This window comes from Candidatus Saganbacteria bacterium (assembly GCA_026387835.1).
In the GTDB taxonomy this organism is placed as follows: domain Bacteria; phylum Margulisbacteria; class WOR-1; order JAKLHX01; family JAKLHX01; genus JAPLKZ01.
This window is the reverse complement of the sequence record JAPLKZ010000007.1, coordinates 5,284-62,954: the sequence shown is the minus strand read 5'-3', so window position 1 is coordinate 62,954 and position 57,671 is coordinate 5,284. Positions and strand designations below refer to the sequence as shown.

Annotated in this window: 53 protein-coding genes and 1 tRNA gene (1 of these 54 running past the window's edge); 7 read left to right on the top strand and 47 right to left on the bottom strand. The window is 46.5% G+C overall.

The window, feature by feature from the left end:
• The 13 genes in view from NTZ10_02915 to pseB are tightly spaced (at most 20 nt apart) and all read right to left on the bottom strand, a layout consistent with a single transcriptional unit that may run on beyond the window.
• A protein-coding gene (locus NTZ10_02915; GenBank protein ID MCX5749179.1) for an oligosaccharide flippase family protein crosses the window boundary here: on the bottom strand, positions 1-595 show its 5' end (the start). It extends 938 nt beyond the left edge of the window; 595 of the gene's 1,533 nt are visible here — the first part of the coding sequence; its start codon is at positions 593-595; the stop codon falls past the left edge of the window.
• Complete coding sequence (locus NTZ10_02910) at positions 592-1,713, bottom strand: GNAT family N-acetyltransferase (GenBank protein ID MCX5749178.1); 1,122 nt, start codon at positions 1,711-1,713, stop codon at positions 592-594. The genes NTZ10_02915 and NTZ10_02910 overlap by 4 nt, the downstream gene beginning before the upstream one ends.
• 1 nt (position 1,714) lies before the next feature.
• A complete protein-coding gene (pseI, locus tag NTZ10_02905; GenBank protein MCX5749177.1) occupies positions 1,715-2,764 on the bottom strand; it encodes a pseudaminic acid synthase in 1,050 nt (349 codons plus the stop codon).
• Complete coding sequence (locus tag NTZ10_02900; protein ID MCX5749176.1) at positions 2,754-3,524, bottom strand: WbqC family protein; 771 nt, start codon at positions 3,522-3,524, stop codon at positions 2,754-2,756. The genes pseI and NTZ10_02900 overlap by 11 nt, the downstream gene beginning before the upstream one ends.
• Entirely contained in the window at positions 3,521-4,030 is a 510-nt protein-coding gene (locus tag NTZ10_02895) for a GNAT family N-acetyltransferase (GenBank protein ID MCX5749175.1), read from the bottom strand. Before NTZ10_02895 ends, NTZ10_02900 begins: the two co-directional genes overlap by 4 nt.
• 3 nt (positions 4,031-4,033) lie before the next feature.
• Positions 4,034-5,101 (bottom strand): SPASM domain-containing protein, encoded by a 1,068-nt coding sequence (locus tag NTZ10_02890; GenBank protein MCX5749174.1) that lies wholly within the window; start codon positions 5,099-5,101, stop codon positions 4,034-4,036.
• Between the two features lie 20 nt (positions 5,102-5,121).
• Positions 5,122-6,009 carry a class I SAM-dependent methyltransferase gene (locus NTZ10_02885; protein ID MCX5749173.1) on the bottom strand — a complete coding sequence of 296 codons (888 nt, stop codon included), beginning with the start codon at positions 6,007-6,009 and terminating at the stop codon, positions 5,122-5,124.
• Between the two features lie 13 nt (positions 6,010-6,022).
• Positions 6,023-7,123, bottom strand: a complete 1,101-nt coding sequence (gene pseG / locus NTZ10_02880; protein MCX5749172.1) for a UDP-2,4-diacetamido-2,4,6-trideoxy-beta-L-altropyranose hydrolase — start codon at positions 7,121-7,123, stop codon at positions 6,023-6,025.
• On the bottom strand, positions 7,123-8,433 hold the full coding sequence (locus tag NTZ10_02875; protein MCX5749171.1) for an aminotransferase class III-fold pyridoxal phosphate-dependent enzyme: 1,311 nt from the start codon (positions 8,431-8,433) through the stop codon (positions 7,123-7,125). Before NTZ10_02875 ends, pseG begins: the two co-directional genes overlap by 1 nt.
• The gene (locus NTZ10_02870) at positions 8,433-9,206 is read right to left on the bottom strand and encodes a glycosyltransferase family protein (protein ID MCX5749170.1); all 774 of its coding nucleotides are present in this window, start codon (positions 9,204-9,206) and stop codon (positions 8,433-8,435) included. The genes NTZ10_02875 and NTZ10_02870 overlap by 1 nt, the downstream gene beginning before the upstream one ends.
• Positions 9,206-10,087 carry an aldo/keto reductase gene (locus tag NTZ10_02865; protein MCX5749169.1) on the bottom strand — a complete coding sequence of 294 codons (882 nt, stop codon included), beginning with the start codon at positions 10,085-10,087 and terminating at the stop codon, positions 9,206-9,208. Before NTZ10_02865 ends, NTZ10_02870 begins: the two co-directional genes overlap by 1 nt.
• On the bottom strand, positions 10,084-11,217 hold the full coding sequence (gene pseC / locus NTZ10_02860) for a UDP-4-amino-4,6-dideoxy-N-acetyl-beta-L-altrosamine transaminase (GenBank protein ID MCX5749168.1): 1,134 nt from the start codon (positions 11,215-11,217) through the stop codon (positions 10,084-10,086). Before pseC ends, NTZ10_02865 begins: the two co-directional genes overlap by 4 nt.
• The gene (gene pseB / locus NTZ10_02855; GenBank protein MCX5749167.1) at positions 11,214-12,197 is read right to left on the bottom strand and encodes a UDP-N-acetylglucosamine 4,6-dehydratase (inverting); all 984 of its coding nucleotides are present in this window, start codon (positions 12,195-12,197) and stop codon (positions 11,214-11,216) included. Before pseB ends, pseC begins: the two co-directional genes overlap by 4 nt.
• A gap of 151 nt (positions 12,198-12,348) precedes the next feature.
• Between pseB and NTZ10_02850 the strand changes: the two genes are divergently transcribed.
• Both NTZ10_02850 and NTZ10_02845 read left to right on the top strand, forming a co-directional pair.
• Positions 12,349-13,074, top strand: a complete 726-nt coding sequence (locus tag NTZ10_02850) for an MTAP family purine nucleoside phosphorylase (GenBank protein ID MCX5749166.1) — start codon at positions 12,349-12,351, stop codon at positions 13,072-13,074.
• A 2-nt stretch (positions 13,075-13,076) separates the two neighbouring features.
• The gene (locus NTZ10_02845; protein ID MCX5749165.1) at positions 13,077-13,604 is read left to right on the top strand and encodes an adenine phosphoribosyltransferase; all 528 of its coding nucleotides are present in this window, start codon (positions 13,077-13,079) and stop codon (positions 13,602-13,604) included.
• A 6-nt stretch (positions 13,605-13,610) separates the two neighbouring features.
• On the opposite strand, the gene NTZ10_02840 is transcribed toward NTZ10_02845, so the two are convergent.
• Entirely contained in the window at positions 13,611-14,588 is a 978-nt protein-coding gene (locus tag NTZ10_02840) for an alcohol dehydrogenase catalytic domain-containing protein (protein ID MCX5749164.1), read from the bottom strand.
• Between the two features lie 15 nt (positions 14,589-14,603).
• Positions 14,604-15,383, bottom strand: a complete 780-nt coding sequence (gene lsrF, locus NTZ10_02835; protein ID MCX5749163.1) for a 3-hydroxy-5-phosphonooxypentane-2,4-dione thiolase — start codon at positions 15,381-15,383, stop codon at positions 14,604-14,606.
• Positions 15,384-15,460: 77 nt separating this feature from the next.
• Between lsrF and mtnA the strand changes: the two genes are divergently transcribed.
• Positions 15,461-16,516: an S-methyl-5-thioribose-1-phosphate isomerase gene (gene mtnA, locus NTZ10_02830; protein ID MCX5749162.1), complete on the top strand. Its 1,056-nt coding sequence runs from the start codon at positions 15,461-15,463 to the stop codon at positions 16,514-16,516.
• Here the strand turns inward: mtnA and NTZ10_02825 are convergent.
• The 16 genes from NTZ10_02825 to recG form a co-directional block, all read right to left on the bottom strand.
• Complete coding sequence (locus NTZ10_02825; GenBank protein ID MCX5749161.1) at positions 16,502-17,611, bottom strand: NAD(P)/FAD-dependent oxidoreductase; 1,110 nt, start codon at positions 17,609-17,611, stop codon at positions 16,502-16,504. The genes mtnA and NTZ10_02825 overlap by 15 nt on opposite strands.
• 121 nt (positions 17,612-17,732) lie before the next feature.
• Entirely contained in the window at positions 17,733-18,098 is a 366-nt protein-coding gene (locus NTZ10_02820) for a four helix bundle protein (GenBank protein MCX5749160.1), read from the bottom strand.
• Between the two features lie 66 nt (positions 18,099-18,164).
• A complete protein-coding gene (locus NTZ10_02815; GenBank protein ID MCX5749159.1) occupies positions 18,165-19,265 on the bottom strand; it encodes a DegT/DnrJ/EryC1/StrS family aminotransferase in 1,101 nt (366 codons plus the stop codon).
• A gap of 22 nt (positions 19,266-19,287) precedes the next feature.
• A complete protein-coding gene (locus NTZ10_02810) occupies positions 19,288-19,809 on the bottom strand; it encodes a winged helix-turn-helix transcriptional regulator (GenBank protein MCX5749158.1) in 522 nt (173 codons plus the stop codon).
• 47 nt (positions 19,810-19,856) lie between these two features.
• The gene (locus NTZ10_02805; protein ID MCX5749157.1) at positions 19,857-20,216 is read right to left on the bottom strand and encodes an EamA family transporter; all 360 of its coding nucleotides are present in this window, start codon (positions 20,214-20,216) and stop codon (positions 19,857-19,859) included.
• Between the two features lie 3 nt (positions 20,217-20,219).
• A complete protein-coding gene (locus tag NTZ10_02800) occupies positions 20,220-21,116 on the bottom strand; it encodes a Wzz/FepE/Etk N-terminal domain-containing protein (protein MCX5749156.1) in 897 nt (298 codons plus the stop codon).
• A gap of 4 nt (positions 21,117-21,120) precedes the next feature.
• Positions 21,121-21,912 (bottom strand): polysaccharide biosynthesis/export family protein, encoded by a 792-nt coding sequence (locus tag NTZ10_02795; protein ID MCX5749155.1) that lies wholly within the window; start codon positions 21,910-21,912, stop codon positions 21,121-21,123.
• A gap of 60 nt (positions 21,913-21,972) precedes the next feature.
• On the bottom strand, positions 21,973-23,670 hold the full coding sequence (locus tag NTZ10_02790; protein ID MCX5749154.1) for a polysaccharide biosynthesis tyrosine autokinase: 1,698 nt from the start codon (positions 23,668-23,670) through the stop codon (positions 21,973-21,975).
• Positions 23,671-23,689: 19 nt separating this feature from the next.
• A complete protein-coding gene (locus NTZ10_02785) occupies positions 23,690-24,667 on the bottom strand; it encodes a polysaccharide export protein (protein ID MCX5749153.1) in 978 nt (325 codons plus the stop codon).
• Positions 24,668-24,682: 15 nt separating this feature from the next.
• Positions 24,683-25,699: a dTDP-glucose 4,6-dehydratase gene (gene rfbB, locus NTZ10_02780; protein MCX5749152.1), complete on the bottom strand. Its 1,017-nt coding sequence runs from the start codon at positions 25,697-25,699 to the stop codon at positions 24,683-24,685.
• A complete protein-coding gene (locus NTZ10_02775) occupies positions 25,700-26,155 on the bottom strand; it encodes a dTDP-4-dehydrorhamnose 3,5-epimerase family protein (protein MCX5749151.1) in 456 nt (151 codons plus the stop codon). It lies immediately after the preceding gene.
• 72 nt (positions 26,156-26,227) lie between these two features.
• Positions 26,228-27,292 (bottom strand): glucose-1-phosphate thymidylyltransferase, encoded by a 1,065-nt coding sequence (locus NTZ10_02770; GenBank protein MCX5749150.1) that lies wholly within the window; start codon positions 27,290-27,292, stop codon positions 26,228-26,230.
• Between the two features lie 19 nt (positions 27,293-27,311).
• Positions 27,312-27,812: a hypothetical protein gene (locus NTZ10_02765; protein MCX5749149.1), complete on the bottom strand. Its 501-nt coding sequence runs from the start codon at positions 27,810-27,812 to the stop codon at positions 27,312-27,314.
• Complete coding sequence (gene coaD, locus NTZ10_02760; protein ID MCX5749148.1) at positions 27,800-28,285, bottom strand: pantetheine-phosphate adenylyltransferase; 486 nt, start codon at positions 28,283-28,285, stop codon at positions 27,800-27,802. The genes NTZ10_02765 and coaD overlap by 13 nt, the downstream gene beginning before the upstream one ends.
• Positions 28,282-28,839, bottom strand: a complete 558-nt coding sequence (rsmD, locus tag NTZ10_02755; protein MCX5749147.1) for a 16S rRNA (guanine(966)-N(2))-methyltransferase RsmD — start codon at positions 28,837-28,839, stop codon at positions 28,282-28,284. Before rsmD ends, coaD begins: the two co-directional genes overlap by 4 nt.
• On the bottom strand, positions 28,836-30,911 hold the full coding sequence (gene recG / locus NTZ10_02750) for an ATP-dependent DNA helicase RecG (protein MCX5749146.1): 2,076 nt from the start codon (positions 30,909-30,911) through the stop codon (positions 28,836-28,838). The genes rsmD and recG overlap by 4 nt, the downstream gene beginning before the upstream one ends.
• Before the next feature lie 100 nt (positions 30,912-31,011).
• Between recG and rpmB the strand changes: the two genes are divergently transcribed.
• Positions 31,012-31,203 carry a 50S ribosomal protein L28 gene (gene rpmB / locus NTZ10_02745; GenBank protein MCX5749145.1) on the top strand — a complete coding sequence of 64 codons (192 nt, stop codon included), beginning with the start codon at positions 31,012-31,014 and terminating at the stop codon, positions 31,201-31,203.
• Here rpmB and NTZ10_02740 read toward each other — a convergent pair.
• The 6 genes from NTZ10_02740 to NTZ10_02715 form a co-directional block, all read right to left on the bottom strand.
• A complete protein-coding gene (locus NTZ10_02740; GenBank protein MCX5749144.1) occupies positions 31,200-31,685 on the bottom strand; it encodes a hypothetical protein in 486 nt (161 codons plus the stop codon). The genes rpmB and NTZ10_02740 overlap by 4 nt on opposite strands.
• 12 nt (positions 31,686-31,697) lie before the next feature.
• Positions 31,698-33,833, bottom strand: a complete 2,136-nt coding sequence (locus NTZ10_02735; GenBank protein ID MCX5749143.1) for a hypothetical protein — start codon at positions 33,831-33,833, stop codon at positions 31,698-31,700.
• A gap of 36 nt (positions 33,834-33,869) precedes the next feature.
• The gene (locus NTZ10_02730) at positions 33,870-35,543 is read right to left on the bottom strand and encodes a ribonuclease J (GenBank protein MCX5749142.1); all 1,674 of its coding nucleotides are present in this window, start codon (positions 35,541-35,543) and stop codon (positions 33,870-33,872) included.
• Positions 35,536-36,438: a 4-hydroxy-tetrahydrodipicolinate synthase gene (gene dapA, locus NTZ10_02725; GenBank protein MCX5749141.1), complete on the bottom strand. Its 903-nt coding sequence runs from the start codon at positions 36,436-36,438 to the stop codon at positions 35,536-35,538. The genes NTZ10_02730 and dapA overlap by 8 nt, the downstream gene beginning before the upstream one ends.
• Positions 36,426-38,396, bottom strand: a complete 1,971-nt coding sequence (uvrB, locus tag NTZ10_02720; protein ID MCX5749140.1) for an excinuclease ABC subunit UvrB — start codon at positions 38,394-38,396, stop codon at positions 36,426-36,428. The genes dapA and uvrB overlap by 13 nt, the downstream gene beginning before the upstream one ends.
• Before the next feature lie 150 nt (positions 38,397-38,546).
• A complete protein-coding gene (locus NTZ10_02715) occupies positions 38,547-41,030 on the bottom strand; it encodes a sugar phosphate nucleotidyltransferase (GenBank protein ID MCX5749139.1) in 2,484 nt (827 codons plus the stop codon).
• Between the two features lie 107 nt (positions 41,031-41,137).
• Between NTZ10_02715 and NTZ10_02710 the strand changes: the two genes are divergently transcribed.
• Positions 41,138-41,671, top strand: coding sequence for an ORF6N domain-containing protein (locus NTZ10_02710; protein MCX5749138.1), 534 nt, complete (start codon positions 41,138-41,140; stop codon positions 41,669-41,671).
• Positions 41,672-41,691: 20 nt separating this feature from the next.
• Here the strand turns inward: NTZ10_02710 and NTZ10_02705 are convergent, their stop codons facing one another.
• From NTZ10_02705 to fusA, 6 genes are read right to left on the bottom strand one after another with little or no spacing between them, the layout of a single operon-like run.
• Positions 41,692-43,275 (bottom strand): DUF1957 domain-containing protein, encoded by a 1,584-nt coding sequence (locus NTZ10_02705; protein ID MCX5749137.1) that lies wholly within the window; start codon positions 43,273-43,275, stop codon positions 41,692-41,694.
• Positions 43,275-44,294, bottom strand: a complete 1,020-nt coding sequence (locus tag NTZ10_02700) for a DUF4912 domain-containing protein (protein MCX5749136.1) — start codon at positions 44,292-44,294, stop codon at positions 43,275-43,277. Before NTZ10_02700 ends, NTZ10_02705 begins: the two co-directional genes overlap by 1 nt.
• A gap of 15 nt (positions 44,295-44,309) precedes the next feature.
• Positions 44,310-45,344, bottom strand: a complete 1,035-nt coding sequence (gene galT, locus NTZ10_02695; GenBank protein ID MCX5749135.1) for a galactose-1-phosphate uridylyltransferase — start codon at positions 45,342-45,344, stop codon at positions 44,310-44,312.
• Positions 45,344-47,500: a DUF1926 domain-containing protein gene (locus NTZ10_02690; protein ID MCX5749134.1), complete on the bottom strand. Its 2,157-nt coding sequence runs from the start codon at positions 47,498-47,500 to the stop codon at positions 45,344-45,346. Before NTZ10_02690 ends, galT begins: the two co-directional genes overlap by 1 nt.
• 10 nt (positions 47,501-47,510) lie before the next feature.
• Positions 47,511-49,685: a glycoside hydrolase family 57 protein gene (locus tag NTZ10_02685; protein MCX5749133.1), complete on the bottom strand. Its 2,175-nt coding sequence runs from the start codon at positions 49,683-49,685 to the stop codon at positions 47,511-47,513.
• Between the two features lie 6 nt (positions 49,686-49,691).
• Complete coding sequence (gene fusA, locus NTZ10_02680) at positions 49,692-51,773, bottom strand: elongation factor G (GenBank protein ID MCX5749132.1); 2,082 nt, start codon at positions 51,771-51,773, stop codon at positions 49,692-49,694.
• A 136-nt stretch (positions 51,774-51,909) separates the two neighbouring features.
• On the opposite strand from fusA, the gene NTZ10_02675 reads away from it, so the two are divergent.
• On the top strand, positions 51,910-52,782 hold the full coding sequence (locus tag NTZ10_02675) for a hypothetical protein (GenBank protein ID MCX5749131.1): 873 nt from the start codon (positions 51,910-51,912) through the stop codon (positions 52,780-52,782).
• Positions 52,783-52,849: 67 nt separating this feature from the next.
• Here the strand turns inward: NTZ10_02675 and NTZ10_02670 are convergent, their stop codons facing one another.
• The 4 genes from NTZ10_02670 to NTZ10_02655 form a co-directional block, all read right to left on the bottom strand.
• Positions 52,850-53,617 (bottom strand): hypothetical protein, encoded by a 768-nt coding sequence (locus NTZ10_02670; protein MCX5749130.1) that lies wholly within the window; start codon positions 53,615-53,617, stop codon positions 52,850-52,852.
• A gap of 17 nt (positions 53,618-53,634) precedes the next feature.
• Positions 53,635-53,717 (bottom strand) — tRNA-Leu (locus NTZ10_02665).
• Between the two features lie 166 nt (positions 53,718-53,883).
• Complete coding sequence (locus tag NTZ10_02660; GenBank protein MCX5749129.1) at positions 53,884-55,434, bottom strand: glycogen/starch synthase; 1,551 nt, start codon at positions 55,432-55,434, stop codon at positions 53,884-53,886.
• 88 nt (positions 55,435-55,522) lie between these two features.
• On the bottom strand, positions 55,523-56,713 hold the full coding sequence (locus tag NTZ10_02655; protein MCX5749128.1) for a PAS domain-containing sensor histidine kinase: 1,191 nt from the start codon (positions 56,711-56,713) through the stop codon (positions 55,523-55,525).
• Between the two features lie 211 nt (positions 56,714-56,924).
• On the opposite strand from NTZ10_02655, the gene NTZ10_02650 reads away from it, so the two are divergent.
• Positions 56,925-57,611 carry a hypothetical protein gene (locus tag NTZ10_02650; protein ID MCX5749127.1) on the top strand — a complete coding sequence of 229 codons (687 nt, stop codon included), beginning with the start codon at positions 56,925-56,927 and terminating at the stop codon, positions 57,609-57,611.
• Positions 57,612-57,671: the final 60 nt, after the last annotated feature.

Below are 57,671 nucleotides of genomic sequence, written 5' to 3'. Positions count from 1 at the left end.
TTTTTATTTCGCTTTGTTTTGAAAGTGCCCATATTTTATAAATTCTATACAAATAGAATATGCCGATCCCCACAAAAAGGCCCGTGATCCCGAAAAACAGTGCGCCCGCCACGGAAAGGACAATATTTACTACAGAAAAGAGAACATTTAGCTTGCTTAATTTCACAAATTCCTGGTGTGCCTGAAAAACTGTCACAAACGCATCATAGATCCGGGTTGTAAAAGCATAGAACGGCGCCGCCAAAAAAAGGTACCAAAGATTGGACTGAAATATGTCGCGCTTAAAAAAGAAGAAGCAGTAAAACAGCACCGTGGCGGCAAAAAGCTCAATAACTATGACGGCAAAAAAAGTCTGCTTCGTTTTTTCCTCCGCATCTTTGTCATTCCTGCCGGCCAAGTAAGGGATCTCCCTCTGGGCTGCCGACCCAACGCCCGAATTCAACATCAGGATATATCTAACAACGATATTGACCAGGTTCCATACACCCATGAGAGAGGGCTCTATAAATCGTTTTATAATAAATGAAGCGATAAAGCCGATAATCTGGATCAAAATATTAGAAAGAAAAACTGCTTTGATATTCTTTAGGATCATCCGGGGGTGGCTCCTTCTTTGATCATTTCTTTTGAGGCTTTTTCCTGCAAAGCTTTTATCTTGAGTTCATATGATAACCTCATATAATCACGATCAAAATATTTTTCTACGCGGTACAACGGAAGCTGTTTTCCGCCAAATCCGCGTTTGAAAAAAGCAATGCTGCCATCCTTTGCTGAAGGCAGATCATAAATATGTGGCCCGTAATGCTGCCCGCCTATCTCGTAGGTTTGAAATCCCTTTTCTTTCAACCATTTGATAACCGACCATTGTATGACATGGGAGATGGGCACATCTGTCTGAAAATCAGGGTCATCACTTGCTGAGGTATAATAAGCAGAATCTTTATACAGGCTTATATATGAAAAACCTGCGTATTGTCCGTTCCGACATACACCACACAACATGCCCAGCCCACGCACGATCCAGTCATACATCATTTCAAAAGTTTCTATTGGGCGGGTCACCCGGCCTGAAGCTTTGTGGTGAAGAAGCCTGTATTGATCAAAAATCGATTTATCCGCATTATCCTTGTCATAAATATGGATAATGAAATTTTTTTCTCCGCGATGTATATCATACTTATGCCCTTTCCTGACGTCGCTCCAGATCTCGGCTAACGAAAGTTTAAGGTCGATCACATGTGTGCTTAGTGAACAGTCAAGATATCCGAATTTTTCAAATGAATTGATATTATATCTTTGTTGAGCCAATGGAGCAGATCTGAATGACACCCTGGACACTTGATGACGAACAGCCATCTGATCGATCGTTTCAAGTATTTCATCCATAATTTTGTCCGTATGCCCTTTGGTTAAGTTGCTCCTGACTGCCGGCATTTCTAAATATCCTCCGCTTCCGGAAATAGAGAACTCTTGTCTTTCCTTGCCGTCAGGCCCTGCGTGACTTTCCAATACTAATGGGCAAATGGCTATGGGACCAGAATCATCGATCATTATAAAACTGAGGTTTTTAGACCTGTGCTTCTCAAAACCATAAGAAATACAATAATTCATCCACTCTGTCGTATGCCAGAACCAGGCATCATTTGATTTTTGGCACAGTTCACCCCAAAGAGGATGATTGTCTTCCGTTAATTGAATTATTTCATGCAACATTCTATTTCATAATGTCCCATCTCATCGGCGTCCCCTTAGTGATGTTTCTGTTAATTTTCCTGCCAATAATGTCATCAATGTATTTCGGCGGAAGCCCTAACCCGGGTCTTATAGACCTGACATTATCTTTTGTAATAGTTTCTCCCTTTTTAATATCTTTTATGGCATATAATGATCGCCTAAATACAAGCGATTTTTTTTCCTTACTGGATAGCTCGTAAGATATCTTCCCCAAGGATCGCCACGCTATACTTGCTTCCTCAACTAACATCCGCATCTCATCGGGCTCCATAGAAAAAACCGAATCAACCCCGCCATCTTTTCTTGATAATGTAAAATGTTTTTCTATAACTGCCGCTCCCAATGCAATACTTGCTAAAGATACCCCGATCCCTAATGTATGATCTGATAAACCGACCTCACATCCAAATCTTTTTTTCATATCATAAATGGTCTCTAGATTTGAATCCTTTGGATCAGCCGGATAAGAACTGGTACATTTAAGCAGGACCAATTTACGGCAGCCTGCCTTTCTGGCCGCGCCGATCGCTTCGGCTATCTCCCGACGTGTCGCCATGCCGGTCGACATTAACAGCGGTTTACCGGTCGATGCCGCCTTCTTGATCAGCGGAATATCCACCAGTTCACAGGAAGCGATCTTATAGCAGGGAACATTCAATTTTTCCAAAAAATCGACAGCGGTCGCGTCGAATGGCGTGCTAAAACCGATGATCCCATGTTCCCTGCATCGGTCAAAGATCACCTTATGCCACTCCCAGGGGGTTGCGGCCCGCTTATAAAGTTCATAAAGAGATTTTCCTTTCCAGAGGCTTTTTTTGTCCTTGATGAAAAATTCTCCGCAATTCAGATCGAGCGTCATCGTATCGGCAGTATATGTTTGGATTTTTAAAGCATGAACTCCGGCCTTAGCAGCCGCGTCAACTATCGCCAGCGCCCGCTTGAGTGAGCGGTTATGATTACCAGACATCTCAGCAACAATGAGCGGCTCGCAGCCTTCCCCGACCGATCTCTTCCCTATCTTAATTTTCATCGAGATTCTCCTTTTGTTCACCGGCCGCCTTGGCCATCTCCTGCCATGTCAGCCATTTGGTTGTTCCTGTATTTGCAAGTTCGGCCGCACGTGCCGGATCAACATTAAAAAGAGCGTCCAGGATTGACAAATAAGGAACGAATTCTGCCGGCGAACCGACCTGCGGATATGGCTGGGGATGGTGATTTTGAAAAACAACCTCAATGTCGTTGACAGGAAAGAGCCCTTCGGCTTTCATGTATTCAAATGCGCCCCTCGCGCAGAGATAACGTTTAGCCCCGGCCCGGCGCAACAGATCTAACACTCTAGCGGATCTTTTTAACGTCGAAGGATATTGCGAGCTGTAGATAATCTCTTTTTGCCAACCAAGAATTTCACAAGCCAATTTAATAAAAGCGACATTCTGCGCAGAAAGTGAATCTGCCGGTTTTAATAACCATTCACTGACTTGAGGATATAATTCTTTAAAATAAGGGGCCTTGCCGTAATTCTGCTCGATGCACCTCGCCATTTTCTTCCGCCAAGGAAGATCCTCGTTTATTCTGGTAACGTTGAGCGGCTTCCCAAATGAGATATCCTTCCTGACCGGGACTGTATACCAGGCAATCCTTGCCTTGTCAATGAAAAGACGCGTGCGCTGATGATAGCTTTGGACTGAAAACTGAAAATCGTCCAGGATGATGAATTTTTCCGCTTTGCTGATCAGCTCAAAATATCCTGTCCAGGGTAAAAATGTCGGCTGCATCATGGCTACATTCATAAAATATTTTTTAACTCCATATATATTATTTCACAACCGCGGCCTGACCATTCACCTTCCATTTTTCTTAATGGGACCTCTTTAAATCCAAGATTTTTGTACATTTTAATTGCGGCGGTATTATATTCTGCGACATGCAAATATGTCTTTTCTATACCGAATTTTTTAGCTGCTTCTATTAGCAGTTTTTTAGTGGCCTGCGATCCGACGCCTTTCCCCCGCAATGAAGGGTCCCCGATATAAATCCAGATCTCTGCTTCCTTGTTTTTTAGCGATATATCTTTAATTCCGCAATTACCGATATGTTTCCCGTTATAGTAAATGGCGTATACTTTTTGACAAGGATCCGACATAACTTTCTCGAAATAACGCTGGTTCCCTTCGAAGGTAATCTCTCCCCTCAATAAAAATAAATGTTTGAACCCGGGGTTTTTCACCCATTCATAGGCCTGGTTTATGTGATCACCGGTAAATTCATTTAAAGAAATGTTCGCATGTTCTCTCATGGCTTAAATATCGTAGTCCGTACATTTTGAACATATTTCAATTTCTCTCATTCGTCCTTGTTTGTTAAGCTCCAGTATTTTCTTGCGTTCCTGGCCATTCCAAATATCATAAAGAGCCTGTTTATTAACGTCCCCAAGAAATATTTCGCCATTATAAGCCGCGTCACAAAGCGTTACGTGGCCATTTGAACATATAAAACAATCATTTCTGGATATGCGCATGCAAGAAGTCAACGGTTTGCGCTCTCTTTGCTTTAAACCATAAGCATTATTCGGGAGATTGACATACTCAAGCATGTTTATGCTTACAACTTCCGCGCGCTTATAATGCTTGGCAATAAAAGCATCGATCTCATGTTTAGTTGTCTCCTGTTCTATCATCTGGCAATGTAAATATGGTTTTCGAGGGAGATTGTCCGTTCCTTTAATTGAATAAAAATTTTCCAAATTGCCCTGAACAACATCAAAATCTCCTTGAGAAGCCACGGTTTTATATGTTTCTTTTGTTACAGCGTGCGCGGAAAAATTGATATAATCAATATTTGACGCAAGAACACATCGAATATTATCTTCATTAAAATATTGTCCATTAGTGCTCATCCAGATCACCCCGAGATTCTTCTTTGTGCTGATATGCTTAAGATTATCGCGAAATTCCGGATGCAAAAGAGATTCCCCTAAATGATACAACCAGAGACCTTCGACACCATATTTATCTATTTCATCAACAACTTTTCTGTAAAGCTCACCCGGCATATCCATACGAGGCCGCTTTAGGTTTTGCTGGGGACACATCCGACATTCAAAATTGCATCTGCTGGTCATCTCAAATAGTATCCGCCTCGGGAAAGAGGTCCTGTCTATATACTTTGAAAAGGGAGGTCGTTTTCTTATGGCCGTAACCGCGATCCCCTTTTCTGCTAAATACTTAGCATAAGTCATATTTTCAGGCTCATCTACGATCTGAAGATCTGACGTAAGCCATACCGGCTTCATTTTGCGCAGCTCACTGAATGGCAATATTTCCTCTCCCTTAACTGGCAAATATCGGCTAAGATCAACAAACTCCATAAATATCCCTCCTCTAATTTCTATTTCGGGGTCGCATAAACCACTGTTTGTCTTCCGAGATCAAGGTCAGCCAAAGCCTGATAAAATTTGGTTAATTTTTGGCCTTTACCGTGCTTTTTCATAAGATATTCGAACTTAACACGCTTATTGTGACATATTCCGCCAAGTTCATTATTCCCGACATAAATATCTCCCATTAGCAGAAATATCTCTAAAGGAAAAGATGCCTCCTTGCTTTTTATTTCATATCCACAATCATTCAACAGTTTACTCAATGAATTTCCGGAAAAATAATTAATATGGTTTGGCGGACAGACCCACCATTCATCGAGCGAATATTCCTCATTGGCTGCTGTCTGAAAGTCATTAAACTCATTGGGCACATCTAAGACCAATAATCCGTTGGGTTTTAATAGTTGTTTTTTTATGTTCATTAAAACATCTGCCGGATCGCGAAGATGTTCCAGGACATTGATTAGCGTAACAATGTCATAGCGTCTCGATCCTACACAGGAAAAATCCTCAATTCCAGACTGAAACACATCCAACCCCTGAGATTTTGCATATTCTACACCTTCAGGTGAAGGCTCTAAACCACTGACTTTCATGCCTTTTTCCCTGAAATATAAAAGCGCCTGGGCATATCCGAAACCGATGTCAAATAAAGACAACCCTTCCAGCCCGCCGTAGATATTCATACATATATTGCAAATGCTTTCCCATCGACTTTTAAAGAACTCTTGTTCCTCTTTTTGCACCTTAAGGGAAGAATCGTTAAATTGTTTGTATGCTGACGAGTAGAATTCTTCCTTATAATACCGCTCAACTTCTTGCTGGGTGGGGATTGGATCTATTCGCAAATAATCATGTTTTGGATCTTTTATTATCTTATATTTTTCTTTTCCCATTGATATTGTCCTTTCAATTATTAATGCTGTTTATCAAATCAGCGCACCTCTCGGCCCCCGTTCCGTCCACAAGATCAATCGAGTTTAAAGAATAACTCTTCAACACCTCCGGATGATCGATCATATATTTAACTGCCGCACAAATATCCTTATCATTTACTTTATAATTTTCTCCCAATAGATACAGGCAATCATCTTTTGCCATATTTTCGATAATTTTTACTTGGTTATTTGCCACAGTTATCACGATCGATGGTAAGCCCAAACAACACCTTTCCCAGGTTGTGATCCCTGCCGCACCGATAAACAGGTCCGCCGACATCATTATTTGGGCCATATTATTTATATGCGAATAACATTTCGCATTAGGGAGAGCGGAACACATTTTCTCAATATTTATTTTATTCTTATTTAAAGCCCCGATGATCACATTTATTTCAATTTCCGGACGATTTAATTGTATAAGGCCATTAATTGTTTTTTTCGTTTCATTGGTAAGATCGGCCCCGCCATAATAAACTAAAATCCGGTCTACTCTTCCGGTTCTTTCCTTTAATTGTCTTCTTGCTTCTATAAATTCATTCCTGAGTAAGGCATATTTAGGGCCTAAAAGCAGCTTGCAATATTTGGGTATTAAGTTAACATATCTCTCTTTATCGGGAGTATTATAGTTGCAATCCAACAGAATATCACAATCGTGTTTACGGTCTTCCAGGTCATCGATAACCATTATTTTTTTAACATACGGACGTATTGATTTTTCCCATTCTTCATTTAAAGCATAATGATCGGCGATCAACAATTCAACACTCCCTAATTTGTTATTTATGACTTTGACTGTCTCATCTGCATCTTTTTGAAAAGACACACCCAGCCAATTTAAATATCCGGACTTATCATCACCTTCAGCCCCTTTACCATAATATGGCAAATGAAATAATTTATGTTTTTTCTCATCGATCAGTTGACATATATTCCCCCGCAGTTCACGGCATATAAATGAGACTTGCATACCTTTCTCATGCAATTTATCCGCCAGTGCCAAGCACCGCATTAAATGGCCGCTTCCTATTTCTGGCGAAGAATCCACCCTGATAATGACATTATTTTCCACTAGGTTAACCTTTTAAAACCAGAATGACATATTGGGCCTTTTAAATACTTTTGAGGATTGCCTTCTAATATGGCCTTTTTAATAAAGCCAAAGGCTTCATCCGCAGAATTTAAATAATACTTAACATGCTTATCTTTATGAGCATAAGATGCATAAAAAGCTGTTGTTGCCAAAATCCCTTTGCCAAGCATTAATTGCGTAAACAGCGTTTTTAAAATCAGGGGGTCTTTGTAATTAAAGTCAAAATGCCCGATGGGATCCATTCCCGATACCTTGACATCTAAATCGTGCTTTAAAGACAATGCTTGCCAGCCCGCCTTTACTTTTTTACCGGCAGTTATCAGGTGATCTGGCACATCGTGTATTTTCATTTTTCTTATCGTCGCCAGAGCTGCAGCGGGACCAATCCTATCTGTCCAATAAGTACTGCTTATAAAACTGTCCTGCGCCGTTTGCATTATATTTTTAATCCCGATAATTGCAGCCATCGGAAATCCATTGCTGATCCCCTTAGCGAATACCGCGATATCAGGCGCGATCCCAAAAAGAAGATGCGCGCCTCCCACATTCAATCTCCATCCGGAACTCACCTCATCAACGATCATCACAATTCCATTTTCTTTTGTTACTTTTCTGATCGTTTCAAGGAATTCCGGTTTCGGATCATCGCTTCTTATTGTTTCCACAACGACAGCCGCGATTTTCCCTCGGAATTTTTCTATTAAGGAAAGGAATCCGTCAGTATCATTATAAATAAAAGGTTTTGCAGTGCCCGACAATCCTCTTGGAACACCATTCGGAGATAGCCCCGGCAACAGATGGCCGTCCAAGGATTTATCATCAGCCAGATTTGAAGATAAATACCAATCATGCCAACCATGATATCCGCTAAAAAGTATCATATCTTTTTTAGTGGCCGCCCTTGCTATCCTGACTGCAATACTCATTGATTCTCCGCCTGTGCGGGCATATCTCACCATTTCCGCCCATGGATGAAGGTTTAAGAGCAGATCGGCCAATTCCACCTCTTCCGGCGCGTTAAGTGTACACATTGAACCGTTTTTAACGGCCTTTTCAACAGCGGCATTAACATCCGGATCAGCATATCCAAGAATACAAGACCCCACTCCCATGTAACTCATATCAATATATTTATTCCCGTCCAGGTCCCAAACCTCGCAGCCCTTTGCTTTATCATAATAAGCCGGCCATAGGTCCGGCAAGAACATTTCCGGCCTTTTAGAAAGCAATTGCGTGCCTCCGGGAATTATTTGTTTTGCCCTCTTGTATAATTCTTGTCCTTTTCCCATTACAAATCCTCCTCTTTTACTGATTTATCATCACGCAATGATCTCGCATACCCTTCATTGCGGACAATATGACTATTTATCTTATTTAGATCGGGTTCGTTTTTTAATAACTCTAATATCTCTTCCAATCCAAAGAGCGGATTCGTTTTATAAAGGCGGGAATATACTTTTACCAAAAACTCATAATCCTCCGCATTGTCCAATGTCCATCTTTTTTCCGACAAATCCCTGTCAGCCTCAAATCCCGCTATCTTGAAAATATTTGTATTGTTCCTGATATAAGGTGTCACATGCTCACGTTCCGAAGTTTTTTTTGATTCATTCCACGCTCGCTCTAATGCCTTAAAAGTAAATATCTCGACATCTTCTCCGTCAGGGAATGTCTCTTTTAAAGCGTTGGAAATATAATCTGCTCCACTGCTAATGTATTTACTTACGGTCGAATCAATAATAGACGGGTCCATCAAAGGGCAATCGGCAGTTATTCGGACAATACTATCGGCTCCATACTTTTTTGCCGCCTGATAGTACCTGTCAAGAACATCTTCAAGAGATCCCCTGTAACAATCGATGCCGGCTTTTTTACAAATCTCTTCTATCGCATCATCGCTTTTATCTATACTGGTCGCCACGACCACTCTGTCAACGGTCTTCGCGGCTGATACCCTTTCAATTACCCGTTCAAGCACTGTCTTGCCTTCAAGATCAAGAAGAACTTTATTAGGCAATCTTGTCGAACTTGTCCTGGCTTGGATTATCGCAACTACATTCATTAAATAGCCCCTTTAGCGCATAATTTCCAATTGAACGGAAGCAGAAATTTTTCATCATCAATCTCCAGATCAAGAAGTTTCTCGTATATGTTTTTTATTGCGTCTAGGTTTGTTAAAGCGGATATTATCTCTCTTAAATTGTTAATGCCGTCTACTCCCGCGACCACCATATCGGCACTGTTGTTCATCAAAGCAAATCCGAGGCAAAGATCCACCATAGATATTTTGAGCTCATCAGTTATCTCGCGAAGATGCTCAAGCTCGTTTTTAATGCCGAGAAAAAATGGGTCGAGCTTATTTGCATCCATAAAGAACAAACCCTGCAAGAAAACGGACCTTACATGCACCTCAACATTTCTCTCTTTCAGCACCTTAAAATACTTTTTAAATCTCTGGTCAAAAATGCTGTAAGGCACCTGCACAAGATCAAACCTTACCGACTTTTCAAAGAGATATTCAAGCTCACGCGGGGTATAAAGTGAAAAACCGATCTTTTTTATCCTGCCATTGGCCTTATTATCTTCGAGTGTTTTCCAGCTATCCTCATTTGCCTTAAAATCATCAATACTGTGATATATCAAACCGTACAATGTTTTCGCTCTTATTTCCGTCAAAATACCATCGATCGCTTTTTGTATATCCGGAAATGACCCTTTGGAAAGCTTTGAGACCACATTGAATCTGCTGCCGTGAGCGGCCTGATATTCTCCGATAATTTCCTGGCTGCCGCCGTAAGCCGGGGCGGTATCCAGCATATCGATCCCGTTTTGTGATGCGAGGTCCAGTATTTCAAATATCTCTGCCTGCGGGATCTTCCCTCTTTTGTTGTTTATCCCGTAGTCGAGGCCGAATTGCGCTGTTCCAAGGGCTATCTTGCTCATTTTTGTACTGCCTTTTTTACTTCCTTTATCACTGTTTCAACATCTTCATCGCTCATCTTCGGGAAAAGAGGCAGCGTTATGGCCTGGGAATAATAGTTTTCGGCCTTAGGGCACAAACCGCTTAAGTAGCCGATGCTTTGATAATACGGCTGGAGATAGACAGGAAAATAATGCGTGTTGACACCGATGCCGGCCTTTTTTAACCTGTCAAAAATGAGTTTCCTGTCATTTTTCAATCTTAAAACATATAAATGCCACGCACTTTTCACATTGGCGCGCTCAACAGGGATGACCAGGCCGTCTATCCCGGAAAACGCGCCGTTATACTTCTTTACGATCTCTCTTCTGCGCTTGACGAACATTTCAAGCTTGCTCAGCTGGCTGATGCCGAGAGCGCATTGAAAATCGGTGATCCTGTAATTAAATCCGAGCATCTGCATTTCGTAATACCAGGGGCCTTCATCAGGCCGCTCCAGTTTGTCCTGCTGCCTCGTTATCCCATGCGTCCGGAACATTAAAAGCTTTTCGTAAATATCTTTATTGTTTGTCAGCACCATGCCGCCTTCACCTGTGGTTATATGCTTTACCGCGTGAAAACTCAGCACCGCCATATCGCTATGCTTGCAAGAACCTATTTTTGAGCCTTCATTTTCCGCACCGAGCGCGTGGCAGCAATCCTCGATCACCATCAAACTGCTCTTATCCGCGATCCGCTTTATCTCTTTCATGTCGCACGGATGGCCCGCAAAATGCACGGGGATAATCGCTTTTGTCCTTGAACCGATATGTTTTTCTATTGAAAGAGGATCGACATTTACTGTGTCTTCCTGGATGTCGGCAAAAACAGGTTTTCCGCCGCAATACAGCACGCAATTGGCGGAAGCCACGAAAGTTATGGGGGAAGTTATTACTTCATCGCCTTTTCCGATACCCGCCGCGAAGCAGGCCGCGTGAAGCGCAGAGGTGCCCGAATTCACCGCAACGGCATATTTTGCGCCGCAATAAAGAGCGACTTGCTTTTCAAACTCATTTACGACCGGCCCCTGGGTCAGATGAGATGTTTTTAACGCTTTAACGACCGCATCTATGTCGTCGTCATCTATCCATTGCGTCGCATAAGGTATTTTCATTTTTCTTTTATCATTTGTTTCAGCTGCTCAACCGTGACCCACTGCGTATTCGTATCGCTGCTGAAGCGAAACCCTTCAGGAACAGGCTTAGCGTTTGTATGGTTGCTGTTGCCCCACCAGTGGAACGCGGGTTGAATAATATATGAAAAATCAATTTCAACCGTGTTTCTTGCGTCATCATCGGAGATCATGACTTCATGCAATTTTTCGCCCGGGCGTATGCCGATAATCTCGATCTTGCATTCCGGGGCTATCGCTCTTGCCAGATCTACGATGTGCATGCTCGGTATCTTCGGGACAAATATCTCGCCTCCGAACATCCTCTCAAAGCTCTTAATGACAAATCTAGCCCCCTGCTCCAGCGTGATCCAGAACCTCGTCATCTTCTCGTCCGTTATCGGAAGAACGCCGGTTTTCTTTTTCTCGATAAAAAACGGAATAACACTTCCCCTGCTTCCGACAACATTTCCATATCTAACAACAGAAAACCTGGGCTTATCTCCTTGTGTGTAATGATTGCCCGCAACAAAAAGTTTGTCTGAACAAAGTTTTGTGGCCCCGTAAAGATTGATGGGGTTGCACGCTTTATCGGTGCTCAAAGCGATTACTTTCTGGACCCTGTTTTGTATCGCGCAGTCTATTATATTCATTGCCCCAAATACATTGGTTTTTATCGCCTCCGACGGATTATATTCCATCGCCGGCACTTGTTTTAAAGCGGCGGCATGCACCACATAATCCACATTGCTCATAGCTCTGTTCAACCGTTCTTTGTCCCTCACATCCCCGATAAAAAATCTGAGCACTTTATATTTTTCACCGCTCAGCCTTTCTTGCATTTCATATTGCTTAAACTCGTCCCTGCTGAAAATAATGACTTTTTCCGGTTTATGCTCCGAGCAGATAATTTCAGTAAATCTGTTCCCAAAAGACCCCGTGCCTCCTGTGATCAAGATCGTTTTTCCGTCAAATATACTCATATTTTTAAACTCCTTTACTGACTGTTCAATTATTGAACATTCTATCTTTTTTAATCTCTTTTGTCAACAAGGGTTGTATACAAGGCATGCGATATCTATAATATATGTAGTATTATAATATATACACGGAATTACAAATAAAGGAGTTTATATGACCAAAATAGCAATAATCGGCGGCTCGGGACTGGACAATCCGGATATCCTCGATAATCCAAAAGAAAAGAAGATATCCAACAGGTTTGGCCATTGCACTTCTCCCCTTATAACAGGAAAAATAGACGGGACGGATGTGGTCATCCTTGCAAGGCACGGAAAGAACCATTCAATTTCCCCCACTAAGATCAATTTTCTCGCTAATATGTTCGCCCTTAAAGAAGAAAGATGCACTCATATCCTGGCTGTGACCGCCGTGGGATCCCTCAGGGCAGAGATCAAACCCGGAAATTTGGTTTTTCCGTCACAGTTCATTGATTTTACAAGGCATAGGAACTTGACCTATTTCCATGACAGCGTTGTCCACACGTCCATGAGCCAGCCGTATGATAATGCCATGACCGACATATTATGCAAGACATGCGATGAGATGGGTATCACATACAACAAGGATGTGACCGTTATCACAATAGAAGGCCCGAGGTTCTCAACCAAGTCTGAAAGCCATATGTTCAGGGCCTGGGGCGCTGATATCATAAACATGTCTACATGCCCCGAGGTAATTCTTGCCAATGAGCTCGGCATGACTATCGCGATGTCTACCGATTATGACTGCTGGAAGGACGATGAAGCACCGGTCACTTATGAAATGGTGATGCAAAGGATGAAGGATAACGCCGAAAAAGTGAAGAAACTTCTGATCAAAGTGGCAGGGAGGATATAAAGATGCCTATCAAATCAAGGATAAGGACCGTTCCGCACTGGCCCAAACAGGGGATCATGTTCCGTGATATTACCACTTTGCTCAAAGATCCCGTAGGCCTAAAACTCTGCATAGACGATTTTATGAACCGGTACAAAGAGAAAGATATTGATATGATCGCGGGGATCGATTCAAGGGGTTTTATTATTGGGGGTGCGCTCGCTTTTGTTCTGGGTAAAGGCTTTGTCCCTATAAGAAAAAAGGGGAAGCTTCCGGCAGAAATCGAAAGAGAAGAATACAGCCTTGAATACGGAACTGATGCCATCGAGATCCACAAAGACGCTATAGCAAAAGGAATGAAGGTCCTTATTATTGATGATCTTCTTGCCACCGGAGGCACGGCAACCGCAGCCACAAAACTCGTCAAAAAGCTTGGAGGAGATGTGATCGAGCTTGCTTTTATAGTCGATCTGCCTGACCTGGGTGGGAGAAAAAAGCTGGAAGACGCCGGTTACTCTGTGTACTCGCAAACAGAGTTTGAAGGAGATTAACCTTAATTAGGGCTTGATTAATACTTTCATAGAATCTTTCGCGCTTGCTGCCGTGTCAAATCCCTTTTGGATATCATTAAGAGGAAATTTGTGTGTAATAAAAGATTTAACATCTACTTTTTTGTTATTTATTAACGTCAATGCCTCTTCAAGATCGACCGGGCCCGCACCATAGGATGATGTCATCGTTATTTCATTCCTCCAGAAATCTACCGTCGGGACTTCGATATTCCTGTCAGGTATCGCGAACAGCAAAATAGTGCCTTTTCTGTCTATCGTTTCAAAAGCCTGAACTATGGCTTGGTATGCTCCGGTACAGACGATTATCTTATCTGCTTTTATATCCAACTTTGTAGTTGCATTTACGATCCTGTCAGCACCGTATTCTTTTGCCTTCTTAAGTTTGAACTCGTTTATATCCGTTGCGATGACATAAGCCCCCTTGAGCTTTGCCATTTTGATATTCATGAGCCCGGAAAATCCGCTTCCCAGGATCAGGACTGTTTGTCCTTTTTTAATGTCGATCAACCTCTGACCGCGGACTACACAACCCAGCGGCTCTATCATGGTTCCCTCATCATAGGAAACGCTATCTGGAAGCAAATACGTGCCGGCATCGGCATTTATTTTCGGTACCCTGACAAATTCGCTAAAGCCGCCCGGATCATAATTACCTTTGTGCAATGTCTCGCAGGCAGTGTGGTTCCCGGCCATGCAGTATTTACAGCTGTTGCAAGGTACGTGGTGGTTTACAAAGACCCTCTGACCAACTTTGAATTTATCAGATCTTGATTCGACAACCTCTCCTGCGATCTCATGGCCCAGTATCCTCGGGGCTTTTTTTATCCTGTACCATTCCATGACATCCGTCCCGCAAATACCGCTCGAGATGACCTTTATTAAAAGTTCTCCCTCGCCTATTTTGGGAACAGGAATATCGATGATCCTGATATCCTTATTGTTATGATACTGCGCTGCTTTCATGGTTTAGTTTTTGATCTATTTGCTGCTGTTAAAGATAGAAAGAGCTTCCTTAACCGAAGCATTTTTGTGGATGATCGCCTGCAGGGCTTTTGCTATTGCTACGGGATGCGGGCTCTGCCAGACATTGCGCCCGAGATTTATCCCGACCGCGCCTTTTTTCATCCCGTCGTGTACGAACTCAAAAACTTCTGTCTCTGTATTGCATTTAGGGCCTCCGGCTATGATCACCGGTACAGGGCAGCCTTCAACGACCTTTTCAAAGCCATCGCACCAGTATGTTTTCACGACCTTTGCACCCAGTTCCGCAGCTATCCGGCAGCATAATGATAAATAACGGGCATCCCTCTTTTCCATTTCCCTGCCCACGGCCGTCACTGCCATTACGGGGATCCCATATTTCTCGCATTGGTTTACCATGTCAGTCAGGTTCTTTAAAGTTTCCTTCTCGTAGCTGCTCCCGATAAAAACCGAGACCCCGACCGCGGACGCGTTGAGAGCGATTATTTCATCTATCGAAGTTGTGATCATTTCGTTTGCCAGATCTTTCCCGACCATACTGGTTCCGCCGGAAACCCTGAGCACTATCGGTTTTGTGTTTTTTGGATCTATGCACGCACGAAGGGTGCCTCTCGTACAAAAAAGCGCGTCTACATAAGGAAGAAGCGGCTTTACGGTCTCCCGCGGTTTTTCTAGCCCTGATGTCGGGCCCTGAAAGTAACCGTGATCAATGGGCATGAAAAAACACCGCCCGCCCGGCATAAGATTATTTAATCTATTCTGCATTCCCCAGTCCACATTTTCCCCTCCTAGGAATAATCCTATATGACCGCCTTTATATTTGTCAAGCAACGAATATTTGCTATAATCCCTATATGAAAGTCAACAAAAAACATTACCGGACTGTTTCGATGGAAAACGGTTCTGTGTTCATGATCGAACAGAACCTGCTGCCCTTCACTTTTAGAGTATTCAGATCTAAAACATATAAAGAAACCTGCGTAGCAATAAAGAAAATGACCGTACGCGGCGCGGGAGCCATAGGTGCCGCGGCCGGCTTCGCGATGGCACAGGCATATCTTGAGGCGCCTGAAAGGGGCTTTGAAAGCTTTATTCTCAAAGCTAAAAAGGAGATAGAATCCACAAGACCGACGGCCCAGAACCTCTTCTATGCGGTCGAGAGGGTCTTTAAAAAGGGCTCCGGCTCAAAAGATCCGCGCAAGACAGCTTTACAGGAAGCCCTGGCGATTGCTGACGAAGACGCTGAAAGCTGCAGAAAGATCGGACAGTTCGGGGAGAAACTGATAAAAAGCGGATACGCAGTTGAAACTCACTGCAATGCCGGCTGGCTTGCTTTTGTCGACTGGGGAAGCGCCCTGTCCCCTGTTTATTCCGCTGCCAGGAAAGGGAAGGAAGTATTTGTGTATGTGGATGAAACAAGACCGAGAAGCCAGGGTGCAAGGCTCACCGCATGGGAACTAAGGAACGAAAATATCCCACACGTGATAATCCCGGATAATGCCGGGGCATATCTGATGTCAGGGGAAAAAGTAGATCTTATGATTGTCGGCGCGGACAGGATAGCGGCCAACGGAGATACGGCAAACAAGATAGGCACATTTGAAAAAGCAATATGCGCCAAAGAATACGGAATTCCTTTCTATGTTGCCGCTCCCACCTCGACATTTGACCTGAAATGCGGTTCGGGAAAAGATATTCCTATCGAGGAAAGGGATATGAAAGAAGTCCTGTATCAGACGGGGCCTGATAAAAAAGGGGTCATCAGAAAAATTTTAGTCTGCTCTCCCGGATCCAAAGCGCTTAATCCCGCCTTTGACGTAACACCCGCAAAATACATAACAGGAATAATCACAGAAAAAGGGATAATAAAACCCTCGACGAAAGCGGTACGAAGTTTATTTGCCTGTTAAATTTGAGACCAGATTAGCAATAGCCGGGCAACTTGTGAGCCCGGGAGATTCTATCCCGATTAAGTTAATAAATCCCGGGAATCCGTTGTCCGATTCCTCTTTGACCACAAAATCTCTTATCCCGTCATCCGGCCCCTGGAGCTTAGGGCGCATTCCTGAAGTGTCCGGAACTACCATTTTTTCTTCAAGCCAAGGCAGAAACTTCTTTGCGGATGAAAAGAAATCTATTGCTTTCGCCGGATCGATATCATAACCGATGCTGTCCACATATGTAGTATCCGGACCGAGCCTGATACGTCCCGACAGATCGATGGTCGCGTGGACTCCCAGGCCATATCCTTTATCATGAGGCGGAGGATATACTAAATGACTTAATCTGCCGTTCGCACCCGGGACCGCAAAATAATCGCCTTTACAGTAATGGAGCCTGTATCCGAGCTTGTCTATATCAAAACCGGCCGTCTCAGCGGTCTTGTCGCCCGCAAGTCCGGCACAGTTTATTACAAACTCAGATAAGACCTCGTCCCCCTGCAGGGGTTTTATAACATAACCATTTTTTTCTTTCCTGATGCCGATAACTTCATTTTTGAAAGAAAACATCACCCTGTTTTTTTTAGCCAGATCATAAAGCTTTTGCATAAGCCCGTGGCTGTCGATTATTCCCGTGGTTTTTGAATAAACAGCGCCTAAAGCGGACACCTCAGGCTCATATTTCTTTATTTCGTCCTGCCCGATCAGTTTTAATCCCGGCACGCCCATTGAAACAGCATTGGCATATATTTTCTCTATCTTTTTGACTTCTTCTCCGTCCGTTGCCACGATAAGCTTTCCGCATTTTTTGTGCTTTACAGCGTTCTTTTCACAGAACTCATAGAGAAGTTTATTGCCATCCATGCACAGTCTGCTCTTCAGTGAATCCTTGACATAATATATCCCCGCGTGGATGACCTCGCTGTTGCGGGAGCTGGTTTCCTGCCCAAAAGTATCGTTCTTCTCAAAAACCGCGATCTCGCCGTTCTGGTCCTGAGAAAGGGCATAAGCTACGGCCAGACCTATTACTCCTGCGCCGATTATTGAATATTTAATCTTTTCCATAAGAAGACACTTAATTTCATCGAAACAAATTTCCAATGTCCAATTGCCAATTTCCAATTCCTAATGATTTATTCATTTATTGGACATTAGACATCGGAAATTGGACATTTTTCCATTACCATTATTGATTCTTAATCGTCTTATTAATGATGCTGCTCAGGATCTTTGAAATTTCATCGCTCTCTTTATGCAAATTATCGAGCTCTAAAATATTGCCATGGTTCTTGATAATGTCAGCCTTTTTCAATAGGTCTAACCAGTATCTGGTTTCCTGTGCTTCTTTTCTCGAGATGCCCATTTTGTTTATAAAATCCTTTTTTGTTGTTGCACCATCCGCCTCCTGCATATTCGCTCCGATGGAACTCGCTGACCGGACCATTTGTTTTGCAATAATTCTCCCCGAAAATAGTTTTGATATTTTCTCTGAATACTTAATAACCCTTACTACAAAATCGGTTACTCTGTCGTAAATATCATGTTTTTGCATTTAAATGCCGTCGCCACAGGCGACTCCTTAATTGGACATTGGTCATTGGAAATTGGACATTTTTCCTTACTTCACTGCTTCCACTACGGCATCAGCTACAGCCTTGACATCCTCAGTCGATAAGAAAGGATGCACCGGTATCGAAAGCATCCTGGTTCCTATTTTTTCGGCCGCAGGAAAATCGCCTGCACCGTATCCAAGCTCCCTGTAGGGAGCCTGAAGGTGCGCGGGATTGGGATAATAGATAAAAGCAGAAACACCCTGCTCTGTCAGGTTTTTCAATACCTTTTCTCTGTCGTCCACTTCAATTGTGTATTGATGATAGACATGTTTAAAGCCTTCCGGCTCAGCAGGACATTTTATCCCGGCTTGTGAGAACCTGGATGTGTAATATTTTGCGTTGGTCCTTCTTTTCCCGTTCCAGATATCGATGTATTTAAGTTTTATCCTGAGTACCGCCGCCTGAAGCTCATCAAGCCTTGAATTATACCCTATCATCTCGTGCACCCCGCGGGCTTTGCTTCCGTGCAAATGCAGAAGTTTTAATTTTTCAAATATCTTTTCATCGTCCGTAACGATCATACCCGCATCTCCGTAAGCCCCGAGATTCTTTGTCGGAAAGAACGAAAAACATCCGGTATTCCCGAAAGAACCTGTTTTCTTGTCATTATATTCCGAGCCTATCGACTGCGCGCAATCTTCGACAACAAAAAGACCATTTTCTTTTGCGATGCCCATTATCTTTTCCATCTCCGCCGGAAGTCCCCACAGGTGTACGGGCATTATCGCTTTTGTATTCTTTGTTATCGAACTTTTTATCTTTTCGACATCGATATTATGTGTTTCCGGGTCGGCATCCGCAAAGACCGGCCTTGCTCCCGTATAAGACACCGCTTCCGCTGTCGCAAAAAAAGTCAGTGTCGGGATTATTACTTCATCCCCTTCCTTTATCCCGAGCGCTTTAAGTGAAAGGAAAAGGGCGTCTGTCCCGGAAGCGACCGCGACGCCGTATTTTGTCCCGCAGTAAGAAGCGATCTCTTTTTCCAGTGCCGCCACATTTGGCCCGAGTACAAAATGGCCGCTTTCAAGCACCTGCGCAACAGCGGTGTCGATCTCGCTTTTAATTGATCTATATTCGGCTTTTAAGTCTAAGATCGGGATTGGCATACGGTTTGCTCCTTTAATATTTCTACGAAAGTATTTTTGCGATATCCACAACAATTACCCCGCTGCCGGTCAAAACAGCAGGGACATCTCCCGCGCAGAACAAAACCGCATGTTTACCTTTTAAACCGGAAAGATCATCAACGCGTTTGCATGATATTGATCTGTCGCCTATTTCTTTTAATCCGAGCTCAATTATATGATCAAGGTACCAATCCCCGAAAATATAAAAATCGCTGTATCCCTGCTCCTTTTTTTCTACTATTGCCATTTTCATCAATTCTTTGATCTTCTCGAAATTGAGTATTGTATCCTGTAAATACTGCCTTGACCTCCGGAGCTTCTCGCTCAGTCCTTTCGGAGTAAGAAAATACTGGACTTTTCTTCCGTCAAGCTGCTTTATTTTCATATATCCTTTTTCCATGAGACGGTGCAGGATGATATTTGTCATGCCAAGCGATAAATTGAGAATTTTTGACAGCTCCCTTTGGGAAGCTCTGGAATTTCTTTGTATTTCAGAAATTGCCTTCAGTTCGTTATCGTCCATATGGAGATTATAACATAGTGTTCATTTCTTGAACAATCATAGGGGCTTTATAAGTTCTTTGATACGATTATAATTCCGATAAAGATGACCATGATCCCGATGATCTTTCCGATGTTCATAGGCTCTTTAAGAAGAAAGTACGAAAAAAGGACTATCAATGAAAACTCCGTGCCCATCATCACGGGATAAGCGGTCCCGAGATTGGCCTTAGAAAGTATCATTATCCAAAGGAGAAATCCCGCGGCAAAAGAAAAGCCGCCGAATAATATGAAGGGGTTCTTTATCAGATCCGCAAACAGCGGCAGGGATATTCTAGTTCCCTGAATAAGTTTTGACCCTATTTTGAGCGATACCTGTCCAAAAGCCACTAGAAATCCTACGGTGAATATTCCGAAAAGTATCTTCATGTGTCAGCCTTTTTTCTTGGGAAACAGAAAATCTGCTGTAAAGGCCGCAAAGACTCCGGCAAACAAACCCATTATGAACCCGATTGCAGTGTTAAAGGGGGTCTTGGAAGATACAGGATAGGCAGGCAAAAAAGCCGGCTCCACATCTGAAAAAGGAGAGATCTCTTTGGCCGCGTCAAGCTTGGCGGTCTCGTATTGATTTCTTAGCATCATATATACTGAGTTTAGTATCTCAACTTCTCTTTTAGCCCTTAATATCTCGACAGTCTCAATCGCACTCTGGGTATCATTTAAATACGTCAGGCTCTTAAGTCTTTCTTCGGCAGTTTTCAGTTGCGCCTGTATTTTTGGCATTTCTTTTTCTATATACTCGATCTTCTTCTTGGCTTCCGATGCATTCAAACTGTTCCAGTAAAGAGAAAGAGCCGGCACATAGGCATTGCTTATCAGCTGCGCTGCATACGGATCCTTGTGTCTCACTGTGATAACAAAATAACTGCCTTCGAGCTTGGCTGTCATTTTCCCCATGTCAGCAGGTTTTCCGTCCGCAAACAAAGTAGCGACTTCCTTTGAAACAAACTCCGTAACATTGCGGCTGTTGATCAGGTCCTCGGATACATAATCCTGCACTTTGCGGCTGTCTATAAGACCCTGTAATTCTCCGGCCCCGCCCGCACCGATATTTATTCCGGCAATGCTTGCCAGACCGGACAGAGCGCCCAAAGAAGAACCGCCTCCTGAAGCCCTCATCAGTATCTTTGCTTTGGCCTCATAGACCGGCTTTGCGATGGAGGAGAGAATGAAAGCAGAGGCTCCGAACAACAGAACGGCCGCGGCGATAAGCTTCCACCATCTGGCGAGTATCGCTGCTATTTCTTTAATATTTATTTCATCATCCATATTTTTATCTCTTTATAAAATTCTGCACTGTATAGTAAAGCGTAATTCCAAGCAATATAGTATTGACGAATGTCGCGAAGTCCGAAAAGTAGAAGAAGTTCGCGGGAACCTTTATTATATCTCCGGCCTGTATTACGACATCATTATCCTTGACGCCTTTATATATAAGATCATTGGCGTTAACATTAAACACTTGCGGTTTTCCCTCAACATTCCTGGCAACGCTTACATAGCTGAGATTTGCCCTTCCCGTGGGGCCTCCCGCGAAATTAAAGTAATCTGACAGCTTTGATCCCGGCAGAAATCCGAATCTCCCCGGGTCCGCCACTTCACCGTAAACATAAACATATCTCTGCGTGTAAGGGATGGTGATCGCGTCTCCCTGCATTTTTAGCCGGGTGATCTTCGGCTGGACCAGGACCAGATACGACCTGAACGGCTCTTTGAAATACTTTTTTATTTCTTTATCGATCTTCGCGCGGGCATCCTCTATCGAAAGCCCCATGATATCCACTAACCCGATATTAGGTATATATATCTCCCCCATCGGAGAAATGATAAATTTATAATCCAGACTTTTAGCGTTATCCCCCACTATTATCGCGAGCTCTATCGAATCTCCCGGCGTAAGTTTATAGACTTTCATTTCCTGCTGAGAGTATAAATACTGCGACTGGTAATTTGCGGGAGAAGGCGCGTTGCTTCCCGCATAGTCCTGCGCAAAACAAGGCATTGCGTTTGCTGAGAAGCAGAATGCCGCTATTGCGGCAATGAATTTAATGGCTTTCTTTCGCATAGTCTAAATATATCATACTCTTGATCAGACAATCAATATACTGTGGGCTTGTAAATGGTTTTACTGCTTCTTCTTTATATCGAACTTTCGGTAATAATATTTCTTATAATACTTGTTCTTCTTGTTGAGCACGATCTTCATGATGACCAGGCCGAGCACGTCCGACATCGTCTCGGAAAGCAGCCGCTTTGCTTCAATGACATCAGCTTTGCGGGTGGACTGGTAATCAACGACTATCAGCATCCCGTCCAGTTTAGAGCCCATGATCGCCGCATCCGTAACGAGATTGACGGGGGGGGAATCGATCAATATGTGATCATATTTCACCGACTGTTCATCGATGAATATCTTCATTCGTTTCGAGTCCAGGAGCTCGGAAGGATTCGGAGAGAGGGGCCCTGCGGTGATTATGCTTAAATTATTTACACCGGATCTTTGTATTATATCGGTGATGTCTGAAACGCCCGAAAGGTATGACGACAGGCCCTTGTCGTTTTTAAGCCCGAATATGTCGTGCACCCGCGACTGCCTGAGGTCGCAATCGACCAGAAGTATACTTTTTCCCGTCTGCGCCAGCGCGACGGCTAAATTGCACGTAAAGACCGTTTTCCCCTCGTTCGGGACTGAACTTGTTACCCCCATCGTTTTTACGGGCTCGTCCGGCCTTACGAATTCGATGTTCGTCCTTACTGTCCTGAAAGCTTCGGACTGCGGGCTGTTCGGGTCTTCAAGGATTATCAGCTCCTTGAAATTGCTCTTGACAGGCAGGGCGTGCTTGCTTGTTTTTGGCCTCATGCCAAAAAGCCAGGCAGGAAAATCACGGAGCCTGAAACCTTTTGCCTGTTCTAAAGAAACTGCTTTACCGTCCTTGACAGGCAGAACGGGGATACTGCCGAGTATCGGAAGTTTAACGGCCGCGCTCAATTCTTCCGGGGATTTTATCGAATCGTCAAAATATTCCAGCGATACGGCTATCGATGCTCCGGTCATAAAGCCGGCTATCAAACCCAGAAGGAAATTCAACAGTCTTTTGGGCGATATAGGTTTCTCCGGCAGTTCCGCCGCTTCTACTATCCTTACATTGCTGATATTCAATGCTTCGGATATCTTAGCTTCGCTCAGTTTTTTTAAAAGGTCCTTATAATTCTGGGCCGTGATCATGCCTGAACGCGTGTTCTTGGCGATATTGATGTTCTTTGACATCGGGACCTCCGCCACGGCCAGTTCCCTGCCCGTGACAGCCACCTGAGTTTCTATGAATCTCCTTATTTCATTCGCCATCTCCTTTTTTGTCTTTTCGTCATGCTCCATAAAGACCCTGCCTATCGAATTCGCGATATTCATCGCTTCCACAGGATCATTTGATCTTACGTCAAGCCGGACTATATCGGTCGTCTTGACATTTGAGATCGTGACCCTCTTTAGCATTGATTCGTAACTGATCAAAGAACCGTCCTCGTCTCTGATATCTAACTGTTGTATGACCCTTTCGACTACCGGCCGCATCTTCATCAGCTCGATCTGCGTGCTCATGGGATTGCTGAAATTGGAGTTCCCCGTTAGTTGCCCCAGGTCCGCAAGATCTGAAAGACCGGGTAGGCCGGGAGAGGTTTTCTGCACAAGTATTTTGATACTTGACTGATATACCGGTTTCAGCTGCATCGTCCATACCGCCACGATCACGAAGATAATGACCGTCGAAAGTAACACGATGTTCTTTCTTTTTAACAATACTCCGATAAATTCTTTTATTTCCACGATCTACCTTCCGATACGCTTATCTGAGTTTCCATTCGTTCGGACTTATCAGGTCGATAGACGCGTCCCTCGCATCCCTGTATCCGACGATCAGCGACGCCACATCCGACCAGTTGTAATACCAGCTCATCGGCACAAAGATGATATCGCCGGGCAATACCGCTATCTGCGTGTCCTGACTGTCATAATTCGCGAACCTGTTCACCTTGACCTTCTTTACGACGGGGTTTCCAGGATCTCCTCTCACGACACCTATATTATCGGACGCGGCGGTTTTCAGGAGGCCGCCTGCCATCGCGATGTAACTTATGACCGTAGAACCATTGATAAATTTCACCCCTCCGGGCCTTGTGACCTGGCCTAAGACATATACCCTTGCGACGGACTGAGGCACTACCACCGTATCCCCGTCATGCAGTGTCACATTTTGTGAAATGTCGTTTTCGTTCATCATTTTGCGCAGGTCGACCGTTCTCTTCGAACCGTTCATTTTGGTGATCTCTATCTCATCTATATCCGCGTCCTCGGTATAACCGCCCGCGTTCTTTATATAATTCAACAGTGAGAGCTCATTAAGCCGACCGTCGGGGATATTGTACGCGCCGGGATTCCTTACTTCGCCGGCGATATTGACTGTTATTGATTTTGGGGTTTTTATCATCACGGTCACGTTTGAGCCTTTGGCATATCTTCTTAAGCCCGTACGCAGTATGCTTTCAAGTCTCTTGACATCCATTCCTTTGACATATAGCGATCCCAGCATGGGTATGTAAATTTTCCCGTCCCTTGAGACCGTGACGGAATGAGGGTCTATATATGCCTGGGTCAATCCCGGAAGTATCGGATTTACTATCAACAGATCGGAATCCATGGCGTCCCACGCGTGCACCTCCAGTACATCTCCGGCACCTATCTTGTATGCTTCCTCGCCTGAAGCGATCGCCGGGATCAAAAGGAATACCATAATTAAAAAGAGAGCCTTAATTCCGGTTTTCATTTTTGCCTCCTTTTTTCATCTTTCTTCATACCATTTTTTTTGGAAATCTTTATATTCTTTCTGCCTGTCCTTGATCTTTGTCCACCAGTCCCGGTTATCGCTGTACCATTTTATCGTCTCTGCTATCCCCTCTTCGAATTTTATCTTTGACTTCCAACCGAACATCTTTTCCATTTTCGAAGGGTCAACAGCGTGCCTCACGACATGCCCCGGCCGGTCTTTGACGAACTGTATCAGGGAAGGCGGTTTCTTCAGCGTCTTAAGTATGATATTTGAGATATCGAGTACCGAGAATTCCTCCCTTGAACTGATGTTGAACGCGTGGCCGTTCGCGGCATCCGGCCCGTGAAGGAGCATATCTATCGCGGAGCAGTGATCAAGCACGTGTATCCAGGTCCTTGTATTTTTTCCCGTTCCGTAAGCCGGGAGTTGTTTATCTTCGAGCGCGTTAGACACGAAAAGCGGTATGAGTTTTTCCGGATACTGGTACGGTCCGTAATTATTCGCGCACCGCGAAATGACGACCGGAACATTATAGGTAGTGAAATATGAGAACGCCAGCCTGTCGGCCCCTGTCTTGCTCGCGGCATACGGGCTTTTAGGATTAAGGGCATCTTCTTCGACGGACGGCCTGTCCGGCGCTTCGCCGTAGACCTCGTCCGTGGAGATATGGACGAATTTTTCTATCCCGTAAGAGCGCGCCGCTTCAAGCAGAACATAAGTCCCGTAGACATCGGTCGAAATGAACGAATCCGCGTCTATTATGGACCTGTCAACATGCGTTTCCGCCGCGAAATGAACGATGCTGTCGCAGTTGAACACCAGATTATTGACGACATTCTTGTCCCTGATGTCGCCGTGATAGAAAAAAAAGTTCGGGTTTTCCGTCAGGTCCTTGAGATTATCGATGTTCCCGGCGTAGCTCAGACAGTCAAGCACCGTCACATGATAATCAGGATGTTTTTCCTGAAGATACCTGGCAAAATTACTGCCTATAAAACCTGCCCCGCCGGTGACCAATACCCGTTTCATTTATCCGTCCTTCCTGTCCCATTTATACGGGATATCATTCTTGTGCGGGTCAACCCTGAACTCGTCAGGATCTTTGTGATCATACATTTCCGTGGGAATGTTTATCACCATGGCCTCTTTTTCGCTTACGCATTTGAACCCGTGATAGACGTACGGCGGGATACGGAGAAGACAGGGGTTGTGATCCCCCAAAAAGAACTCGTTGACCTCGCCTTTTGTCTTTGAATCGCTCCTCGAGTCAAAAAGGACTATTTTCATCGTCCCGGATACTACGACCATATTGTCGGATTGTTTTTTATGGTAATGCCACCCTTTTACAACGCCGGGATATGCCGTGGTCATATAGACCTGCCCGAATTTTTGAAATATCGGCTCATCGCTCCTCAGCATCTCCATCAATCGGCCTCTTTCATCGGGGATCACTTTCAGTTTTTTGGTTTCGACGCCCTCGATCATATTTATCTCCTAAATAATTATATTTTTATAACGTACAGGGTCCCGAACCCGCTCCGTTATAAATTATATATATCAATTCGCCAATATTATATCACTTCTATCGCCCAAAATAGCAACATTTTTTTTGCCTTCCCGGCAAACGATAGAAACGCCTCTCCCGAGTATGCTCTGCGATATCGGGTTTTTTATATTTATTATTTTGCATTCTTCAAGTATTATACTGTTCTCGACCGAACTGTTTTCTACTACCGTATTGGACGCTATCGAAACGTTCGGGCCTATCGAAGAGTTAATGATCCTGACATTTTCACCGATCACGACCGGTCCGTTTATCCTGCTGCCGGTTATGCTGGCGCCGGCACCCAAAATTATTACACCGTTTACCTTGGTTTTTTCATCGATGCTTCCGGATATTTTGCTTTCCGCCATCTCAAGAATAAGACGGTTCGCTTCGATGATGTCCGAAGGTTTTCCTGTGTCCTTCCACCATCCCGTGACGCGGTGATGCTCGACTTTAAACCCGTTATCCATCAGCCATTGGATCGCGTCGGTTATCTCGAGCTCTCCCCTCGCCGACGGTCTTATGGAATTTACGGCCTTGAAAATATTTTTATCGAACAGGTATACCCCGACAAGAGCAAGGTCGCTTTTTGGCTGTTTCGGTTTTTCAACAAGTTTTAATACGTTGCCGTCCTTATCGATCTCCGCGACCCCGAAATGCTCGGGGTTGGGCACTTTTGTCAGAAGGATCAGCGAATTCGGCTTGTTATTATTGAACTTGTTCACGAACTCGTTCAGGTCTTCTTTCAGGATATTGTCCCCGAGGTACATTATGAAAGGATCGTCCTTCATGAAATCCCGGGATATCTTCACCGCGTGCGCCAGGCCGAGAGGAGCTTCCTGTCTTATATAGGTGATCCTTATGCCCCAGCGGCTGCCGTCCCCGACCTCTCTCATCACATCTTCGGCCGTATCTCCGACGATTATCGCAAGATTTTTTATCCCGGCGCGGGCTATCGCTTCGATACCGTAAAATATTATGGGTTTATTCGCGATGGGGATCAGTTGTTTCGCGTTCGTGTGCGTTAGCGGACGCAGCCTTGTGCCCGCGCCGCCGGATAATATCAAGGCTTTCAAGAGAGAGTTTCCTTTTGTGTCAAGTCTTTGTCTCCAGCGCGTCGATCTGCGTGAATATTTCCGGGACCGGTTCTCTGGAAGCGCCCTGATACTGCGAGTCCGAAGGGTTTGTTTTGTTCAGCCTTACCCTGCCGTTCTTTACCGTCCTTATTATCCTGCCGGTTGTGGCTTCAAGCGTCGCCAGGACATCATCCGCGTATCTGTCCGCGCCCGCCCTGATCTCTTTTGAGACCTGGTACGCCTGCTGGATTATTTCGGCCGCTTTTCCGTCGGGATTGTCCGCCGGTGCGGCTTTTGCGCCGTCGGCACCCTCATGCGGCTTCGCGTGCAGCATCATCTCGCCGGCTTTTGTGGCGATCTTTGTCCTGCTAAAACCTTCCCCGCTCTGCAGCACCAGCCTCATCTTATCTATTATCGACAGGATGTCCGATTCGTTCACTATCGTCTTCCCCGTAAAAGGGATCTTTATACTGTCGCAGATCACCGATTCCAGAGTGTCGATCAGGCCTAATATTTCCATTTTATTCCCCCTTTGATTTTTTTGTTCACAGTATCGGGGACAAAATCGCTTATGTCGCCCCCGAGAGAAGATATCTGGAGAACGAGGCTTGAGCTTAAGTATGAATATCTGGACCCGGTCATCAGGAACACCGTTTCGATCTCCGGTTTTAAATGCGCGTTGGTCAGCGCCAGCTGGAACTCATATTCGAAGTCCGAGACCGCTCTCAGTCCCCTTATTATCGCGCAGGCTTTTTTCTGCACCGCGTAATCCACCAGAAGGCCTTCAAAACTTTCCACCTCGACGCCGGCGATGCTCTTGACCGCTTCCTTTGTCATCTCAAGCCTGTCTTCAAGGTTGAAATGCTGTTTCTTTTCCGGGTTCCGCAGCACCGCGATAAATATTTTGTCAAATATCTTCATGGCGCGTTCGATAATATCAAGATGTCCGTTAGTTATCGGATCAAAACTGCCCGGATAGACCGCGATCTTCATTTGCCGCCTCCGTAAAACGAGAACACCGTATCGCCGTACTTTTCCTGCCTGTTCCTTATAAGCCCTTCATAGCTGTCCGGCAGGACATGCCTTTTACTGTGTTCGGCGATCACCACGGTATTTTCCTTTAATATATCACTTTTTGCGATCTTTTCCAATGTTTTTTCAAGAATATCAAAGCCGTACGGGGCTCCGATAAATATAATGTCGAATTTTGCCTTATTTTTGTCTAAGACGGAAACCCCTTTGACCGCGTCTATTGAAAATATTTCAGCACAACCGGAAAATCCGGTAAGTTCAAGGTTTTCCCTGATAACTGAAACGGCATTCCTGTCCGTTTCGACAAAGATAGCAAGCTTTGCGCCCCTGCTCAGGGCCTCGATCCCCACCTGGCCGGTGCCCGCGAAAAGATCAAGAAAATATGCGCCTTCGACCCTGCCCGCGAGAATATTAAAAAGCGCTTCTTTCGCGAAGTCCGAAAGCGGACGCACTTTCGACGCTTTTTTGGGGAACTTTAATTTTTTTCCTTTTGCGGAGCCTGATATTACTCTCAATTGAATACATCCTTATCGATAAATTCCGAAAATCTCCTGTCCAGTTCTTTCCTTAAAGGAATATGTTCTTCCATCTCCAGTTTCGGGTCCTTCAACACGAGGTCAAAAGCGATCTTTCTTGCTTCCTTTAGTATCTCTTCATCCCTGATGATATCAGCAACTCGGAACTCGGGCAGGCCCGATTGCCTGATGCCGAGAAATTCCCCCGGCCCGCGGAGGCGGAGGTCCGCTTCCGCAATTTTGAAACCGTCCGTTGTCTCGACCATGGTCCTCACTCTTTCTTTGCCTTCATACGTGCCCGGATTTCCCAAAAGGAAACAATATGACTGCGCGGCCCCCCTTCCAATGCGTCCGCGAAGCTGATGGAGCTGTGAAAGGCCGAAGCGCTCGACGTGCTCTATGGCCATTACCGACGCGTTCGGGATATCGATGCCTACTTCGATGACAGTAGTCGAGACCAGGATACGGATCTTGTTATTCTTGAAATCCTGCATTACAGCGTCTTTTTCCGCGGTCTTCATTTTCCCGTGAAGAAGCCCGACACAAAACTCCGGAAATATTGTCTGCAGCCCTTTTGAAGTCTCTTTAGCGGCAGCAAGGTCTGACTTCTCTGATTCTTCGATCAAAGGGCACACCACAAAGACCTGCTGCCCCTCGTTTATTTTCTGCCTCATGAATTCCTGCATCTGCTGCCTGTTCTTTCCGCCGACGAATTTTGTTATGGCCGGTGTGCGCCCCGGCGGCATCTCGTCGATATTTGACCTGTCCAGATCACCGTAAAGGGTCAGAGCAAGGGTCCTCGGGATCGGAGTAGCCGTCATCACAAGAAGATCAGGCGTCAGGCCTTTCTGCTTCAGTTTTGATCTTTCGATGACGCCGAACCTGTGCTGTTCATCGATGACCGCAAGGCCGAGATTTGAGAACTCCACTCCTTCCGAGATCAGGGCATGTGTCCCGACCGCTATGCACGCCTCTGTCGTCATGAATGACTGCCTTATTTTTTTCTTATTTAAAGCTTTATCTCCTCCGGTAAGAAGCAGCACCGGGATACCGAGCGGCTCGACATATTTGCTGATCTTTTGAAAATGCTGCTGCGCGAGGATCTCCGTCGGAGCCATTATCGCGGCCTGATATCCGTTCTTTACGGCTATTATCGCGGCTTCGACGGCAACGATCGTTTTCCCGGAACCTACATCACCCTGGAGCAGGCGGTTCATCGCTTTTTGAGAGGACATATCAAGTTTTATCGCTTCGATGACCTTTTTCTGGGCTCCTGTAAGCTCGAAAGGCAGCGTCTTCTCAAATGCTGCCAGCCAGACAGGGTCTATTTTGAATTCGATCCCTTTACCTTCGACCCTTACCTGTTTTCTGCGCAGCGCCAGGACCAGCTGCATCATAAAAAGATCGTCAAACGCCAGTCTTCTTCTTGCTGAATGAACATCATCAAAGCTAAGTGGAAAATGGAGCCCTGAGATCGCCGCTTTTATCGGGATAAGACGGCATTGTCTTTGTATTTCATCCGGCAGAGGGTCTTCAATTCCGGGAACATATTCCGGCAACATCGTTTTTGTGATCCTTCTGAGCCTTTTCTGGTAAAGCCCTGCTGTCAGAGGATATACCGGGACTATTCTGTCATCTTCTTTTTCGTTCTCTTCAAGCACCTCGAAATCCCTGACCGCGATCTCCATCCCGCCTGAATAACCGTTCATCTCCGCCTTCCCCGCGATGAATATCTTTTTGCCTTTATTTTTATCGAAAGTCTTTTTAAGGAACTGCTGGTTGAACCATGCCGCGCATACTGAACCCGTGTCATCGCTGATAATGGCTTTGACTATCGCGAACCTGTTCTTTGTCCTCTGTAAGACTGCTCCCCCGAGCCTTCCTTTTATCAGGCAATCCTCTCCGACCTTAATATTTGAGACCGGCATAATATTGCGCCTGTCTTCCCAGTCACGGGGAAAATAAAATATCAGGTCGTTGACCGTCTTGACCCCTACCTTTGAAAGAAGCTTTGCGATATGCGGCCCTACGCCTTTGAGGTACTGGACCGGAGTATCCAATTTTTGCTGCATAAGAGTATTTTATCACGGAGAGCGATAAGCGATATGCTTCTCAATGCGGGTTGCGACCGCGTTATGTTTATGGTATATTTTTAATAGGAGCAATCAATCAATGTCGCGTCGCTGTTTTATCTGCAAAAAAGGCCCGCTCTCGGGTAACACCGTGAGCCATTCGAACATGAAGTCCCTTAGGCGGTGGCTTCCTAATCTTCAAAAGATCAGGATCGTCGTCAACGGCAAGGTCCGCAGGGAAAATGTCTGCACCAAATGCATGAAATCGGGGAAGATCAAAAAAGCGGTCTAGGACTCCTTTTCAAACTTATCTCTTTTAAATCTTAATGTGGCTATTTCATCCATGAATTTTATGTCGTATAGCTTCATCACTTCGTTATACTGGTCGAGCTTATGTTCTTTGTCTTTTTCGATGATCTTCCTGTCCTTCATGGAATCGAGCAGTTTTTCCCTCTGCCGTTCGAGTTTCTGGCTCGCGTCTATCACCTTTTCTATCTGGTTATCGAGCTCCTCTTTGAGGACGCCCAGGTGCTGGCGTCTCTGGAGCACCTTCGAAAAATCGGATATCCTGCCTTTCCCGACGATCTTCTTGAACTCCTTGGCCTGCTGGTCTTTTGTGTCGTGGATCTCCTGCTCTTTCGTTTTTTCGACGTAATATTCTTTCTGCCTGGTCGCGAATTTTTCCTGTTCTTTCTTCTCCCTTATCTCTTTGACCTTGAGTACGGTCTCAAGGCCGTATTTGAATTTTTTCCCGGGTTTTATCTCTTTGGCCATTAATATTTTCTCCTAATGATCTAATATTATAACAATTTTCTCGTCATGTGAAGCGTTTTTCATCTCGAGGCCGAACAATCCGGTCACCTGCTCTTTGCTCACCAGCCCGGACAGGTCGATGATCCTGCTGCCCTTTAGAACAGTCAGCGGAGGTGTTTTTTCTCCGGCATCTCCGTAAACAGTGTGTTTTTCCAATAATTGTTCAATGGCAGCGGCGGGTTTAAAACCCGCCGCTACCTCAATAACGATCGCATTACGTCTTTGGATCCTTATTATCCCCTGCTTGTCGATCACTCTCACTGAATTGTCCGTATTCTTTATCAAACCGAAGAATGACCGTCTTTCTTTTTTTGCCCCCCACACTTCAAACCAGTCTGTGGAGCCTAAAAGCTTTATGTCGTTTTTGGCCGCTTTGAATGAACTGCAGAGAATGCCGGCCTTCTCTTCTTCGTTGATCTTTTTAAGTTGAAGGTCCTTTTTCCTGAGCTCGGTAGCGCCCGATGCCACAGCTCTGATCACGTTCTTTTGAAGGTCAACTTCCACGGAGACCTCGATCGAATTGGGATCGGCCCCCATCCTTCTGACCGATTCCTCCGCTTCCTGCCTTATTTTCAAAATATCCTCCCGCGAAGGGTCCACCGCGCTTTTTTCGATCGTATCCGTTACAAAAGCCAGGGCGGCGCCGATCGCCGAAAGGACGGCATGATTATCCGCGATCTTGTATTCCATCTTCAGCTCCGATGCGGTGAACGGGACTATCGCCGCGGCGCCTCCGCCTCCTCCTATCAGAGTGACGTTCTCTTTTTCAAGTTTATAGTCTTTGATCAGGGAATCTATCGTCTTGATGATCTTTGCCGATGCGGTCTTTAATATCGACTTTGATAATTGCTGCGGCGAAACAGCCTGCGAACTGCTGATCTTTTTACTCAGGATCCGTATTCCTTCTTCCGCAGCATCCCTGTTCCCGTAAGCCCAGTCCTCTTTTCTTACGAGACCCAGGACATTCGCGGCGCAGGTCGTCGTTACCGCGTATTTCCCTCCGATAGAAAAATATCCATCCTGTAGGGGCGCACGGCTGTGCGCCCCTACGATTTCATCAACATTTGAAAATGATGCGTATTTCAGCCCTGCGATATGCGCGCTTCTTGGTCCGACATCGACGATTTTTCCGTTGCAGATCCTCGGCATCGATCCGCCCGCGGCTCCGACAGTGCGGGAATCTATCGTCCTCAGATAAAGCCTGTGGCCGCCAATTTCTGCGGACTTTACAAGGGCCCTGCCGTTCCTTATCACGGAGATATCCGTGCTTGTGCCTCCGACCTCGAGAAAAATACCGTCCGATATTTTCACGTATAAAAGCGCGGAAGCGACTCCCGCCGCCGGGCCGGAAAGTATCGTGAGTATCGGCCGCTTTTTCATCTCATCGATGCTCATCACCCCGCCGTCGGAACGCATTATCATGAGCGGAGCGGTTATCCCGGACTGCCTGACGCAATCCTGCGTGGCGACAGCCGCTTCGATCATCTTGGGCATTATGCTCGCGTTGACCGCCGCGGTCCTTGTCCTCATGCGCAGACCGTAGAGCCCGGATATCTGGTGCGTCGCGGCCGCGGGCAGTCCTTTTTCGATCGCGCACCGCACTATGAAGTCTTCATTCACCGGATCATCGACGGAAAAAGCTTCGGCAGCTACGATCACCTGGACCCCATCCTTGACAAGATCTTTTATGATACCGTCTACCGTCTCCGCTTCTATCTTTTCACCTTTTAATTCAATATATCTGCTTAAAACCTTTAATCTCTTTCCGTTATCCAGATCGATATCACCGATATTTGTTTCAGCCCTGACTCTTTTTCCCTCCACGCCTTTCCCGACAGCGATTATCCCGACGGCCGCGACATCACCTTCCAGTAATGCGTTCGTGGCCTGTGTAGTGCTGTGGGCGATAAAGACTATATCGGCGGGACTGATATTTGAATCGCAAAGAAGTTTATTCAGCGAATCAATTATGCCCTGGGCGACGCCTCTCTCCGCATTATGAGTTGTAGGGAGCTTGGCCTGTCCCGCGAGTTCATAATTTGAATTGTCTATCGCGACAGCGTGGGTGAACGTTCCTCCGACATCTATTCCGATACGGTATTTTGGCATTTACTATGGGAAAATTATATCATACGGACGGCTTTATCAGACCTGCTCCGCCATTACGATGACGACCGGCAGGCGGTTTATTTTTTTGCGGTAGTATTTCTGCAGTTCTTTCTGGATCTCCTGCCTGATTGAGCCGATATTCCGGAACCTGCTCTTGTAATGTCTGCGCATGGCCGCGTCGATCATTTCTTTCGACCTCTTGATGACCTCATCATGTGTCTTTGAAAAGACAAATCCTTTTGTCTCTATCCTTATATCCGTGATCTTCCTGAAATCCGTTTTTGATGCTATTAAGTTGACTATCACGACGCCGTTCTCCGCGAGCTGCCTGCGGTCTGACAGGACCTGTGACCCTTCGCCTCCCGCGCCGGTGCTATCCACGAGCATCTCTTTTATCTCGATCCTGCCCGCCCTGCTCGCCTTGTTCCGTGAAAGCCGGAGGATATCGCCGTTCTCGTTGATAAAGATATTTTCCGGCGCGATGCCGCTTTCCCTGGCGATCTTCGCGTGTGCGACCATGTGCCTGTACTCGCCGTGCACCGGGATGAAGAACTGCGGCCTTACAAGATTGATTATGAGTTTCATCTCTTCCTGGCAGCCGTGGCCGGAGACGTGGATCCCGTGCCGCTCTTCATAGATGACTTCCGCGCCGAACCTGAAAAGTTTATTTATCGTATTATAGACTGACTTTTCATTGCCCGGGATAGGTATGGCTGAGATCACGACAGTGTCGCCTTTCTGGATCTTAACCTGCTTGTGCTCCCCTTTTGCCATGCGTGAAAGAGCGGCCATCGGCTCTCCCTGGCTGCCTGTAGTAAGAATGACTAAATTCTTGTGATTTGCCTTGTGTATATCATCAAGTTTAACAAGCATATCTTTGGGTACTTTCAAATAACCCAGTTCTTTGGCTTTATTTGCCACTCTCTGCATAGAAAAACCGGATATCGCCACCTTCCTGCCGTGCCTGGCCGCGGCATCGATCACCTGCTGGACCCGGTGAATGCTCGATGCAAAAGTAGCGACTATTATCCTTCCCGGAGCTTCGTTAAAGACTTTTTCAAATGTCTTTCCGACGGTTTTTTCGGAAGGAGTTGATCCCGCGGTATCCGCGTTCGTGGAATCGCTCATCAGAAGAAGCACGCCTTCCTTGCCGAGCTCGCCGAACCTTACAAGATCAAGCTGCTGGCCATCAATGGGGGTATGGTCGATCTTAAAATCTCCGGTATGTAAGACCGTGCCGACAGGCGTCTTTATCGCCAGGGCAGTTGAATCAGGTATGCTGTGGCATACCCTGAGAAATTCAACTTTGAAAGGCCCCATGTTTATGACATCACGCGGTTTTACCACGTTCAATTTTGCGGTCTTCAGCTGTTTGCTTTCCTTAAGTTTATCTTCAAGCAGCCCTAATGTCAGTCTTGTCCCGTATATCGGCACATTTATTTCCCGCAGAAGATGCGGGATAGCGCCGATGTGGTCTTCGTGCCCGTGTGTCAGGAACAGCGCTCTGATGAGGTTCTTGTTATTTTTTACAAAATCAAAGTCCGGCAGGATAAAATCTATCCCGTGCATGTCATCATCAGGGAATTTTATGCCGCAATCGACAAGGATGATATTGTTCCCGAACTTGAAAGCGGTCATGTTCTTGCCTATCTCTGCCAGACCGCCAAGATGTATTATCTCGAGATGTTTTTTTCCGAAATTCTTAAACATCATACGCGCCGTCTTCGATGAGAGAAAGGCCTTTCATCACTTTTATTATTTCTTTTTTCTCCGCGGCTGACGGTTCCACGAGAGGAAGACGCGTTTTGCCGCAGTCGTGCCCGATCGCTTTAAGGGCGAATTTCAGCGGGGACGGGTTGGGCGCGATAAAAAGCACTTTAAATAAAGGCATCAGCTTCCTGTGGATCTCCTCCGCTTTATTTACGTCTCCGCTCACGTACAGGTCCACCATTTTTTTGATCTCCCTGCCGGCAAGATGCGACGCGACGCTTATCACTCCGTACGCGCCAACCGACATCATAGGCAGCGTCAGCGAATCATCCCCGCTCCAGATCAGAAAGTCTTTCGGAAGCAGTGTTCTTGCCGCGGATGTATAATTCAGATCTCCCGCAGCGTCTTTTAATCCGATTATATTCTTAAACTCAGCTGTTCTCGCTACTGTCTCCGGCAGCATGTTGATACCGGTACGCCCCGGGATGTTATAGATTATCAAAGGCAGCCCCGTGCTACGAGCAACAGCCCTGTAATGCTGGTACAGGCCCTCCTGTGAAGGCTTGTTGTAATACGGCACTACAAGAAGCGCGGCGTCCGCGCCTATCTGCTCCGCTTTTTTTGTCGATCTTATAGTCGTGTCCGTTGAATTTGACCCGGTCCCGGCTATCAGCGAAGCTTTGCCCTGGAGGGCGTTTTTTACCACTTTGTAAAGCTCGTATTCCTCGTCATGCGTGAGCGTCGGCGATTCCCCTGTCGTACCATGCACGACGACTCCGTCGGAACCGTTCTCCGTGAGGAACACGGCCATTTCTTCCGCTTTTTTATAATCCACTTCGCCGTTCTCCTTGAAGGGTGTCACCATCGCGGTTATTATTCTTCCTATTTTTTCCATAAGCCTTTTAACTCCTTTATCTGGTCCCTTATGACAGCGGCTTTCTCGAACTCGAGCTCTATCGCCGCTGTCTTCATTTCTTCATCAAGCCTCTTTATCAATATCGGGACCTCTTCTTCTTTGATTATCCCTTTGAGCCTCTTAATATCCTCGCCCTTAACTTTACTTATCTGCTCGCTGATATCTTTTACTTCTTTTATTATCGTTTTTGGCGTGATATTGTTCTTTTTATTATACCTTATTTGGAGGGCCCTACGCCTGTTGGTCTCGCTGACGGCTTTCTTCATCGACCTGGTCATCCTGTCGGCATAGAGGAATACTTTCCCGTTTATATTTCTCGCCGCGCGGCCTATCGTCTGTATAAGCGATGTTTCTCCCCTTAAAAACCCTTCTTTATCGGCATCCATGATAGCCACGAGAGAGACTTCGGGCAGGTCAAGCCCCTCCCGCAAAAGATTTATCCCGACCAGGACATCGAATTCCCCCAGCCGCAGCCCTCTGAGGATATCTATCCTGTCCAGAGTATCGATATCGGAATGCAGGTATTTGCTCTTTATTTTTGCTTCCTGCAGGTACTCGGAAAGGTCTTCCGCCATTCTTTTCGTGAGCGTCGTGACGAGCACCCGCTCTTTTTTTTCAACGCGTATTTTTATTTCCTTGATAAGGTCTTTTATCTGCCCCTTTGTCGGTTTCAGTACCACTTCCGGGTCGATAAGCCCGGTAGGCCTGATTATCTGCTCGACGATCTTTTTGCTCTGGCTTGTCTCGTATTCTCCCGGGGTCGCCGAAACGAACAGGCACTGGTTGAGCCGCTGTGTGAACTCGCTGAAATTGAGCGGCCTGTTGTCCAGGGCCGACGGGAGGCGGAAACCATACTCGACAAGGGTCTTCTTCCTTGCCTGGTCCCCGGCATACATCCCCCTTATCTGCGGGACAGCGACATGGCTCTCGTCGATAAACATAAGGAAATCTTTAGGGAAATAATCGATCAAAGTCGACGGCGGCTGGCCCGGCCTTCTGCCGTCAAGGTGCCTGCTGTAATTTTCTATCCCGTGGCAGTACCCCATTTCCCTTATCATCTCGATGTCATAGTTCGTCCTCTGCTCAAGCCGCTGAGCTTCGACAAGCTTGTTCTTATCTTTGAGCTCTTTCAGCCGTACCGAAAGTTCGTCCTCGATGTTCTTTAAAGATCCTTCAAGCCTGTCTTTGAAAGTGACATAATGGGTCGCGGGGAATATATGAAGAGAATCTTTCTTTCCGATAACCTCGCCGGTAGTAGGATTTATTTCTGAAATTTTTGATATTTTGTCCTCGTCCAGTTCGATCCTGAATATATTCGTTTCATATATCGGCATCACTTCGACCACATCGCCTCTAGCGCGGAACTTCCCCCGTGAAAGAACTGTATCGTTCCTTTCATATTTTACTCCGACAAACTGGTATAAAAGATTATCTCTGTTTAGATTTTGGCCGACATCGATATTTATCGAGCCTTCAAGATAATTGGCCGGCGTGCCGAGACCGTATATACAGGACACGGAAGCGACGACGATCACATCCCTTCTCTCAAAAAGCGACATCGTAGCCCTGTGGCGGAGCCTGTCGATCTCATCATTGATGGCGGAATCTTTTTCGATATAAGTGTCGGTGGTCGGGATATATGCCTCCGGCTGGTAATAATCATAGAAACTGACGAAATATTCCACTGAACTCGAAGGGAAGAACGACCTGAACTCCTGGCATAATTGCGCGGCGAGGGTCTTGTTGGGTGAAAGTATCAAAGTGGGTCTATTTACCTGAGCGATGGCACTTGCCATCGTGAAAGTTTTTCCTGACCCGGTGACGCCGAGGAGCGTAGTATACTTTTCGCCTTTTTCTATTTCTTTTACTATCTTTTCGATCGCCTGCGGCTGGTCGCCTGAAGGGGAAAAGCCGGACTTGAGTTTAAAATCGCTCATAACGAAATTATAGCACCCTCATCATTCTTAACAGCTAATTACTAATGACTAATTCTTAATGACTAATGAAGGAATGAGAATCTTTTATATATATTTTTCATTAATTAGTCATTAGACATTAGTCATTAGTCATTTCTGCTATGATGAGGGCTATTTCTTCCCGAGATTATCGGAAATGAGTTTTTTGATCGTGTCTTTATATTTCGACATGAGCTTTCTCGCCGTATCTTCTTTGTCCGATTCGCTGATGATATAGATCTCCTGCTTGTGCGCGTGGCCGTTGACAAGCACCCAGTCGCTTCCAAAGCGCAGCTTGACCCCGTCTATCAGCTCGGGTCTTTCGTCGCGCGCTTCATCTACTATATACCTGATCACCATGCCTTTTAACGCGTTCGGACAGGGGACCTGGTCTTTGAGAAGATATTTTTTCGGCAGCGACTCAACTATCTCCGACATCGGGACTTCCGGCTTTAAAAGCAGCTCAAAAAGTTTCGCGGTCGAAAGCATCGAATCGAACGACGGCTGGAAACCCGGGAAGATATAACCGCCCGTGTTCTCGCCGAACATGTCCACTTTACTTTCGACCGCCGTCTCCATCATGGAGCGGTGGCTTGTCTTTGTCCGGAATACTTTCACTTTCTTTTCGGAGGCTATCTCGTCAACCGCGGACGATGCGTTCACGGGGACCGCGATAGTCTTTGCTCCCGAGATCACCATCAGCTTGACCATAAGGGACAGCGCCAGGTCACCGCTTAAGACACTCCCCTTTTCGTCTATAAGAAAGATTTTTTCCGCTCCGGTATCGAACAGGATGCCGAGGTCGGCTTTTAACGAAACGACTATCTGGGAAAGCTGCTTCAGCGACCTGTCGAATTCCGCTTTTGACCTTGTGAACTTTGAATCGTCTATATAAGCGTTTATCGCGACTGTATCGCACCCCATCTGTCCGAGTATCGACGGGAAGATGGAAGAAGCGCTGCCGTACGAGTAATCGATTATCACCTTATATTTTCTGTCCTTGATATCTTTTGCCTGTACAAAAGTGATAAGCCCTTCTTTATATCCCTCGGCCACCCTGTAGAACGGGAATGTCAGCTCTCCTGTCTCGTCTATCGTGGGGCGCTCGTAGTCCTCACCCCAGAAAAACTTCTCTATCGATTTTTCCTTGCTCGGAGAAAGGTCCATTCCGTCTCCGTCAAAGAATTTAATATCAATAAGATTATGGTCGAACGGTGATTTTCTTACGTGGATCCCGCCTTTCGATTTAAGCGCTTTAAGTTCATACCTGTTTATCGGGCTCGGGACCATCTCAAGGTTGGAAACGTTGACTCCCGAGGACAACAGCCCTGAAATAAGCCCGCGCGATATCATGCGTGATGCCTTGTGCCCGTCCATCGAGCTTGTCACGCTCGATCCCTTGCCGAGCATCGCCCCGAAAGCGCTTCCGAGCTTCGCGGCGAACTCCGGCGTTATCTCGATATTGCATATCCCCGTGATGCCGTACGGCCCGAAAATATTCTTGGACCATCTCTGCCGCCATATAACGCTTGAATTCACTATGCTTCCCTCTTCGATATTTTTCCCCGGCCAGATCCTGATATAGGGCTGGATCTTTGAGTCAGCCCCGACAACGCATTTCTCGCTGACGATGCTCCCCTCTTCAAGCTCGGACCTTTCCTGGATCACCGCCCCGTCGGCAACGACGCATCTTGAAAGGCTGCACTCTTTCCCGATCTCGACATCGTCCCATATCACGGAATTGACGATCTTTGCGTCCCTTCCGATAGCGCACCGTTCCCCTATTACCGAACTCGATATGTAAGCGCCGTCAGCTATGGACGTTCTGCTGCCGATGATCACCCTGCCTTCGATCTTTGCAAGATGAGAGACTTTTGCCGTGCTACTTACTGCGGCATCGGAAATGGCGATCTTTCCGTCAAGAATATCCTTATGAACGTGAGCATATTCTAACAAATTCCCTATGTCTTTCCAATAACCTTCACTCACGCAGCCGAACAGTTTCTTTTTGTCTTCGAGCATCTTCGGGAAAAGGTCCATGCTGAAATCATACAACCGGCCTTCGGGGATATCGTCAAGGACTTCCGGTTCTAATATGTATATGCCCGTATTAACAGTATCGCTGAACACTTCTCCCCATGACGGCTTTTCAAGGAAATGGTTTATCCTGCCGTCCGGTCCGGTGATTACAATCCCATATTCTAGAGGATTTTCTACCCTTGTCAAAGTTATTGTCGCTGCAGCTTTTTTAGACTTGTGGAATTTTATTATTGATGTCAGATCAAAATCCGTTATTATGTCCGCGCTGATCACTATGAACGGTTCATTAATAAATTTCTGCGCGTATTTCACTGCTCCGGCCGTGCCGAAATCCTGATCGGCTGTCACATAAGTAAGCTCGACGCCGAATTCTTTGCCGTCCTTGAAATAGTCCTTGATAAGATTCGGCTGGTGAAAAAGAAGGACAACGATATCGTCTATAGAATGTTTTTTTAATTCCTGTATCACGTATAACATTATCGGCTTACCGCAAACAGGAATAAGCGGCTTCGGGATATTAGTAGTTAGCGGGTGGAGCCGTTTCCCGAACCCTCCGGCCATTAACATTGCTTTCATATATATATAGGGTATAGGGTTAGGAGTTAGGGGTCAAGGGGGAGGTGGCATCCAAATTGCTCATTTGTGCATATAAAACTGAAATAACGAACAAAGGATGTTGTTTTATGGAAAAGAATGTCGAAAAATCCGACAGTAAGGCATTGATCCCGATTGAGATCATAGAAAATAAGATCTTTTTGGTCAGAGGACAAAAAGTCATGTTCGATAAGGACTTGGCTATCTTATATGACATAACAACATTTAACCTAAACAAAGCGGTCTCAAGAAATTTAGATCGTTTCCCGGGAGACTTTATGTTCAGGCTGAATAAAGAGGAATATGATAACTTGATATTCCATTTTGGAATATCAAGTTGGGGAGGGATCAGAAAGCTTCCGAGAGCTTTTACTGAACACGGGATATTGATGTTGTCATCTGTATTAAGGAGCGACCGCGCCATCCTCGTCAACATCGCCATAATGCGCGCCTTTGTAAAGCTCCGGCAGATGGTATCAAATAATAAAGAACTTGTTCACAAGCTGAACGAACTCGAGCGCAAGATCGAGAAGCACGACGAGGATATCATAGCCATATTCAACGCGATAAGGCAGTTGATGAAGGAAGAAATTAAACCTAAGGGGAAGATTGGCTTCTTATAGAAAATAGAATCGGAGATTAATTAAGAGCAGTAAACCCTAAAATCAATATTCGGAAATAGATTATCCTTTGATTCTATATCTGAAAGATAACCTTCATCGATATTATTTGCTTTGATCATCTCGTAAAGCTTTGTGAACCGTTCGATATGGTCTTTTGTCCTTTTAACTGCGTACTCAACAACGGTCCCGGCCTTCATGATGAATGCCCAGTCGCTTGCCTGCGCAAGGATCAATTCTCTTGCCGCTTGTTTTAGTGCCCGTTCCATCTGACCGTAAGCGCCTTTATTTTGATTTGCGATCTCCGTCATCCTCTCCGCGGCTTTGTGCAGGTACCTGTAAATCCAGTCGTTGCTCCCTTCAAGCCAGTATTCCGAATACCCTTTCCACCCCCAGCTGCTCATGGAAGGAGTTGAGACCTGGTTCCTCGGATTCTCCTCAAGATACTGAGCAGGGGTCGTCAGCCTTATGATGTCCTGATCATACGCTATCTTCCTTATCAAAAAGTTGAGCCAATCAGGCCCTTCGAACCACCAGTGGCCGTACAGTTCCGCGTCATAAGGCGATATTATGATCGGTTTTTTCTCCATGTAATCGCAGAGGAACTCTGCCTGTTTCTGCCTGTTGAACAAAAAGTTGCCCGCGTGGTCGGCTGCCTTTTCAAGAGCCCAGTGCCTGTTGTAAGGTTCCTTGTGGTCCGTGGGGCCGGTTATTTTATAATATTTGATCCCGGTGTTTATCCTTAACCCGTCAGAATGAATATACGGTTTTATATAATCGAAGTCCAGGTCAAATCCCACGTCGCGGTAGAAATCACGGTAATTACAGTCTCCCGGGTACCCTTCTTTAGCGCTCCAGACAGCCTTGGATGATTCGACATCACGCCCGAAAGCCGCGACGCCGTTTTTTGTATATATTGGCGCGAATACTCCGTACTTGGGCCTGGGAGAGGCGTGGAGCACTCCGTGTGTGTCCACAAAAAAGTATCTGATGTTCTCTTCGTTCAAAAACTTGTCGTGCCCCGGATTATATCCGCATTCCGGGAACCATATGCCGAGAGGGCTTCTGCCGAAAACTTCCCTGAAATAAGAGGCCGCGATCTTTACCTGCGCTCTTGCCGCTTCCGGGGCTGTTTCCATCAGGGGGAGGAAACCGTGCGTCGCACCGCAGGTGATCACTTCGACGCTGCCCGTTTCGTTGAACCATTTAAACGCCTTCGTCAGGTCCCTCCGGTATTTGTCGCAGAACACGTGTCTGGCATTTTCGAATTTATCCTTGTACATGTGCGCGAGATTGTTGAACTGCGGCTCGAACCTCGTCCGCTCTATTTCTTTATATGAAAGCTCTATCAGCTTGTTGATATGCTCGATGTAGCGTTCCTGCAGAAGAGGATCGCGGAACATGGCAAGAAGAGTGGGAGAAAAAGAAACAGTGATCTTGAACGGGACATTGTCCTTTATCAGGCCCTCAAATACGTTTATAAGCGGGATGTAAGTCTCGGTGATAGCCTCGTAAAACCAGTCCTCTTCCATAAAATCATGGAACTCCGGATGCCTGACATACGGAAGGTGGGCATGAAGGACAAGTGAAAGATAGCCCTTTTCCATCACTTGGTCCGTTTTTCCACTGTCTTGTGTATTGACCTCTTCAGGTTTCCGTCCCTGCTGATGGCCTCTATCGGTATCTCCTGCCTGCCGTCGGGAAGTGCGAACCTCATGGAGAACGTCCCGTCATGCCGCAGTTTTACGGGCAGACCCTGAATGGAGACCTTTGCGTCAGGTTCTGTCGCGCCGTAAACGATCAGCTCGGTATTTGCGACCAGCCAGAAATCTTTTGCCTTCTCCGGCCTTGCCGTGATCGAACCGCTCCATCCCATAAAACCCGAGGACATCTCTTCCCTTAATCTTTTTTTCAGGAGCTCTTTTATCTCGCCTGATGATTTTCCTATGCCGAACCCTCCCGAAAGCGCGTACATCCTTTCCCAGTCTATTGTCAGCCATTCCTCGTCTATGACATCGGACATGCTGTCCCTGGGGGTCGAGACGACATTCGAGCGCGCGGCTACAAAGAACTTTCCGTGCGGGTCGAGGAAGCCGATATCTACACAGTAGCTTCTGTTGGGGTCGCCGGGATTTATGTACCAGTTCCTCGCGTCGTGAGAAACATCTATATCATATGATTTGTTCGCGTTGACCCCTGTAAACTTAATATCTGTGACATCATATACGCGCAGCATCTTTTTTGACCTTGAGAAATTATCATGTCCCATCATGGACTTCAACTCCTCAAGTTTCCAGTCTGCCAGCTCCCAGTAAGCGTGGATCCAGTAAGGATCGCGGACCATCAGCGTTATGCGCGCGTCTCCGTAGCCCGCCGGGAGTTCATATCCTTTATCCTCGAAAAATTTTTGTATGACCGGACCCGCGTAATACTTGCTTTCTTCTACCCTTGATTTTTCCTGCGGGATATTCTGGACTGATTTTTCGGTCTGTTGAACAACCGGGGAGACTTTTTTTTGTGTCTTCCTCTGCCGCGGTTTTTTTATGCCTTCCGCTTTCGGGGCTGCCATTTTTTTCGGCGCGGCTGATTTTGCTCTGGTTCTTTTCGGTTTAGAACTCTCTGCCATTTTGACCGCCTCCTTTTACATGATCTCCCTGAGATATTTTGCCGCTTCTTCCGGCGGCGTCGGATTTATGTACAGCCCTGATCCCCATTCGAATCCCGCGACTTTTGTAAGCCTCGGGATTATCTCTATATGCCAGTGAAAATCATATTGTATCGTACCCCAGTAATCGGGCCTTCCCGGTCTTGTAAGGACATTCGGGGCGGTGTGGACGACATAGTTATACGGCGGGTCATAAAGGCATTTTTTCAGCCGTGTGAGGATATCCTTCAGCATCCTGGCGCACTGCTTTGTCTCTTCCTCGTTCATCTCCGTGAACCCGTAATAATGCTTCCTCGGGAGCAGCCAGACCTCGAAAGGGAACCTCGAGGCGAACGGCGTGAAGACCACAAAATTCTCGTTCTCAGCGACTATCCTCTCCCCGTAAGAAAGCTCCTGTCTTATCAGGTCGCAGAAGATGCAGCGCTCTTTCTCCACAAAATACTGCCGCGAGTTGGTAAGCTCCATTTTTATGTACCTTGGGGTTATCGGAGTGGCGATCAGCTGGGAGTGCGAGTGTGAAAGCGACGCGCCCGCCGCCTCCCCGTAATTCTTGAACACGAGCACATACCTGAACCTTTTATCCCTTTCAAGGTCCCTTATCCTCTCTTTATAAGCCCAAAGGACCTTTTCCACCTGCGGATCATCCATGTCAGGGATGGACTCATTATGCCTGGGTGTTTCAACTATGACTTCGTGCGCGCCGATGCCGCTCATCATGTCAAATATCCCTATGCCGGTCCTGTTGACCTCTCCCTCTATCACGAGCGCCGGGAATTTATTCGGCATCACGCGCACAAGCCAGCCCGGAGTGTCGGCCGCGGTCCCCGGTTTTCTGTAAGCGATTATTTCTTTCGGGGTCTTGGTTTCGTTCCCCTCGCAGAACGGGCAGGTCTTGGCCTCTTCCTTGCCGCTTTTCTCCTCGCCGGCCTTGAAATCCGACGGTCTTCTGCCTCTTTCCGTCGATATCACCACCCATCTGTCCGAAATAGGGTCTTTCCTGAGTTCAGGCATTACCGAGCTCCTTCCTTTATCTTAAATTTGACCGAATATTCCTGAGAGCTGTTAGCGGGCAAGTTCATCTTCAAATGGGACAATAGACAAGACCCCTGATACGTCCTCTCGAATCCTCCTTCGGATTGAGAGACCGTCTCGATAGGAAATCTCCAGAGGTCAGACCGTTTTCCCGCATCTATAATTATACTTATTCCGCTCCATTTGTCAATCAAATTGACTTCGTATATATCAGAAGTCTGTCCATAACTCGCGAGCTTTGGATCGTCCGGTTTTTTGCCGTCTATCAGGTAGTATCTGTCCGGCGCGTTGCCCGCTAAAAGCGAGAAGTTATATTCCACGCCGAACCACAGGTCGACGGGCTTGTCGCTCAGGTTCTTTATCTCCCATTTCACTTCCATATCCGTATTTTCGGAAGTTATAAGGAATGTCTTTGACACCCTGACGGGTATCCTGTCACCGTTCTTTTTGACGTGTCCGTCCCTTGTCAGGATGACCGAGACCTCGTTCCTGCCGTAAGAGACCTCTCCGACATAAGGCTGGTCGACAAAATCTCCGAGCTCCCTGTACCTGCTTTTTGAAAAGTTTTCAAGCGTCGTGTCTTCCGCAAGAAAATGCTCGATAAAACAGGCTCTCCTGTACCAGTCATAGTTCAGGTGGTCCTGAAGGCCGATCTCTTTTACTCTGACCGCGTCATGAATGCTCGCCGCGCCGCCGGCCGTGCCGGTGAGGGTCAGCTGGTGAAGTTCCGGTTTTAAGATCTCTTTATGGTAGACTTCTTCCCTTCTTGAAAAAGTGTTGAGCAGGTTGAAACATTTGGGCCTGTAATCAAGTTCAATGAGGGTGCCGCCCTTGTCGGGGTCAAAATATAAATTCATCAGCTGCGTGCTGACCAGTATCTCGTCTTCCCCGTCCTTGTCAAAATCCTCGATCTCCGCTTCCAGCCATTTTCCGCCCTGGTGGATGATATCGTCCGCCAGGTTCTCCGCTTTTATCAGATGTTCATACACCGCGTGCCTCAGGTAATTTAAGTAGAGACCGCCGAAAACTCCGTGCCAGTAGGCGCAGTTGCATTGCCCCTGCATCAGTTCATCGCGGATCTTTTCCGTATCGATCGATAAATTCTTCGCTGCATTCTCGGTCTTTCTTGACACCAGCAGCATTTTCTTGTGCATGTTGTTGCTTTCCGGGTATTTCACGAAGAAATTCCTCCAGAAACCGCCTTTAAAGAACTGCTGGTACCTGTCGTAATTGCCGGAAGCTTTTATCTCGTTCTCTATCTTGTCGAACTTCTTCCCCGCGTTCAGAAAAAGGGACCATCCCATCATCTCGAAATACGAAGCCGTGGGAATATAGATACGCCCTTTCGCGGGATATTTTTCCCTGTACTCGGAGAACGTCATCGTTTTTATCCAGCCGCTCTCCTGCTCCAGAAGACCGAAGAACAATTCGAGCCAGCGCTCTTCATAGACCCATTTATGCGTCCCGGGCCATACCCCGAATTTCTCGCCGTCATCCGCGATCACCGCGGCAAGGTCGCCGCTTTCCGTCGCGATCTCCCTTAAATGATCGATGGTCTCATGCGGCAGCTTGAACGGCATCAGGTACCGGAGTTTTTTACTTATAGGGAACACGTCCAAAGTGCATCCCTGGTCTTCGGTGACAAAATAACCTTTCAGCTCGTTCTCTTCGAGCCCCGCGCTTATAAAATGGTAATCATCGAGCGCCGTGAACTTTACCCCCGCGTCGCTCAGGCTTTTTACGAGACCGGGCTCCCAGATACGCTCGGCAAGCCAGGCTCCCTTCGGATCATATCCCAGATGTTCTTTCGTGAACGCCGTCTGTTTCCGGATCTGGCTCGTCCTGTCCCGTTCGGGAATGACCGAAAGGATCGGCTCGTAATATCCGCCCGTCAATATCTCTATACGCCCTTTTTTTGCCAGCGCGTTCAATCTTTTCAGGAACTCCGGGTGTTTTTTTCTGAACCAGGAAAGCAGCACGCCCGTGTAGTGGACCGTTATCCTGATGGACGGGAATTTCTCAAGGACATTGATAAACGGCAGATATGACTTTTGATAAGCGTCCTCTATCACGCCCTCGAAATTCCCCACGGGCTGGTGGCAGTGGACCGCGAACAGAAAGTTTATTTTTTTCATTTATTTTCCTCTATACGAACCAGCTCGATGCTAAATAATCCTCGTCAGGCGCCTTGAAGTTTATTATCCCGCCCTTTGGCCAGCTTTCAAGCTCCCTGCAGTCTTTTTTCACTGAAACGTTCAGCTGGACCTCGTCCCCCTGCCTGATCTCCAGAACGGAGAACGGCACGCCGATCTCGATGATCTTTTTCACGGCAAACGTGCTTATTCCGCTCTTCTTTTCGAACTGTCCTGATTGGCCCAGCTTGAAGACCGCGACTCTTTTTTCGCATTTTTCGTCGCATGACAGTTCTATTTTATATTGTTTAGGCTTTGATATGTTCACTTCAAACGACACTGACTTCAGTTCAGGATTTTCTGTGCAATTCAACTCTATCGCCGTGTCGATCCTGATATACAGAGTGTCTGTACTGAAACCATAATATATATTTCTTATTACTGTTTCGATCTGGTGCATCGCGCCCCTGAACTGGTCCACGCTGTACAGCCCGGCAGACAGCCATTCATAATAATTCGACACCTCTCCGTCGATTATCGGCTCGATCAGGTAGACCGGCTCTCTCGTCGGTTTTACGACCTTCATCTGTTTTATCGGCGACTCAAGCTGTTTTGGATGCTCCTGCCCGATCAGACGGTAAATATTGATCAGATGTTTTCTGAAAAGAATATCGAAGTCTTCATCATTATCGCTGCTGTGATCGTTGCCGTACCACCAGTTCCAGTCGGATCCTTCCGCCACTGCCAGCTCATCCCACGCGATATGAGGAGCGTTCTCCGCTTTGCAAAGAGCTTCTCTTGCTTTGTACAGGTGGTCCCAGGCCAGATTGTCCTCGCTGTGGCCTATCCATATATTGAAGTTATGATTGATCCATGACCCGGGGAAAAGATTTTGGAGCCTGCTTGACGGCGGATTTTCTTTTAAGAAGTCCTTCACCCTTACCGTCTGCAATCTATGATCGTTTGAAAGCATGGAATACAAGTTGTCAAAGAAATCCTTGCCGTTGTTCTGGTAGTATTCCCAGGCGTTCTCACCGTCCAGGATGATGCTCACGAGGTAATTCCTGCCGTCATCGGGCAGAACATCCGCTATCTTGTGTAATTTTCCGACGATATCCGCGGCCGCGTCCCTCGGGGCCCATTTGGCATAGACAAATCCGAGGTCGTCGGATATCCTGTGGTCGCGGAATATTATCGTCAGTTGAGAGCCGTCCTTTTCGACGATATAAGGAGTGAAAAGTTCCGCCGCGGATAATTTCTTTTTTAAAGTGCTGCTCAATATTTCCTCGTCGGTCGCGATCCATTTTATCCCCTCGCCCGCGATTATCGGGATTATGTCTTCCGACACCGAGCCTTCGGAAGGCCACATCCCTTCGGGGTCCGCCCCGAAATTCTTTTTATAATACGCGACCGCGTCCTTCACCTGCCTTTTTGCGTCCTCGGGATAAGAAAAATTGTATTTAGGGAGTGTGATCCCCGGGTCCGATACCCTGGCGACCGAGCCGTTGCAGAGCAAAGGCAGTATCGGGTGGCAGAAAGGGGTCACGGTCACTTCTATCTGCCCCGACTCCTGCAGCTGTTTGTATTTCGGGAGGATCAGTCTCATTATCTCGATCTGTTTTTCAAAAAGTATTTTCTTGTCATCCTCGTTATAGTTCTTCCCTTTTTCAAGAAGTCCCTTTATCGCGGGATTGTTCTGCTTGTAGACCGCGCCGAACCAGGCCAGGTTGAACCAGACCTGGAGGTCAAGAAGCTCCTGGCTTGAAAAACGCGCCGCCACCTGGCTTATATCGTGCAGCGTCACGAAGCGGCCCCTTTTAAGCAGAAGGTCATTATATCTCGGGTACGGTTTTATCATCGTGTCCCAGTTGGCCATGAAAAAATTCTTGAGGATGAAGATCTTTTCTTCGTGACTGAGTTCTTCGGGATGCTTCAGGGACATGATCATGAACTTGTCTTTCGCCGTGCCGTTCACATAATCCTCTATCTGCGTGAAGAGAGAAGGGACAATATTGAACACAGATCTTATTTTGGGATATCTATCCAAGTACGCGACCATGTCGTAATAATCTTTTATCGCGTGGAGCCTGACCCAGGGAAGGAAATATTCGTGCGTCACCAGGTCTTTGTAAAAGGGCTGGTGCATATGCCAGACGAACGCAACGCTCAAAGGTTGTCTTGTTGACATCTTTTCTTACGCCATCTCTCTCAGTTCCCCCGCCGCTTTCAGCTGCTCGTATTTTGTCCTGAGTTCCTGCTGGGTCTTTGCGGGCGCCTCTTCGTAGTGGGAGAATTTTGATGAAAAATATCCCCTCCCGCGGCTTATCGACCGCAGGTCTGACGCGTATTTTGAGGCCTCCGCGAACGGCACGGTGGTCTTTACTATCGTGTGCTTTGACGCCGCCTGGTCCATTCCGAGTATCTTTCCTCTTCTTTTATTTATGTCGGAGACAATATCGCCGACGCAGTCGTCAGGCACGTTTATCTCCAGGTTCATTATCGGCTCAAGTATTATCGGTATCGCGTCGTTGAAGGTCTTTTTGAATCCCATGGAACCCGCTATCTTGAAGGCCATGTCCGATGAATCCACCTCGTGATAAGAACCGTCGCACAGCGTTATTTTGACGTCCATCACCTGATAGCCGGCGATCACTCCGGTTATCATCGTTTCCTTTATTCCTTTTTCGATGGACGGGATATAGTTTTTCGGGATGGCTCCCCCCACGATCTTGTCGACAAAAACAAAACCCCTCCCTCTCGGCAGAGGCTCTATATCGAGCCAGCAGTCGCCGTACTGCCCGCGGCCGCCCGATTGTTTCTTGTATTTTCCCTGGCCTTTCGCCTTTCCCCTGATCGTTTCTCTGTAAGGGATCCTCGGTGCGCCTGCTTCGATCTCCACGCCGAACCTCTTTTTGACACGTTCAAGCATCACCTCAAGATGGACATCGCCCATTCCGGAAATTATCGTCTCTTTGGTCTCGATGTTATGCGAAACTTTGAAAGTAGGGTCCTCATGCGTCAGCGAATTCAGGGCCGTGCCCATTTTTTCCTGGTCGGCCTTGGACTTTGGTTTGACCGCGATCGATAATATCGGTTCTGGATACGCGGCCGGCCTGTAGACGATCTGCCTGTTCTGGTCGCAAAGCGTATCGCCCGTGGCGGTGCTTTTTAATTTCGGCAGCGCCACGATGTCCCCGGCCGTCGCGGACTGGGTCTCTTCCCTGTTCTTCCCTCTTAAAAAAAACAGCTGCCCCACCCTCTCGGACGTGTTCTTCGAGGAATTGTATACCGAGCTTGAGTGATTGAGCGCCCCGGACAACACCCGGACAAAAGACAACTCTCCGACATGGGGCTCGATCATCGTGGAAAAGATATATCCCGAAAAAGCTTCGTCCTTTGCCGGTTTTCTTTCGCTGCCGTCAAGTCCCTGCAGCTTTATTTCGTCCGCTCCCGGCAGCCAGTGCTCCGCGGCTTCGGCAAGCAGGTTTATTCCGATGTTCTTCGCGGCGCTCCCGCAAAGAACGGGATAGATCTGCTTGTGGTCCACGCTTTTCTGAAAAGCCTCGGCTATCTGCGCGTCGCTTATCTCCTCGTTGTTCATGAATTTTTCAAGCAGGGCCTCGTCGATCTCCACTACCTCTTCGATGAGCATGTCGCGGTATTTTTCGACCGGGCCGTTCATGTCTTCAGGGATGGGTATCTCCGAGGATTTTCCGTTCTCGAACTTATACGCTTTTTTGTTCAGGACATCGACGACCCCTGAAAACGAAGCTTCTTTTCCTATAGGTATATAGACAGGGACCACGTCTTTGCCGAAAGATTCCCGCAATACATCAAGCGTCGTATAATAGTCCGCCCTTTCCTTATCCATCTTGTTGATGAAAATGATCCTCGGCAGATTTTTTTCGTCCGCGAGCCTCCAGAATTCGTGAGCGCCGACTCCAAGGCCCGTGACGGCGCAGGCGACAAATATCGCGGAGTCGGCGGCGGATATCCCCGATATCGCTTCTCCGACAAAATCCGCAAATCCGGGAACGTCTATGAGATTGACCTTATAATCCTTATATTCAAACGGCGCGAGGCTCAGCCTGACACTGTTCTTTCTTTTTATTTCTTCGGCGTCAAAGTCCGTGACAGTGTTCCCTTCCACCACGCTTCCCATCCTTTGTGTCGCCCCCGAATCAAAAAGCATCGCTTCCGCCGTCGAAGTCTTCCCGCTGCCCGCGTGGCCGAGCATGACGATGTTCTTGATCTTTTCTGCGGTGTATTGCTTCATTTTTTTCTCCTGTGGATGCCTTTTCCGTGTTTCAGCGATATTTTGAGAAATTTTACCACAACAAAACCGACCTTGCAAATAACGCTGCCGTATTGTACAATTATTTCCGCAAACATAACTCGGAAAGGAGGATCGCATGAATCTCAGAAGAGTTTTAGCATTTTCGCTTATTTTGGTGATCGTCTCTGCTCTACCCGCCTTTGCCGCATCCAGTAAAAGTCTTGCCTCCGACAGACCTGTGCTCGCTGATATTATAAAGATCGGTTCAAATGCCGCTGTCCCGGCCGGTATGACGGTCAAATCGGTGGTCGCGGTCGGGGGATCGGTCGCTGTCGCGGGAGAAGTGACAGGCGACGTGGTAGCGGTCGGAGGAAGTGTAATATTAAGGCCGTCCGCAAGGGTCAACGGAAAAGTGGCCGCTGTAGGAGGGGTAGTCAAAAAAGCTCCCGGCGCTAAAGTCGCCGGAGAAATTACGGAGGTAACAATGCCACAATCATTTACATGTGTCTCAGCCCTGGGTACGCAATACGCGCCTTCGGTAGTCTATATGGCCACGGTGTTCGCGGCGCTCCTTTCGTTCCTGGGCGTGCTCGCTCTCGGCATCGCGGCAGGCCTTCTGTTCCCGAGAAGGGTCGGATGGGTCTCGGTCGCCGTGGAAAGACATCCTATTAAATCTTTCCTCTGGGGCCTTCTATGGATAATCCTGATCATACCTATCTGCGCTCTGCTTGTCGTCAGCATCATGGGGATCCCGCTGATCATAGTCGAGATCGTCGCTTACGGCCTGGCCCTCGTGCTCGGCTATATCGCGGCGTCGCAGATCATCGGGAAAAAACTCCTCAGCAGCTTTAAACGCTACAACCAGCCCATGGTCACCGAGATTATCTGGGGCATCGTCCTGCTTGCTCTTATCGGGCTCGTTCCGGTGCTCGGGCAGATCGTCAGCGCGATAGTCGCAATAATAGCTGTCGGAGCCTGCTGGATGACAAGGTACGGCGAGGGTATATAGACTTTCAGGTCCTTAAAATATTAAAGCCCCGCTCGGAGCGGGGCTTTTTTTATTCAAACAAATATTATTATTTTTCTCTGTCGATGACGATATAAGGGGTGCCCAGTCCGCTTTCAAGCCCTTCGTATCTTACAAAATCATGAGGGGCATTTGTTTCATACCAGAAATACATCTTGGGGATGAATGCTCCAAAGATATTTATTGCGCCGAGGTCCGGCACTATTTCTAATTTATAGCATTCTATCTGACCCCCGTCTTTTGACAGGGTTTCTTTGCCTCGATAATAGACTGTCATATTATAAACAGCGGGTTCCGGCGTCAGCAGATAATACTGCATGCTGTCTTTTTGGCCGAACGGGAAATTCATAAGGCAGGCGGACATCATTTCTTTGTCCAGCATCCCGTCCTTAAAATTAAATGTCTTTGTATTACTGTTGACGACACATATGACCCTTTCAGTTTGTGCGTTATAATATTTTTCGATCTTCCTGACCGCTTTCCCGTTCTTGTCCTTCATCAATATCTGGACTTCGGAAGGGATAAGCCTGTTCCCCTGGAGGAACGAATAAGATCTCGTCACCCAGCTCTTGTAGGTCTTGTCCGGACCGTATATCCCGCTTCCCTGCTCCTGCGTGTAGAACATGTTCTTTCCCTTATAATTTACTTTTTGATATTGTATGGTGTTCTGCCAAAGTGCTTTACCCGACGACTTGTCTTTTGCGGAAGTTTTTACTGTTATCCCGTCGGGAACATAGCTGATACTAAAATGATCGGCAAGGGCGCTCGCGGCAAACATTATCATCAGGGTAAAGATCAACAAAACCTTATTTTTCATCATCGATCCTCCTTTATTGCCGGAGAGAGGATTTGAACCTCCAAGCCTTTTGGGCACATGATCCTAAGTCATGCGCGTATGCCAATTCCGCCACTCCGGCAGACAAACACTTATTCATATTATTATAGCGCGTATGCCCGCCCGCATCGCTACGCAAGCGTTAGCGAAGCGTTGCGGGCGGGCCAATTCCGCCACAACGGCATTATATTGTAATCAATTCTACAAAGAAATAACCGGATGGTCAAATATTTGAATATTGGACAGCGTCAGTTCATCATGCCAAGCTGCGAATAAAACATTTTCAGATACTGCTCGGCTGATTCCTGCCAGGTATACCTTGCCCTGTAAGCTCTTTCCATCATCAGATGCCAGAGATCTTTGGCATTGTGATAAACATCTATGGCTCTCAGTGTCGCCAAGGACACGGCGCCGCTTGAATAATCCCTGAAAGTGAAGCCGTTACCCCGGCTTAAATTTTCACCGATATCAAAGACCGTGTCCTTAAGCCCCCCGGTCGATCTGGCGATCACCAGTGTTGCGTAAGCCATTGCCTCGAACTGGACCAATCCGCACGGTTCAAACCTGGACGGGATCCAAAAAAGATCACAGCCGGACGTTATCAGTTCAGTGACTTCATGATTAAAAGTATTACCGCGATCTGTCATCCGGATCCTTTTCGGATGGTCCGCGTGCAGCCGCCAGAACCGCGTTTCGAGCGCACTGTCTCCCGTGCCGCAAACAACGAATTGCGCCTTGCCGAGCAATCCCGGTATTGCATCAAGCATAATATCACACCCTTTTTGCACGGGATCCAGCCTTGTCAGGACGCCGATAAGCGGTGTTTCCGGTTCAATATCCAAACCAAACCGCTCCTGGGCAGCCCTTTTGATCGCTCTTTTTGCCTCAAATATATTTCCGGTCCTGCCGATAATTGGTCTTAGCCGCTTGTCCAAAAGCAATGTATTTCCTTCGTAATCATAGCCGTTCAATATCCCCAAAAACGGCTTTCTTGCGGCAACGTCTTTAAAGACACACTGAAGATCCTGCCTGTTCGGAGTGGACGGATCCGGAAAATCATTCATCACCTCGGCCGCATAATTCTGGCTTACTGTTGTTGCCGCATTCGCCCATCTCAGGCCGGCAATAAGCATTCTCACTTTGTTAAAATATTCCAGTGACCTGCTATTAAAGAGTTCCCTGTTCAGACCGAAAATATCAAGGAATGCCGGCCCCATAGCCTCATTATCCGGGCCCAAAAAACTGGCGTTGTGCACGGTCTGAACTGTTTTGGCGCCGGCATATTTTCCCTTCCTTCCCTTAAAGAACTGGTCAAAGAATACCGGCACCATTCCCGTCTGCCAGTCATGGCAGTGGATGATATCCGGCTTCCACGGGCCGCCTTCTTCGTCACGGAGTTTGTCAGGTATGCTAAGGGCTGCCAGGGAAAAATATGCGAAGCGCTCACCGTTATCATCGAAAGGATGCTTGTGCTTATCTTCATACATGCCGAACCTGTTAAAATATTTCGGATTGTCAACAAGATACTCCGGCATCCCGTCAACATCCGAAGGTTTACGGAAAATGGAAGCCGGCGTATGAATTCCTCTTACCAAAACGTCAACGTCAAAGTCCGGCCTTTCTCTCGGTTTCAGCTTTTCCGCATGTCTTACATATTTTGGTACTGCCAGGCGCACATCATGTCCCATTTTGAACATCGTTACTGCAAGGCTGCCGGCGGCCTGCCCCAAACCTCCGGAGCGCATGAGCCTGCCCTCGGGGGAAATCGCAAGTATTTTTAACGGACGGTCTATGATCATATATTTTTGTTCCCGATACGATTATCGGATGGATATTTTAGAAATTTCAGTGGATTTACAATTTCGAGACGCGAGTCGAGATGCCGCGCTATTGTTTGCCTGTATTACGGGGCAGAGTAAAAATAAATCTGCTGCCTTTCCCGATCTCGCCTGTCCCGAGCATAGTCGAGGGGCTTTCGACCCAAAGTTTTCCGCCGTGAAGCTGCACGATATCTTTTGCTATGGCAAGCCCCAGCCCGGTGCCTTCCTCCCTTTCGACGATTACGCGTTCGAATTTATCGAATATCTTATCAATATTTTCTTTGGAGATCTCCGGTCCTGTATCAGATATCTCAAATCGCACTTCCTTATCGGCCTGCGACAGTTTTACGGATATAACTCCGCCCTGAGGGGTATATTTGATCGCGTTGCTTAAAAGGTTGAGTATCACTTCGGTAATTTTATCTTTGTCCGCCATTACTTGCCCGGCAGTCGGAGGGATGTCTTTTTTAAGATCTATCTTTTTTCTTGAAAATTCACTTTCATCGTTTGTGAGCACTTCTTCCGTCAGCGAGGACATGTCAAACTCTTCTATTTTTAACTCCATTTTCCCGGCTTCTATCTTTGAGATGTCCAGAAGATCGGTCACGAGCCTTACAAGCCGCATTACGTTCTTCTTTGCCGTTTCCAGTATCTCTTTTTGCTTCTCGTTCACATCACCGGTGATGCCCTTGGAAAGCACGTCCAGTGTCTGCCATATCACCGCCAGCGGGCTTTTGACCTCATGAGAGACATTGGCCACAAAATCCGACTTCCGTTTATCGATCGCTTTGAGCTGCTCCTGCGCTTTTTTTATCTCGCTGATATCGTTGCCGACGCAGAGTATCTCTTTCAGACGATGTCCTTCATCATAAACGGGCCTGTTGGTCCATGCTATCCATACGCGCCTGCCGTCACGCAGCATGTTCTCGTTTTCATTGTTGATATAATTCTGCGGGTTTACCATGATATCTTCGATCATTTTTTTCAGGTCGTGTCCTGCGTCATCCGTGACGGGAACTATCGTGCCTATGACGCTCCGCCCCAGCATCTCGCTCTCTGAAAATCCGAAGAACCTCTGCGCGAATTCGTTGAAAAAGGTGACCTTACCTTCAGGGTCCATCCTCAGGATGTTGCTGTTGGCATACTCTACAAGTTCCTGATATTTTCTTTCGCTCTGTCGGACAGCATCCGACATATCTTGAGAGGGTTTTTTATCTTCTGACATTGTTTGTTTGCCGACTGCTTTTTTATTTTTCATGATTTTAATTGATTATACCTAATTCTAACAGTGGCTGCAAGAAAAAGTACGCAAGGGGGAAACTAAAAAAAGTGAAATTCACTGTTTTTTCTTACGATAGATATACAGAGGGGATTTTGGGAGGATTTCCTTGAAAGCGCAGGTTTCGAGCAAAGCCGAAGAACGAGCCTATGTTCTATGTAGAAAATAATTCAGCAAAAGGAGGTGTGAAATGCTTAAGGCAACAGGAACGCGACCAGTAACGCAAAATGTCATTCCGTATGATGTCGCCAATGAAAGGATCGCAAGGGCAATGATGCTCAACACTCAATTCAGAAGAGGTGATCTACCCAATGCAAGACCACTTTTAACATCAACCCAAATAGCCGTGCAGGGAGTTAGGGGGGCTTATGTGGAAAAAGGTGTGTTGATTTGCAGACTGGATGAATTCTTTGTCCGAGGAGATAAAGTAGCCGGACCTTTCAAAGTTGGGCTACCCCGAGTTTATGTAACAGCGGAAGATGCTGAAACCTTTGCCAGATTTATGACCGCCTTTGTAGTATCGAGAGAGAAAGGAAAAGATGCAATTGACGAGGCTCGAAAGATTTTAATGCCGGGATTTGTGCATATATTACAGCATCAAGATGATTTTAACATTCCGCCGATTGCAAGCATATTTCAACCAGATATTTGCGGTCTTGATAGCTTTATAAATATTGAATCTAAGTTTTTGGCAGGCGCTGATAGACCCAATGGCATTCATGATGGCGCGAAAGTGTTTTTGGGTTTTAAACAGGGGTATGCAAGTTTTGGAGGTTGTGATGGCAGGAATGCAATAGAGACCTGGCAGAGCCCGATACATTCGCTTTGGGCAGACTTATATAATTTCCATCATAGGGATTGGTATTTTGGTATTTAACAATATTCATTGATTAATGCGGATTTAGCTCTAAATATTCATTATTTTTTGTTGGTTCGC

Bases quoted from the DNA above. Each gene is read 5' to 3' on its own strand.
- NTZ10_02705 (MCX5749137.1), bottom strand. From the start codon at position 43,275: ATGGAAAAGGGCTATCTTTCACTTGTCCTTCATGCCCACCTTCCGTAT.
- NTZ10_02895 (MCX5749175.1), bottom strand. From the start codon at position 4,030: ATGAGAGAACATGCGAACATTTCTTTAAATGAATTTACCGGTGATCAC.
- NTZ10_02670 (MCX5749130.1), bottom strand. From the start codon at position 53,617: ATGAAAAATAAGGTTTTGTTGATCTTTACCCTGATGATAATGTTTGCC.
- NTZ10_02885 (MCX5749173.1), bottom strand. From the start codon at position 6,009: ATGGGAAAAGAAAAATATAAGATAATAAAAGATCCAAAACATGATTAT.
- NTZ10_02650 (MCX5749127.1), top strand. From the start codon at position 56,925: ATGCTTAAGGCAACAGGAACGCGACCAGTAACGCAAAATGTCATTCCG.
- dapA (MCX5749141.1), bottom strand. From the start codon at position 36,438: ATGGAAAAAATAGGAAGAATAATAACCGCGATGGTGACACCCTTCAAG.
- NTZ10_02865 (MCX5749169.1), bottom strand. From the start codon at position 10,087: ATGAGCAAGATAGCCCTTGGAACAGCGCAATTCGGCCTCGACTACGGG.
- NTZ10_02660 (MCX5749129.1), bottom strand. From the start codon at position 55,434: ATGATCATAGACCGTCCGTTAAAAATACTTGCGATTTCCCCCGAGGGC.
- NTZ10_02730 (MCX5749142.1), bottom strand. From the start codon at position 35,543: ATGTTTAAGAATTTCGGAAAAAAACATCTCGAGATAATACATCTTGGC.
- NTZ10_02820 (MCX5749160.1), bottom strand. From the start codon at position 18,098: ATGCAAAAACATGATATTTACGACAGAGTAACCGATTTTGTAGTAAGG.
- rfbB (MCX5749152.1), bottom strand. From the start codon at position 25,699: ATGAAACGGGTATTGGTCACCGGCGGGGCAGGTTTTATAGGCAGTAAT.
- NTZ10_02900 (MCX5749176.1), bottom strand. From the start codon at position 3,524: ATGAATGTAGCCATGATGCAGCCGACATTTTTACCCTGGACAGGATAT.
- NTZ10_02805 (MCX5749157.1), bottom strand. From the start codon at position 20,216: ATGAAGATACTTTTCGGAATATTCACCGTAGGATTTCTAGTGGCTTTT.
- NTZ10_02765 (MCX5749149.1), bottom strand. From the start codon at position 27,812: ATGGAAATATTAGGCCTGATCGACACTCTGGAATCGGTGATCTGCGAC.
- coaD (MCX5749148.1), bottom strand. From the start codon at position 28,285: ATGAAGATCGCGGTCTATCCGGGCAGTTTTGATCCGATAACTAACGGA.
- NTZ10_02675 (MCX5749131.1), top strand. From the start codon at position 51,910: ATGAATCTCAGAAGAGTTTTAGCATTTTCGCTTATTTTGGTGATCGTC.
- NTZ10_02785 (MCX5749153.1), bottom strand. From the start codon at position 24,667: ATGAAAACCGGAATTAAGGCTCTCTTTTTAATTATGGTATTCCTTTTG.
- mtnA (MCX5749162.1), top strand. From the start codon at position 15,461: ATGAAAGTCAACAAAAAACATTACCGGACTGTTTCGATGGAAAACGGT.
- NTZ10_02775 (MCX5749151.1), bottom strand. From the start codon at position 26,155: ATGATCGAGGGCGTCGAAACCAAAAAACTGAAAGTGATCCCCGATGAA.
- NTZ10_02815 (MCX5749159.1), bottom strand. From the start codon at position 19,265: ATGCCAATCCCGATCTTAGACTTAAAAGCCGAATATAGATCAATTAAA.
- NTZ10_02810 (MCX5749158.1), bottom strand. From the start codon at position 19,809: ATGGACGATAACGAACTGAAGGCAATTTCTGAAATACAAAGAAATTCC.
- fusA (MCX5749132.1), bottom strand. From the start codon at position 51,773: ATGAAGCAATACACCGCAGAAAAGATCAAGAACATCGTCATGCTCGGC.
- recG (MCX5749146.1), bottom strand. From the start codon at position 30,911: ATGCAGCAAAAATTGGATACTCCGGTCCAGTACCTCAAAGGCGTAGGG.
- galT (MCX5749135.1), bottom strand. From the start codon at position 45,344: ATGCCTGAACTCAGGAAAGACCCTATTTCGGACAGATGGGTGGTGATA.
- pseI (MCX5749177.1), bottom strand. From the start codon at position 2,764: ATGAAAATTAAGATAGGGAAGAGATCGGTCGGGGAAGGCTGCGAGCCG.
- pseB (MCX5749167.1), bottom strand. From the start codon at position 12,197: ATGAGTATATTTGACGGAAAAACGATCTTGATCACAGGAGGCACGGGG.
- NTZ10_02875 (MCX5749171.1), bottom strand. From the start codon at position 8,433: ATGGGAAAAGGACAAGAATTATACAAGAGGGCAAAACAAATAATTCCC.
- NTZ10_02910 (MCX5749178.1), bottom strand. From the start codon at position 1,713: ATGTTGCATGAAATAATTCAATTAACGGAAGACAATCATCCTCTTTGG.
- NTZ10_02870 (MCX5749170.1), bottom strand. From the start codon at position 9,206: ATGAATGTAGTTGCGATAATCCAAGCCAGGACAAGTTCGACAAGATTG.
- NTZ10_02795 (MCX5749155.1), bottom strand. From the start codon at position 21,912: ATGCGAAAGAAAGCCATTAAATTCATTGCCGCAATAGCGGCATTCTGC.
- NTZ10_02850 (MCX5749166.1), top strand. From the start codon at position 12,349: ATGACCAAAATAGCAATAATCGGCGGCTCGGGACTGGACAATCCGGAT.
- uvrB (MCX5749140.1), bottom strand. From the start codon at position 38,396: ATGAGCGATTTTAAACTCAAGTCCGGCTTTTCCCCTTCAGGCGACCAG.
- NTZ10_02715 (MCX5749139.1), bottom strand. From the start codon at position 41,030: ATGAAAGCAATGTTAATGGCCGGAGGGTTCGGGAAACGGCTCCACCCG.
- NTZ10_02685 (MCX5749133.1), bottom strand. From the start codon at position 49,685: ATGTCAACAAGACAACCTTTGAGCGTTGCGTTCGTCTGGCATATGCAC.
- NTZ10_02700 (MCX5749136.1), bottom strand. From the start codon at position 44,294: ATGGCAGAGAGTTCTAAACCGAAAAGAACCAGAGCAAAATCAGCCGCG.
- NTZ10_02800 (MCX5749156.1), bottom strand. From the start codon at position 21,116: ATGGATGATGAAATAAATATTAAAGAAATAGCAGCGATACTCGCCAGA.
- NTZ10_02655 (MCX5749128.1), bottom strand. From the start codon at position 56,713: ATGAAAAATAAAAAAGCAGTCGGCAAACAAACAATGTCAGAAGATAAA.
- NTZ10_02735 (MCX5749143.1), bottom strand. From the start codon at position 33,833: ATGCCAAAATACCGTATCGGAATAGATGTCGGAGGAACGTTCACCCAC.
- NTZ10_02690 (MCX5749134.1), bottom strand. From the start codon at position 47,500: ATGAAAAAAATAAACTTTCTGTTCGCGGTCCACTGCCACCAGCCCGTG.
- NTZ10_02840 (MCX5749164.1), bottom strand. From the start codon at position 14,588: ATGAAAGCAGCGCAGTATCATAACAATAAGGATATCAGGATCATCGAT.
- NTZ10_02710 (MCX5749138.1), top strand. From the start codon at position 41,138: ATGGAAAAGAATGTCGAAAAATCCGACAGTAAGGCATTGATCCCGATT.
- pseC (MCX5749168.1), bottom strand. From the start codon at position 11,217: ATGAAAATACCTTATGCGACGCAATGGATAGATGACGACGACATAGAT.
- rpmB (MCX5749145.1), top strand. From the start codon at position 31,012: ATGTCGCGTCGCTGTTTTATCTGCAAAAAAGGCCCGCTCTCGGGTAAC.
- NTZ10_02825 (MCX5749161.1), bottom strand. From the start codon at position 17,611: ATGGAAAAGATTAAATATTCAATAATCGGCGCAGGAGTAATAGGTCTG.
- NTZ10_02890 (MCX5749174.1), bottom strand. From the start codon at position 5,101: ATGGAGTTTGTTGATCTTAGCCGATATTTGCCAGTTAAGGGAGAGGAA.
- NTZ10_02740 (MCX5749144.1), bottom strand. From the start codon at position 31,685: ATGGCCAAAGAGATAAAACCCGGGAAAAAATTCAAATACGGCCTTGAG.
- NTZ10_02845 (MCX5749165.1), top strand. From the start codon at position 13,077: ATGCCTATCAAATCAAGGATAAGGACCGTTCCGCACTGGCCCAAACAG.